Origin of the sequence: Raoultibacter phocaeensis (assembly GCF_901411515.1) — a bacterium.
GTDB classification, from domain to species: Bacteria; Actinomycetota; Coriobacteriia; order Coriobacteriales; family Eggerthellaceae; genus Raoultibacter; species Raoultibacter phocaeensis.
The window spans coordinates 519042-576441 of the sequence record NZ_CABDUX010000002.1; the positions used below are offsets into that span (position 1 = coordinate 519042).

The 57400-nt window shown below is 62.2% G+C and carries 53 protein-coding genes and 1 other RNA gene (2 of these 54 only partly in view); 49 read left to right on the forward strand and 5 right to left on the reverse strand.

The genetic code is table 11. The annotated features are described in order from the left end of the window. The 20 genes from FJE54_RS10020 to FJE54_RS10115 all read left to right on the forward strand — a co-directional run. Positions 1 to 1214, forward strand: the 3' portion of a protein-coding gene (locus FJE54_RS10020) for a UDP-N-acetylmuramoyl-tripeptide--D-alanyl-D-alanine ligase (RefSeq protein ID WP_139652645.1). 220 nt of this gene lie to the left of the window's left edge; only the last 1214 of its 1434 coding nucleotides appear in the window; its start codon lies off the left edge, out of view; the stop codon is at positions 1212 to 1214. A 1-nt stretch (position 1215) separates the two neighbouring features. Further along, the gene (gene mraY, locus FJE54_RS10025) at positions 1216 to 2262 is read left to right on the forward strand and encodes a phospho-N-acetylmuramoyl-pentapeptide-transferase (protein WP_139652646.1); all 1047 of its coding nucleotides are present in this window, start codon (positions 1216 to 1218) and stop codon (positions 2260 to 2262) included. Continuing rightward, complete coding sequence (murD, locus tag FJE54_RS10030; RefSeq protein ID WP_139652647.1) at positions 2262 to 3743, forward strand: UDP-N-acetylmuramoyl-L-alanine--D-glutamate ligase; 1482 nt, start codon at positions 2262 to 2264, stop codon at positions 3741 to 3743. Before mraY ends, murD begins: the two co-directional genes overlap by 1 nt. Positions 3744 to 3747: 4 nt before the next feature. Beyond that, positions 3748 to 5103, forward strand: a complete 1356-nt coding sequence (locus FJE54_RS10035; RefSeq protein ID WP_139652648.1) for an FtsW/RodA/SpoVE family cell cycle protein — start codon at positions 3748 to 3750, stop codon at positions 5101 to 5103. A gap of 3 nt (positions 5104 to 5106) precedes the next feature. Further along, positions 5107 to 6198: an undecaprenyldiphospho-muramoylpentapeptide beta-N-acetylglucosaminyltransferase gene (murG, locus tag FJE54_RS10040; RefSeq protein WP_139652649.1), complete on the forward strand. Its 1092-nt coding sequence runs from the start codon at positions 5107 to 5109 to the stop codon at positions 6196 to 6198. 93 nt (positions 6199 to 6291) lie between these two features. Continuing rightward, the gene (gene murC / locus FJE54_RS10045; RefSeq protein WP_139652650.1) at positions 6292 to 7716 is read left to right on the forward strand and encodes a UDP-N-acetylmuramate--L-alanine ligase; all 1425 of its coding nucleotides are present in this window, start codon (positions 6292 to 6294) and stop codon (positions 7714 to 7716) included. A 10-nt stretch (positions 7717 to 7726) separates the two neighbouring features. Next, positions 7727 to 8653 (forward strand): UDP-N-acetylmuramate dehydrogenase, encoded by a 927-nt coding sequence (gene murB, locus FJE54_RS10050; RefSeq protein WP_139652651.1) that lies wholly within the window; start codon positions 7727 to 7729, stop codon positions 8651 to 8653. Next, complete coding sequence (locus FJE54_RS10055; protein ID WP_139652652.1) at positions 8607 to 9644, forward strand: cell division protein FtsQ/DivIB; 1038 nt, start codon at positions 8607 to 8609, stop codon at positions 9642 to 9644. Before murB ends, FJE54_RS10055 begins: the two co-directional genes overlap by 47 nt. 197 nt (positions 9645 to 9841) lie before the next feature. Then, positions 9842 to 10966, forward strand: coding sequence for a cell division protein FtsZ (ftsZ, locus tag FJE54_RS10060; RefSeq protein ID WP_139652653.1), 1125 nt, complete (start codon positions 9842 to 9844; stop codon positions 10964 to 10966). A 23-nt stretch (positions 10967 to 10989) separates the two neighbouring features. Beyond that, positions 10990 to 11823 (forward strand): purine nucleoside phosphorylase YfiH/LACC1 family protein, encoded by an 834-nt coding sequence (locus tag FJE54_RS10065; RefSeq protein WP_139652654.1) that lies wholly within the window; start codon positions 10990 to 10992, stop codon positions 11821 to 11823. A 4-nt stretch (positions 11824 to 11827) separates the two neighbouring features. Further along, on the forward strand, positions 11828 to 12520 hold the full coding sequence (locus FJE54_RS10070; protein WP_139652655.1) for a YggS family pyridoxal phosphate-dependent enzyme: 693 nt from the start codon (positions 11828 to 11830) through the stop codon (positions 12518 to 12520). 107 nt (positions 12521 to 12627) lie between these two features. After that, positions 12628 to 13482, forward strand: coding sequence for a cell division protein SepF (locus tag FJE54_RS10075; protein WP_255467349.1), 855 nt, complete (start codon positions 12628 to 12630; stop codon positions 13480 to 13482). Further along, positions 13483 to 14322 (forward strand): pyrroline-5-carboxylate reductase, encoded by an 840-nt coding sequence (gene proC / locus FJE54_RS10080; protein WP_139652657.1) that lies wholly within the window; start codon positions 13483 to 13485, stop codon positions 14320 to 14322. Then, positions 14316 to 14576: a YggT family protein gene (locus tag FJE54_RS10085; RefSeq protein WP_139652658.1), complete on the forward strand. Its 261-nt coding sequence runs from the start codon at positions 14316 to 14318 to the stop codon at positions 14574 to 14576. The genes proC and FJE54_RS10085 overlap by 7 nt, the downstream gene beginning before the upstream one ends. A 44-nt stretch (positions 14577 to 14620) precedes the next feature. Then, positions 14621 to 15400 (forward strand): DivIVA domain-containing protein, encoded by a 780-nt coding sequence (locus tag FJE54_RS10090; protein ID WP_139652659.1) that lies wholly within the window; start codon positions 14621 to 14623, stop codon positions 15398 to 15400. A gap of 1203 nt (positions 15401 to 16603) precedes the next feature. Beyond that, positions 16604 to 17407: a MerR family transcriptional regulator gene (locus FJE54_RS10095; protein ID WP_139652660.1), complete on the forward strand. Its 804-nt coding sequence runs from the start codon at positions 16604 to 16606 to the stop codon at positions 17405 to 17407. A gap of 99 nt (positions 17408 to 17506) precedes the next feature. Beyond that, on the forward strand, positions 17507 to 18508 hold the full coding sequence (nirJ2, locus tag FJE54_RS10100) for a putative heme d1 biosynthesis radical SAM protein NirJ2 (RefSeq protein WP_139652661.1): 1002 nt from the start codon (positions 17507 to 17509) through the stop codon (positions 18506 to 18508). Positions 18509 to 18650: 142 nt separating this feature from the next. After that, positions 18651 to 19658: an ABC transporter substrate-binding protein gene (locus FJE54_RS10105; protein ID WP_255467351.1), complete on the forward strand. Its 1008-nt coding sequence runs from the start codon at positions 18651 to 18653 to the stop codon at positions 19656 to 19658. 12 nt (positions 19659 to 19670) lie between these two features. Continuing rightward, positions 19671 to 20687, forward strand: coding sequence for a FecCD family ABC transporter permease (locus FJE54_RS10110; RefSeq protein WP_139652662.1), 1017 nt, complete (start codon positions 19671 to 19673; stop codon positions 20685 to 20687). Continuing rightward, on the forward strand, positions 20674 to 21504 hold the full coding sequence (locus tag FJE54_RS10115; protein ID WP_255467353.1) for an ABC transporter ATP-binding protein: 831 nt from the start codon (positions 20674 to 20676) through the stop codon (positions 21502 to 21504). Before FJE54_RS10110 ends, FJE54_RS10115 begins: the two co-directional genes overlap by 14 nt. Before the next feature lie 9 nt (positions 21505 to 21513). On the opposite strand, the gene FJE54_RS10120 is transcribed toward FJE54_RS10115, so the two are convergent. The 3 genes from FJE54_RS10120 to rnpB all read right to left on the reverse strand — a co-directional run bounded on the left by FJE54_RS10120 (position 21514) and on the right by rnpB (position 24228). Next, positions 21514 to 22194, reverse strand: coding sequence for a DUF2461 domain-containing protein (locus FJE54_RS10120; protein ID WP_139652663.1), 681 nt, complete (start codon positions 22192 to 22194; stop codon positions 21514 to 21516). Further along, entirely contained in the window at positions 22184 to 23062 is an 879-nt protein-coding gene (locus FJE54_RS10125) for an RNA polymerase sigma factor (protein WP_139652664.1), read from the reverse strand. Before FJE54_RS10125 ends, FJE54_RS10120 begins: the two co-directional genes overlap by 11 nt. 805 nt (positions 23063 to 23867) lie before the next feature. Further along, positions 23868 to 24228: RNase P RNA component class A (gene rnpB, locus FJE54_RS10130), an RNA gene on the reverse strand. A gap of 47 nt (positions 24229 to 24275) precedes the next feature. Here rnpB and FJE54_RS10135 point away from each other — a divergent pair. Both FJE54_RS10135 and FJE54_RS10140 read left to right on the forward strand, forming a co-directional pair. Continuing rightward, the gene (locus FJE54_RS10135; protein ID WP_139652665.1) at positions 24276 to 24842 is read left to right on the forward strand and encodes a GNAT family N-acetyltransferase; all 567 of its coding nucleotides are present in this window, start codon (positions 24276 to 24278) and stop codon (positions 24840 to 24842) included. Further along, positions 24842 to 25492 (forward strand): thiamine diphosphokinase, encoded by a 651-nt coding sequence (locus tag FJE54_RS10140; protein ID WP_139652666.1) that lies wholly within the window; start codon positions 24842 to 24844, stop codon positions 25490 to 25492. The genes FJE54_RS10135 and FJE54_RS10140 overlap by 1 nt, the downstream gene beginning before the upstream one ends. Before the next feature lie 28 nt (positions 25493 to 25520). Here the strand turns inward: FJE54_RS10140 and FJE54_RS10145 are convergent, their stop codons facing one another. After that, positions 25521 to 26450 carry a LysR family transcriptional regulator gene (locus FJE54_RS10145; protein ID WP_139652667.1) on the reverse strand — a complete coding sequence of 310 codons (930 nt, stop codon included), beginning with the start codon at positions 26448 to 26450 and terminating at the stop codon, positions 25521 to 25523. 421 nt (positions 26451 to 26871) lie between these two features. Between FJE54_RS10145 and FJE54_RS10150 the strand changes: the two genes are divergently transcribed. From FJE54_RS10150 to FJE54_RS10210, 13 genes are all read left to right on the forward strand, one after another. Beyond that, positions 26872 to 27744 carry a respiratory nitrate reductase subunit gamma gene (locus tag FJE54_RS10150; RefSeq protein ID WP_180326689.1) on the forward strand — a complete coding sequence of 291 codons (873 nt, stop codon included), beginning with the start codon at positions 26872 to 26874 and terminating at the stop codon, positions 27742 to 27744. A gap of 5 nt (positions 27745 to 27749) precedes the next feature. Beyond that, the gene (locus FJE54_RS10155) at positions 27750 to 29366 is read left to right on the forward strand and encodes a (Fe-S)-binding protein (protein ID WP_139652669.1); all 1617 of its coding nucleotides are present in this window, start codon (positions 27750 to 27752) and stop codon (positions 29364 to 29366) included. Between the two features lie 84 nt (positions 29367 to 29450). Next, positions 29451 to 30785 (forward strand): glutamyl-tRNA reductase, encoded by a 1335-nt coding sequence (gene hemA, locus FJE54_RS10160; RefSeq protein WP_180326690.1) that lies wholly within the window; start codon positions 29451 to 29453, stop codon positions 30783 to 30785. Further along, positions 30782 to 31711 carry a hydroxymethylbilane synthase gene (gene hemC / locus FJE54_RS10165; RefSeq protein WP_139652671.1) on the forward strand — a complete coding sequence of 310 codons (930 nt, stop codon included), beginning with the start codon at positions 30782 to 30784 and terminating at the stop codon, positions 31709 to 31711. The genes hemA and hemC overlap by 4 nt, the downstream gene beginning before the upstream one ends. Beyond that, entirely contained in the window at positions 31698 to 33239 is a 1542-nt protein-coding gene (gene cobA, locus FJE54_RS10170; RefSeq protein ID WP_139652672.1) for a uroporphyrinogen-III C-methyltransferase, read from the forward strand. The genes hemC and cobA overlap by 14 nt, the downstream gene beginning before the upstream one ends. Beyond that, positions 33236 to 34312 (forward strand): porphobilinogen synthase, encoded by a 1077-nt coding sequence (gene hemB, locus FJE54_RS10175; protein WP_139652673.1) that lies wholly within the window; start codon positions 33236 to 33238, stop codon positions 34310 to 34312. The genes cobA and hemB overlap by 4 nt, the downstream gene beginning before the upstream one ends. A gap of 9 nt (positions 34313 to 34321) precedes the next feature. Next, the gene (gene hemL / locus FJE54_RS10180; protein WP_139652674.1) at positions 34322 to 35614 is read left to right on the forward strand and encodes a glutamate-1-semialdehyde 2,1-aminomutase; all 1293 of its coding nucleotides are present in this window, start codon (positions 34322 to 34324) and stop codon (positions 35612 to 35614) included. Positions 35615 to 35674: 60 nt separating this feature from the next. After that, positions 35675 to 35863 carry a 4Fe-4S binding protein gene (locus tag FJE54_RS10185; RefSeq protein ID WP_139652675.1) on the forward strand — a complete coding sequence of 63 codons (189 nt, stop codon included), beginning with the start codon at positions 35675 to 35677 and terminating at the stop codon, positions 35861 to 35863. A 35-nt stretch (positions 35864 to 35898) separates the two neighbouring features. After that, positions 35899 to 37089, forward strand: coding sequence for a dissimilatory-type sulfite reductase subunit alpha (gene dsrA / locus FJE54_RS10190; protein ID WP_139652676.1), 1191 nt, complete (start codon positions 35899 to 35901; stop codon positions 37087 to 37089). Positions 37090 to 37209: 120 nt separating this feature from the next. Continuing rightward, positions 37210 to 38265: a dissimilatory-type sulfite reductase subunit beta gene (gene dsrB / locus FJE54_RS10195; RefSeq protein ID WP_139652677.1), complete on the forward strand. Its 1056-nt coding sequence runs from the start codon at positions 37210 to 37212 to the stop codon at positions 38263 to 38265. 152 nt (positions 38266 to 38417) lie between these two features. Next, positions 38418 to 39773, forward strand: coding sequence for a YeiH family protein (locus FJE54_RS10200; protein WP_139652678.1), 1356 nt, complete (start codon positions 38418 to 38420; stop codon positions 39771 to 39773). Positions 39774 to 39777: 4 nt separating this feature from the next. Continuing rightward, on the forward strand, positions 39778 to 40152 hold the full coding sequence (locus tag FJE54_RS10205; protein ID WP_139652679.1) for a hypothetical protein: 375 nt from the start codon (positions 39778 to 39780) through the stop codon (positions 40150 to 40152). A 102-nt stretch (positions 40153 to 40254) separates the two neighbouring features. Further along, the gene (locus FJE54_RS10210) at positions 40255 to 40728 is read left to right on the forward strand and encodes a DVU0298 family protein (protein WP_139652680.1); all 474 of its coding nucleotides are present in this window, start codon (positions 40255 to 40257) and stop codon (positions 40726 to 40728) included. A gap of 40 nt (positions 40729 to 40768) precedes the next feature. Here the strand turns inward: FJE54_RS10210 and FJE54_RS10215 are convergent, their stop codons facing one another. After that, the gene (locus tag FJE54_RS10215) at positions 40769 to 41428 is read right to left on the reverse strand and encodes a precorrin-2 dehydrogenase/sirohydrochlorin ferrochelatase family protein (protein ID WP_180326691.1); all 660 of its coding nucleotides are present in this window, start codon (positions 41426 to 41428) and stop codon (positions 40769 to 40771) included. A 268-nt stretch (positions 41429 to 41696) separates the two neighbouring features. On the opposite strand from FJE54_RS10215, the gene FJE54_RS10220 reads away from it, so the two are divergent. The 14 genes from FJE54_RS10220 to FJE54_RS10285 form a co-directional block, all read left to right on the forward strand. Further along, positions 41697 to 41918 carry a hypothetical protein gene (locus FJE54_RS10220; protein ID WP_139652682.1) on the forward strand — a complete coding sequence of 74 codons (222 nt, stop codon included), beginning with the start codon at positions 41697 to 41699 and terminating at the stop codon, positions 41916 to 41918. 156 nt (positions 41919 to 42074) lie between these two features. Continuing rightward, positions 42075 to 42593: an RsbRD N-terminal domain-containing protein gene (locus FJE54_RS10225; RefSeq protein ID WP_180326692.1), complete on the forward strand. Its 519-nt coding sequence runs from the start codon at positions 42075 to 42077 to the stop codon at positions 42591 to 42593. Next, a complete protein-coding gene (gene dsrM / locus FJE54_RS10230) occupies positions 42590 to 43579 on the forward strand; it encodes a sulfate reduction electron transfer complex DsrMKJOP subunit DsrM (RefSeq protein WP_139652684.1) in 990 nt (329 codons plus the stop codon). Before FJE54_RS10225 ends, dsrM begins: the two co-directional genes overlap by 4 nt. Before the next feature lie 5 nt (positions 43580 to 43584). After that, complete coding sequence (dsrK, locus tag FJE54_RS10235; protein ID WP_139652685.1) at positions 43585 to 45246, forward strand: sulfate reduction electron transfer complex DsrMKJOP subunit DsrK; 1662 nt, start codon at positions 43585 to 43587, stop codon at positions 45244 to 45246. Beyond that, entirely contained in the window at positions 45239 to 45628 is a 390-nt protein-coding gene (gene dsrJ / locus FJE54_RS10240; RefSeq protein WP_139652686.1) for a sulfate reduction electron transfer complex DsrMKJOP subunit DsrJ, read from the forward strand. The genes dsrK and dsrJ overlap by 8 nt, the downstream gene beginning before the upstream one ends. Before the next feature lie 52 nt (positions 45629 to 45680). Beyond that, complete coding sequence (gene dsrO, locus FJE54_RS10245; protein WP_139652687.1) at positions 45681 to 46460, forward strand: sulfate reduction electron transfer complex DsrMKJOP subunit DsrO; 780 nt, start codon at positions 45681 to 45683, stop codon at positions 46458 to 46460. Next, on the forward strand, positions 46453 to 47667 hold the full coding sequence (gene dsrP, locus FJE54_RS10250) for a sulfate reduction electron transfer complex DsrMKJOP subunit DsrP (protein WP_139652688.1): 1215 nt from the start codon (positions 46453 to 46455) through the stop codon (positions 47665 to 47667). The genes dsrO and dsrP overlap by 8 nt, the downstream gene beginning before the upstream one ends. A 75-nt stretch (positions 47668 to 47742) precedes the next feature. After that, a complete protein-coding gene (locus FJE54_RS10255; protein WP_139652689.1) occupies positions 47743 to 48057 on the forward strand; it encodes a TusE/DsrC/DsvC family sulfur relay protein in 315 nt (104 codons plus the stop codon). 47 nt (positions 48058 to 48104) lie between these two features. Continuing rightward, positions 48105 to 49721: a cobyrinic acid a,c-diamide synthase CobB gene (locus tag FJE54_RS10260; protein ID WP_180326693.1), complete on the forward strand. Its 1617-nt coding sequence runs from the start codon at positions 48105 to 48107 to the stop codon at positions 49719 to 49721. Between the two features lie 1022 nt (positions 49722 to 50743). After that, on the forward strand, positions 50744 to 51310 hold the full coding sequence (locus FJE54_RS10265) for a hypothetical protein (RefSeq protein ID WP_180326694.1): 567 nt from the start codon (positions 50744 to 50746) through the stop codon (positions 51308 to 51310). A gap of 74 nt (positions 51311 to 51384) precedes the next feature. Further along, on the forward strand, positions 51385 to 55656 hold the full coding sequence (locus FJE54_RS10270; protein ID WP_139652692.1) for a leucine-rich repeat protein: 4272 nt from the start codon (positions 51385 to 51387) through the stop codon (positions 55654 to 55656). Positions 55657 to 55711: 55 nt separating this feature from the next. After that, positions 55712 to 56320 (forward strand): hypothetical protein, encoded by a 609-nt coding sequence (locus FJE54_RS10275; RefSeq protein WP_139652693.1) that lies wholly within the window; start codon positions 55712 to 55714, stop codon positions 56318 to 56320. Positions 56321 to 56423: 103 nt separating this feature from the next. Next, complete coding sequence (locus FJE54_RS10280) at positions 56424 to 57023, forward strand: hypothetical protein (RefSeq protein WP_139652694.1); 600 nt, start codon at positions 56424 to 56426, stop codon at positions 57021 to 57023. A 187-nt stretch (positions 57024 to 57210) separates the two neighbouring features. Further along, a protein-coding gene (locus FJE54_RS10285) for a hypothetical protein (RefSeq protein ID WP_139652695.1) crosses the window boundary here: on the forward strand, positions 57211 to 57400 show its 5' end (the start). It continues 398 nt past the right edge of the window; 190 of the gene's 588 nt are visible here — the first part of the coding sequence; the start codon lies at positions 57211 to 57213; its stop codon lies off the right edge, out of view.

A 57400-nucleotide genomic window follows, 5' to 3' on the forward strand; every position in this document is an offset into this window, starting at 1 on the left:
CCGACGAGGCGACTTGCCTGCTCGCACGCGAGATGGGCGCGGCTATCATCGAGGTCAGCAGCACGCATGCGGCCGTGACCGATCTGGCGCGTGCGTGGCGCGGCTTCTTGCGCGGCCACATCGTCGCGCTCACGGGTTCGACGGGCAAAACCACTACCAAAAACCTCGTACGCGACGTTTTGGCGGCTTCGTTTACGGTCGTTGCGACTGCGGGCAACCAAAACAACGAGCTCGGCGTACCCAAAACGCTTCTTTCCGCCGATCCCGAAACCGAGGTCATCGTCGTAGAGATGGGCATGCGGGGCCGAGGTCAGATCGCAGCGCTCTGCGATTTCGTGAAGCCTGGCATGGGGCTCATCACCAACGTGGGCGAAAGCCACATCGAGCTTCTCGGCAGCCGCGAGAATATCGCTCGTGCGAAAGCCGAGCTCGTAGAGGCGCTCCCGAACGGCACCGGTGCGGCGTTTCTGAACGCGAGCGACGAGTTCACGCCGTATATCTGCGAGGTTGCGAAAACGAAGGAGCGCGCGCTTCAGGTATGGCTCTACGACGGCTCTGCCGACGGTGCGGATGCAGCGGCCGATGCCTATGCGACCGACGTTGCGCTCGACGACGAGGGCCGTCCGCGCTTCACCCTGCACGTAGCGGGAGAAGAGGCGCCGTGCGCGCTTTCCTTGCGGGGTCTTCACAACGTGCAGAACGCCTGTGCTGCTGCGGCGGTGGCAGCCAAGTTCGGCATGGGGGCTTCGGCCATCGCGCGTGCGCTCGAACAGGCCCAGCCCGAGGCGGGCCGTCAGCACGTCATCCGGGCGCGCGGCGGATTCACCGTCATCGACGACGCGTACAACGCCAACCCCGACTCCATGCGCGCATCGCTTGCGATGTTCTCGTCGCTTGCCGTTTCGGGAAGGCGGGTCGCGGTGCTCGGCGATATGGGCGAGCTTGGCGAGTACGCCGTGGCATGCCACGAGGGCATCGGTCGTGCGGCTGCGGCAGCGCACCTCGACTACCTTCTGTGCGTAGGCGAGCTTGCTGGCCACATCGCCCGCGCGGCTCGCGAAGCCGGCATGGATGCAGATACCGTATTGGAAACCGATTCCGTTCCCGGAGCGCTCGGGGAATTGGACAACCTGCTCGAGGCGGGGGACGCGGTGCTGGTCAAGGCATCGCACTTCATGGGGCTCGAGCGCGTTGTCGGGGGGCTTGTGAACTGACATGTTTTCTATATTCGCGCAATATCCGACGTTTCTCGTGTTCTTGGCGATCGTGCTCGCCATCGTGGTGACCATCGTTCTCATGCCCGTGTGGATCCGCTTTCTGAAGTCGAGCCACATCGGCCAGCAGGTGAGGGCCGACGGACCCGAAAGCCATCTTGTCAAGCAGGGAACGCCTACCATGGGCGGCGTCATCATGCTCGTGGCCGTCATCGCAGCGGCCGTGCTCGTGGGCAAGCCGACGCCCGAAACCTACGTGCTCTTGGGCGCGACCGTGCTCACGGGCGTGCTCGGGCTCATCGACGATGCGTCGAAAGTGGTCAAGGAGCGCTCGCTCGGCCTCACGCCGAAAGCGAAGCTTATCGGCCAGTTCGCCATCGCTTCTGCCTTCTGCCTCGTCGCGGTGAATCTGCTCGGCATCGAGCCGACGGTCGAGATCCCGTTCATCTACACGTTCGACTTCGGCATACTCACCACGGTCATCCCCGTGGGCGACGGCATTGCGATTCCCTGGCTCTACCTCATCTTCGTGAACATCCTCCTCGTGGGCATGTGCAACGCGGTGAACCTCACCGACGGACTCGACGGGCTCGCTTCGGGCACCGTCATGATCGTCATGATCGTCATGGCCGCCATCGCCTACCGCTCCGATCTGCTCGAACCTGCCATCTTCGCGGCGGCGCTCGCCGGGGCGTGCATCGGCTTTCTCTGGTTCAACTCCCATCCAGCCGACATCTTCATGGGCGATACCGGCTCGCTTGCGCTCGGCATGGCGCTCGGCTGCTTGGCCGTCGTGACAAAGACCGAGTTCATTTCACTCATCATCGGCGGGCTGTTTGTGGCCGAAGCCGTTTCGGTTATGATCCAGGTGTTCTACTACAAAAAGACGAAGAAGCGGTTCTTCCTCATGGCACCGCTCCATCATCATTTCGAGAAGAAGGGGTGGAGCGAGACCAAGGTGGTCGTGCGGTTCTGGATCATCTCGGGCGTGCTCGCCGCAACCGGCTTCTCGATCTACTTCGCCCAGTCGCTTGTGGGGGTGCTCTAGTGGGTGCAAGCGCGTCAAGGGATTCCACCAAGAAGTACGCCCCGAAGCAGCTCGGGCGCGTGCTTGTTTTAGGGCTCGGAAAAAGCGGCAAGGCGGCAACGTCGTATCTGTGCGCGCTCATCGGCGACCGCGTTGAAAGCGTGACCGTGGCCGCGGGCGACGAGACCGCCGATGCCCGTGCGTTTGCGGCGCAGGCCGAGATAAGCGGCGCGCGCGTGCTCTTCGACCACCGCACGATCGAAGAGCGCTACGATCTCTGCATCGTCTCGCCCGGCATCTCGCAGTTCTCCGATTTCTACCGATCGGCAGCAGCTGCGAGCACCGAGATCGCAAGCGAGGTCGAGTTCGCCTGGCGCGAGAGCGCGGCCGCTTCGCGCTGGGTCGCCGTAACCGGAACCAACGGGAAGACCACCACGACGGCGCTGATCGCCCATATCCTGAAAAGCGCGGGAATCGATGCGGCGGCCGTGGGCAACATAGGCGATACCTGCCTTGAGGCGGTGGGCGGAAAGGGCGCGGATATCTACGTTGCCGAAACGTCCTCTTACCAACTTGCTTCGACAACGCGTTTCGCGCCCGACGTAGCGGTTGTGCTCAACATCACGCCCGACCACGTAAGCTGGCACCGTACGTTCGAGAATTACCGCGATGCGAAGTTCAAGGTGCTTGAGAACCTCGCCTCGTGCGAAGGTGCGCTCGCCGTGCTCGACGCGACTGACGAGATTGTGCGCGCGAAGGTGCGCGAGTTCAAGGCCCGTGCAGGAAAGGCGGATGCGATCGCTTATGTTCCCCTCGGCGCGAAGGCGGGCCTTCGCGCGAACATGCGCGAGGTGTGCGGCAGCGAGAATGCCGCGTATCTCGACGCCGATGTGCTGGTGGTCGAGCTGCAAGGCCGAGCCCACCGGCTCGTTCGGGCAGACGAGCTGCTCGTCAAAGGCGGCCACAACGTGTCGAACGCCCTCGCAGCGGCAAGCGCCGCGCTCGCACTCGGCGTATCCGACGAGGACGTGTGCGAAGGCCTGCGCACGTTTGCGCCCCTCGAGCACCGCATCGAGCCGTGCGGAACCGTCGGTGGTGTTGCGGTGTACAACGATTCGAAGGCGACGAACGTCGATGCGACGCTCCATGCGCTCGATGCGTTCGGTGCCGTGCGGCCCATCGTGCTTCTCGGCGGCGATGACAAAGGCACCGAGCTTTCCGAGCTGGTGGCGGCGGCCGAGCGGCACTGCAAAGCGGTCGTGTGCTTCGGCGCGGCGGGGCCGCGGTTCGCTGAGGCGTTTTCTCAGGCGAGCATCCAGGTTCTGAGGGCCCCCGCACTCGAAGGCGCGCTCGATGCGGCGCTCGCGGAGGCGGTGCCCGGCGATGTGATCGTGCTCTCTCCGGCGTGCGCTTCGTTCGACGAGTTCACGTCGTTCGAGCATCGGGGCCGGGTCTTCAAAGATCTCGTGCGAAAGCGGGCCATGCAGAAAGGCGCTGATTAGAACCATGGCGCGCAGGGCTCGAAACACACCGCAAACTTACTCAAACCAGCCCGCCCCCCAATCGCGATCGGCCGGTTCGGTGCCCTCCCATATCCAGGGGCCGCGCATCCTTCTGCTCTTGTCCGTGTTCGCGCTGCTGCTCATCGGGCTCGTGATGGTGTATTCCGCCGGGTCGATCGAGGCTATCAGCGAAGGCGATTCACCTGCCTCCTTTCTGGTAAGGCAGCTCGGCTTTGCGGTATTCGGCTGCGTGGGCGCCGTTTTCATCTGGAAGTTCATTCCGTACCACGTGTGGATGGGCAAGCTTCTGTGGGCCGCATGGATTCTTGCGGTGCTGCTTTTGCTGCTTACCGCGGTGATGGGCACCGTCGGGCTCGGCGCGCAGCGATGGCTCATCATCGGGCCCGTGCGCATTCAGCCCTCCGAATTCGCCAAGATCGTGTTCGTGCTCATGATGGCGCGCATTCTGTTCGATTTCCGCAACGGCGAACTCGATGTGAGAAACCTGTTCGTGCAGGTGGCCCTTCTTATCGTCGTGCCGCTTTTCATTATCTACCGCACCCAATCCGATCTTGGCACGACTATCATCTGCTTCGTCGGCATTCTCACCGTGCTCTGGGTTGGGGAGGTGCCGTTGCGCACGATCCTTTTGCTCGTGATCGGCGGCCTCGCGTTTGCGGCGCTCGCCTCGATGGTGGGCTATCGGCAGGATCGTTTCGTGTTCTTGAACCCGTGGGACGACGGCGAAGGGGGCTTCGGCAACGGCTACCAGCTCATCCACTCGTTCTATGCGTTTTCGGAGGGCGGCCTGTTCGGAGTCGGACTCGGCAACTCGCGCGAGAAGTTCCTGTATCTGCCCGAAGCGGAAACCGACTTCATCTTCTCGATCATCGGCGAGGAGCTGGGACTTATCGGTGCGGCTGCGGTCATCGCGCTCTTTCTGCTGTTCCTGTATGCGGGCATTCGCATCGCGCAGGCGGCTCCCGACAATTTCGGTACTATGATCGCAGGCTCCATCACGATTATGGTCGTGTTCCAAGCGTTTCTCAACATCGGGTGCGTGCTCGGACTCTTGCCCACCACGGGAAAGCCCCTTCCGTTCATATCGTCGGGCGGCTCGTCGCTTGTCGCGTGCTTGTTCATGGTGGGCTTGATCCTGTCGGTCTCGCAGCATTCCGACGTGCCGAGCGTGTACGAGCGCAGGCGAGACGATCTGCGCGTGGTGCGTTCGACGTCCCCGAGCGCACCTTCGCCGTCGAGAGGCTCATCCCGAGGCCAGGGAGCGGTACCTCGGCGCGGATCGGGGCAAACGGGATCGCGCAGCAGGTCGGGTTCGTCGAACAGCAGGTCGAGGAGGTAGGCCATGGTCATCGTATTATCGGGCGGGGGAACCGCCGGGCATATCAATCCAGCGCTCGCCGTGGCGGAGGTGCTTCAGGAGCGCGGCCACACCGTGCTCTTCGCGGGAACGCCTCAGGGTGTCGAAGCTCGCCTTGTGCGCGAAGCGAACATTCCGTTCACTGCGTTCGAGGCGGCCGGGTTCGATCGCAGCCGACCGGCGAGCATCCTTTCCGCCGTACGCAAAATCCTCAAAAGCACGCGCGACGCCAAGCGTTGGTTTTTTGATGTGAAGCCCGATGTGGTTGTGGGTTTCGGGGGCTACGTTTCCATTCCCGTGGGACGCGCTGCCGAGATCATGGGCATTCCCGTGGTCGTGCACGAGCAGAATTCGGTTATGGGCATGGCGAACAAGTACCTCGCCAAGCACGCGAAAACAGTTGCGCTCACCTACGAGGTGGCGGGTAGCGCCGTCGAAGATGCGTCGAAGATCGTCGTGACCGGAAACCCCGTGCGCTCATCGGTGCTTGCTGCCTCGCGCGCTGCCGGCCGGGAGATGCTCGGCGTGCCCGACGATGCGCTCATGCTGCTCGTGTTCGGCGGAAGCTTGGGCGCGCGTCACCTCAACAGCGCGGTGGTCGCGCTCAAGGAAAAGTTGCTCGACGTCGAGAACCTGTACGTGGTGCACGTAACGGGCCCTAAAGAGCTCGAAGCGGTCGAGGATGCGCTTGCGCTTTCGGAAGAGGAGAAGAAGCGCTGGCTTGTGTTCGGGTATCAGGATCGCATGGGCGAGACGCTTGCTGCGAGCGATGCGGTGGTGTCGCGCGCGGGCGCGACGTCGCTCGCCGAGATATCGGCGCTCCATCTGCCATCTCTGCTCGTTCCGTTCCCGTTCGCCACCGAAGACCATCAGACCAAAAACGCCCAGGCCTACGTTGCGGGCGGTGCAGCGTATCTGGTTTCCGACGACGAGGTCGAGGGCGACGGGTTTGCGACGCTTCTGTTCTCCATGATCGAAGACGAGGCGGTGCGCGAACGCATGCGCGAGGCGTCGAAGCAATTCAAGACGAAGGATGCGGCATCGAGATTGGCAGATGTTGTGATAGCGGCGGTTTAGAAGCCCTGCGAGCGATACAATGCCAACGGCAGACGCGGCCTTGCAGGTGCGCTTCTGCGCGAGTGCACAGACGAAAGGAACCCGTAAGCGACTATGACAGAGAAGCGCATCGAGACAGTCCACTTCATCGGCATCGGCGGAGTCGGCATGAGCGGCATCGCGCGCGTTGCCCACGATCAGGGCATGGTCGTGAGCGGCTCGGATCTGAAGGAGAGCCGCTATACCAAACAGCTCAAGGATGCGGGGGTAGCCGTGCACATCGGGCACAGCGCCGAGAACCTTCCTGCGAGCGATCCCGACGTCGTGGTCGTATCGACCGCCATACTCGATAACAACCCCGAGCTCAAAGCGGCCAAAGAGCGCAAGCTTCCCATCTGGCATCGCGCGAAGATGCTCGCGGCGCTCGGCGTCGGCAAGAAAACGCTTGCCGTTGCGGGCACGCACGGCAAGACCACCACCTCGTCGATGCTCGCGAGCACGCTCGATGCAATGGGTGCCGATCCGAGCTTCCTCATCGGCGGCATCGTGCGCGCATACGGCACGAACGCCCACTCGGGGCAGGGCGCGTACTACGTGGTCGAGGCCGACGAGAGCGACAAATCGTTCACCTACCTCGATCCGCACGCCGTGCTCGTCACCAACATCGAAGCCGACCATCTCGACCATTACAGCGGCATCGAGGAGATATACGGCCTGTTCGGCCAGTTCATCGGATCGATACCCGAGGAAAGCGCATGCGTGGCGTGCGGCGAGGACGCCGAACTTGTACGGGTTGCCCGCGAGACGGGCCGCACCGTGTACACCTACGGGTTTTCCGAGGGGTGTGACATACGCATCGCCGAGTACGAGCCGTGCGGCATCGGGAGCGATTTCACGGTTGTGTTTCCCGATAACACGTCCGTGCGCGCCCATATCAAGCAAAACCCCGGCAAGCACAACGTGCTCAACGGGGCGGGCGTGCTCGGCCTTGCCTGGGTGCTCGGCCTGCCCGTCGACGAGGCTGCGCGCGCGCTCGCGGAATTCTCGGGCGTGAGACGCAGGTTCGATCTGGTCGGCAGCGCTGCGGGTGTGACGGTCGTCGACGACTACGCGCACCATCCCACCGAAATCGCCGCGACGATCCAAGCGGCCAAGGCGCTCGACTTCAAGCGCGTTCACGTGCTGTTCCAGCCGCACCGTTATTCACGCGTGCCACTGTTCACCGAAGTGCTCAAAGACGAATTCGGTTCCGCGTTCGACGATGCCGATACCGTCACGTTCATGGACGTGTACCCCGCAGGCGAGACACCCGTTCCCGGCGTGTCGGGCAAGACGTTTCTCGATGTCGTGCTCGACCATGCAGGCCATCCCGACGCCGCGTACGTGCCCCGTCGCATCGAGGTTGTTCCCTACCTTGCATCGAAGGTGGCTCCGGGGGATCTGGTGCTCACCATGGGGGCGGGCGATGTGACCGCCATCGGCCCTCAGCTTGCATCGGCTCTCGAGGCTACGGTGCGCGTATCGGGATGCGACCGATGAGGCGGATGCGATGACGGCCCGCCACACCTCCGCCCTCGAGGCGCTGCTCGTCGACGATTCCTTCGACGGCGACATCTACCCCAACGAGCCGATGGCGCGCCATACGACGTACCGCATCGGCGGCCCGGCGCGTTTTTTCGTGTGCGCTTCGTCGCTGAGCGCGCTCTCTCAGCTCGTGCGCACCTGCGAGGAAAGCAACGTGGCGTGGATCGCCGTAGGCAAGGGAAGCAACCTGCTCGTATCGGACGACGGGTTCGACGGCGTGGTGATTTCGCTCGGTCGCGACTTCAAGACGTGCCGCTTCGACGAGGAGCGTTCCTCGTTTTCGGTCGGCGCAGGCGTTCCGCTTTCCTCGGTCGTGCAGGATGCATTCAAGCGAGGCCTTGCGGGACTCGAGTTCGCGGTGGGCACGCCGGGCACCGTCGGCGGTGCGGTTCGCATGAACGCTGGTTCGGCCGACGAGTGGATCGGCGGGCGCATCGCGTCGGTGACGACGATGGCCCCGAAGCAGGGACTCAAGCGTTATGCGGGTGCCGATATCGCGTGGGGCTACCGCTCGTGTTCGCTGCCTGCCGACGAGATCGTGCTCGAATGCGAACTTCTCGTGCAGAGCGCGCTGCCTTCGTTCATCCGTGGGAAAATGGAAGCGGCGCTCACCAAGCGCAAGAAGTCCCAGCCGCTCAACGTCGCCTCGTGCGGCAGCGTTTTCAAAAACCCGGAAGGGAACTCGGCTGGCGCGCTGATCGACGGCGTCGGGCTCAAGGGCACGCGCATCGGCGGCGCGCAGATATCGGACATGCATGCAAACTTCATCGTGAACGTCGACAATGCGACGGCGCGCGATGTGAGGGAGCTCATCGAGCTCGCACGTACCAAGGTGAAAGAGGCGTATGGCATCGAATTACAACCGGAAGTCCGCTTCCTCGGGTTCGCGTAGGAAGCCCGCAGCCCGAAGCGGCAGCGCCCGGTCGTATCCGAACGGCCGAAATCAGTCGCGCCCGCAGCGAAGCCAACCGGCACCGAACCGTTCGGCGGGCAGGTCGCGTCAAGGAAAAGGCTATGGCGCGCCCGCAAGCGGCCGTCAGGTCACGTCGGTGCGCATCGGCGATATCGGCCAGGCCGAGCGCGCCCAGCGGGCGCAGAGGACGTACCGCCGCTACATCATCCGCGTGGTCGCCGTAATCGCGCTTATCGGCGCGCTTTTCGTCGGTGGCGTCACGGTGTACAACTCGAACCTTTTCACGATCACGAACGTGCAGGTGACGGGCGTTGAGCACCTGACGGCCACCGAGATGACCGAACTTGCCTCGGTGCCCGCCGGTACCACACTTCTGCGCGTCGATGCCGGGGGCATCCAGCAGCGGCTTCTGCGCGACGCATGGGTGAAGGAGGCGTCGGTCAACCGCGTGTTCCCCGATACGCTCGAGCTCGCGATAACAGAGCGCACCATCGCAGCGGTGGTGAGCGTACCGGTTGACAGCGCTCAGAACACCGAGGATTGGGCGATCGCATCGGATGGCACGTGGCTCATGGCCATTCCCGAGGCGGGCTCCGAGGCATCGAAGACCATCAGCCAGAACGTGTACGAAGATGCGGCCGAGGTGCTCCACATCTCCGACGTGCCGCTTGGGGTGTCGCCCGAGGTGGGGGCGCATTGCACCGATGCGAACGTCGTGAACGCCCTCGACATCGTGAACGGACTCACGACCGATCTGGCCGATCAGGTGAAATCGGTGAAGGCGACCGAGACCGCATCGACGGTGCTCACGCTCGAAAACGGCATCGAGATCGCGTTCGGCGAAGCGGGTACGACCGAGGAGATCCGCACGAAAGAGCGCGTCATCTTGAAGCTCATGGAAGAGAACCCGGGAACGATCTCTTACATCAACGTGCGCGTGGTCGACCGTCCCACGTGGCGCTCGCTGTAGGCGCGGCGTTGCGCAGCTGTAACCTGCGCGTTCATGTTGTCGTGTGACTGATTACCGTTTTTTGACGTATCTGTTGTTTCACCGTGCTGTAATTTGCAATTGCACTGTCATCGTGTACAATAGCGCCACGTTGTAAAACGTACGTATACGCAGGAAAACGCAGCATTTGAAAACGCAGCATATGTGGGGAGTACAGGATGCCAAACATAACAGGTCCCGAGCATTTGGCGGTCATCAAGGTCGTAGGCGTTGGTGGCGGCGGCACGAATGCAGTCAATCGCATGGTCGAGGCTGGCATTAAGGGCGTTGAGCTCATCGCCGTTAACACCGACCGCCAGGCTTTGCTCATGTCCGACGCCGATAAGACGATCCATATCGGCGAAGAGCTCACCCGCGGTCTCGGTGCCGGCGCGAACCCCGAAGTGGGATGCCAGGCAGCCGAGGAAAGCCGGGCAGAGATCCGCGAAGCGCTCGCCGAAGCCGACATGGTGTTCGTCACCGCAGGCGAAGGCGGCGGAACGGGCACGGGAGCCGCTCCCATCGTAGCTGAAATCGCGCGCGAGGAAATCGGCGCGCTCACCGTGGGCATCGTAACGAAGCCCTTTTCTTTCGAAGGCCGTCTGCGCCGCAACCAGGCCGAGCAGGGTATCGATCTTCTGTCCCAGAAAGTCGATACGCTCATCGTCATCCCGAACGACCGTCTGCTCGAGATCGTCGAGAAGAAGACCACCATGCTCGACGCGTTCCGTATCGCCGACGATACGCTGCGCCAAGGCATTCAGGGCGTCACCGACCTCATCACCATTCCGGGCCTCATCAACCTCGACTTCGCGGACATCCGCACGGTCATGAAGGATGCGGGCACCGCGCTCATGGGCATCGGCCGCTCCTCGGGCGAGAGCCGTGCGCTCGACGCCGCCCAGCAGGCCACGAATTCCAAGCTGCTCGAATCTTCGATCTCGGGCGCTTCCCGCGTGCTGTTCTCCATTGCCGGCGGCCCCGATCTTACGCTCACCGAAGTCGACGAGGCGGCTCGTACCGTCGAGTCGTGTGCCGATGAGAGCGCGAACATCATCTACGGCCAGATCATCGACGAGACGCTCGGCGACGAGGTGCGTATCACCGTCATCGCCACCGGGTTCAAACAAGGTGCATCCCAGTCGTCGATGGACTTCTCGCGCAAGGATCTGTTTGCTTCTACCGCGCAGTCTTCGCCCGAACCGGCGCCGCAGCCAGCGCCGTCCGTCAACTTCTCGAACAGCCCGAACGGCCGCTTCGCAGACGAGGATTACATTCCCGACTTCCTGAAGCGCCAGCGTTAACCGAATATCCGGGTTACCCCACTATGAAAGCGACCCTTGAGCTGCCGTTGCCGCATCTGTCCAAGGGTCGTTTTGCGTCGGTTTCGGCGCTGACCGACGATGATCTGTACGCGTGTCTTGGCGTGCGCATTGCCTTCACCGACCGCATGGGCGGCGTGAGCGCGGGGCCTTTCGAATCGCTTAACCTGGGCGCTCACGTGAACGACGATGTCACATGCGTCGAGCGCAATCGTGCGATCGTAGCCGAAGCGTTCCGGGTCGCGCCCGAGCGCATGATCGTTCCCTTGCAGGTGCACGGCACGCATATCGTCGTCGCAGACGGCGAGAAGGCGGCTGATGTCGAGCGTGCACGTACCGCGGCGAACGCGGGTGCCGACGCCCTTGTCGTCGAAGCGACAAACGTGGCGGCGCTTCTGTGCTTCGCCGATTGCGTCCCGGTCATCATCGTGTCTCCAAGCGGGCGCTTCGCCGTTGCCCACGCGGGCTGGAGGGGTGCGGTGCATGGCATTGCGGCAAAGACGGCGAGTCTTTTAGCCCGGCTCGACGAGCGCGACGGGTTCGGTTCGACCGCGGCTTTGATGAACGCCTACCTAGGTCCGCATATTTGCGCCGAATGCTTTGAGACGGGCGACGAGGTGCGCGCACGCTTTCTCGAGAAGTTCGGCGAAGCATGTACTCCCGACGAGCGCCACGTTGATCTCGCGTGCGCCCTGCGTACCGATCTTAAGCGCGTCGGTGTCGTGCGGGTGGCCGATGCGGGGCAGTGCACGGTATGCGGAAACGAACGGTATTTCTCGCATCGCGCCCAAAACGGTGTCGCCGGACGCCACGGCGCGTTTGCGTATCGACAGAGGTGAGGATATGAGCATCGAAACGCGCTACAGGCGCCTGGAAGAAGAGATAGCGAAAGCCTGCATGCAGGCGGGCAGGGATCCGCACGAGGTAGCGCTCGTTGCGGTGTCGAAGACCGTCGGCGCCGACGAGGTGTCCGAGGCCTTCGCTGCCGGTGCGCGGAACTTCGGCGAGAACAGGCCCGACGGTCTACTTGAGAAAGCGCCCTTGCACGCAGGCGCGACATGGCACTTCATCGGAAACATCCAGTCGCGCAGAATCGGCGATATCGTGGCGCACGCCGATCTCGTGCATTCGCTGTTCGAAGAGCGCCACGCCGACAAGATCGACGCGGCGGCGCGTGCGGCAGGCAAGGTGCAAGACGTGCTTATCGAGGTGAACGTTTCGGGCGAGGCGAGCAAGAGCGGGCGCGCGCCTGACGAGGCGGCCTTGCTTGTCGAGCATTGCCTGGGGCTTGCCAACGTGCGCGTGCGCGGGCTCATGACGATGGCCCCTCAGGGCGATCTCGCCGGTGCAAGGGCGTGCTTCGAGCTTTTACACACGTTGCGCGACGAGCTCAAGGCGGAGCACTCGTCGTGCGAGGACGACCGGTTCATGCATGATCTTTCTATGGGAATGAGCGAAGACTGGCGCGAGGGCATAGCCGCGGGCGCTACCATAGTCCGAATTGGACGCGCAGTTTTCGATGATGCCTTCGAATGAGCGGCATGTCGCAATAGCAGCTAAGCGTCGGGCATACGCAGCGCCCGGCCGAAACGAAGCAGGTGATTACGATGGAACTGCCACGGATAGGGAAGTCGGATAAAGGTATGTTCGACGGGATAAAAAGCAAACTCGGGTTCGGCGATGCGAATGCCGCAGCCGATGACGGGTACTATGACGAATACGCCGACGAGTACGGCGAAGGCTACGAAGAGGAATACGGGGAGTATGGCGAAAGCTACGACGACGAGTACGCGTACAGCGATCGCGGCTCGCGCTCGTCGCGCTCCGGGGGGTACAGCTCCTCGTCGCCCAATCTCGTCTCGATCGACGACGTGCGGGCGAACACGCAGATTCCCGACAGCTTGAAGCGCGATCCGCTTCCACCTCGGCATGCGAGCTCGGCATCGACGTCGTATGCCGCGGGTTCGTCTTCGTATTCCCCTGGCTCGGGATACCGTTCCAGCTTCGGGTCGCGCCAGGTCGAGCGTGCGGCAGACTATCTGCGCAGCACCGAGACGAGCGATCTGCCCAACGGTGCGCAGCATGCTGCCGAAGCGAGGTCGGAGGGCCTCAATTCGCTGTTCACCTCGACCTCGGCTTCGACTTCGACCGCATCGGGTTCGGCCGGGTCGTCCTCGTCGTACGATCCGTACGAGGCGTACGCCGGAACCGGTACGGCAACGCATAACCCCACCCGGTCGCTCACGGTGCTCAAGCCCGCAAGCTACGGCGAGGTGGAGCGCGTTGCCAAGATCGTGAAAGCGGGCGACGTCGTCGTGCTCTCGCTGCGCAATACGCCCGATCATCTGGCTAAGCGCATCCTCGATTTCTCGTTCGGCGTTTCGAGCGCCCTCGATGCGAGCGTCGAATGCATCGCCGACAAGGTGTTCGTGATCCTGCGCGGCAGCGCGCTTACCGCCGACGAGCTTTCGGGCTTGCGCAACCAAGGCGTGCTTTAGATGATATCGGTTTCCGAATCGACCCGCATCGCGCTTATCGGCGGCGGAAAGATGGGCGAGGCCATCATGGGTGGCTGGATCGCCTCTGCACAAGCGCCCGCCGACGCGCTTTCGGCGGTGAACTTCACGGTTGCGAATCCTGGCATGCCACGGCGCGAGTACCTCGAGCGAGCCTACGGGGTGAGCACGGTTGCGCAGGCGTGTGAGATACGGGCTGCGGATATCGTCGTTTTAGCCGTCAAGCCGCAGGTGATGATGGGCATGCTCGAAACGATCGCCGCTGTGCCCGCCTATCGCGGATGTTTGTTCGTCTCCATAGCCGCAGGCATGACGACCGAGAGGCTTCAAGCCGCGCTGCCCATGGATGCGCGCCTTGTGCGCACGATGCCGAACACGCCTTTGCTCGTGGGCGCAGGGGCGACGAGCGTATGCGGATCGCCGAGCGCGACCGACGGCGATGTGGATTTGGTTCGGGAGCTGTTCGCCTGCCTCGGGGCCGCGTTTGTCGTCGACGAGGGCGCCATGGACGCCACAGGCGCCCTGTCGGGATCGGGCCCCGCATACGTAGCCGCCATGATCGAAGCGCTTGTTTCGGCAGGGGTTAACGAGGGCCTTTCCGCCGAGCTTTCCGAAGCGCTCGCTATCCAGACCGTATGGGGCACGGCCGAGCTTCTGCGCGCAACGGGCCAAACGCCCGAACAGGTGCGCGTTTCGGTGTGCAGCCCTGGCGGCTCGACGCTTGCGGCGCTCGCAGCAATGGACGAAGCGGGCCTTTCCCGCGCATACGAGGCGGGCGTTCGCGCCGCCGTACAACGATCTAAGGAGTTAGGTGCATGCTGAGCTTCAAGTACCTGCTTTCGTCGCTTGTCGACGTGTACACCATGATCATCTTCGTGTACGTGCTCATGTCGTGGATACCGAACAAGCGGGGCATCATCGCCGACATCGATAACGTGCTCGCGAAAATCTGCGATCCGTACCTGAACCTTTTCAGGAAATTTATCCCTCCCCTTGGAGGTATGGTGGACATAAGCCCCATAATAGCCCTGCTTGTATTACAATTTGGATTACGTTTGATCTTGATGTTCTTATAGTGCAGTACCATGTGTTCGCAAGGACAAAGTGAAGGGAAATCGCAATGGGTATGACTTCGGCTGATATACAGAATCAGAGCTTCTCTATCGACCGCAAAGGCTACGATGTCGATGAAGTCGACGTTTTCCTTGAGCATGTCGCAAACGAACTCGATGATATGAATGCGCTCATCGACCATTTGCAAGGCGAGCTTGACGATAACAAGTTCGGCGGCTTCGACCGTCCGGCCCGCGCTGCTTCGGGTGCGTCGAGCGAAGAGCTTGCCGAGAAGGATGCGCGCATCGCCGAACTCGAGCGCCAGCTCGAAGAGCGCAAGGCCGACGGCAACGCGATCGCCCAGGCGCTTATCATCGCGCAGCGCTCCGGCGACGAGATCATCGCAACCGCCAACGCCGAGGCCGCCCAGACGCGCGCCGACGCCGAAGAGGAAGCCGAGCGCATCCTCGATAAGGCCAACGGCGAGAAGCAGAGGATCATGGACGCCATCAAGGAACTCGAGGAAGATCGCGAGGATGTGCGCGGCGAGTATCAGGACCTCTTGAAGGACTTCATCGAGTCCGCGAGCAAGAAGCTCGTCGAGATCGGCGGTCCCGCACCGGCTCCCGTTGCCAGCGCCCATGCCAAATCGGCGGCGCGCCCCGCGTCGAAGGCGCAGGCTCCCATCCGCAAAGACACGACCGCGGCGGCAGCGGCGTACACCACGCCCTCCGCAAGCTCATCTTCGGTTGTCGTGCCCACTACGCCGCGCCCGTCGAAGGTCGAGAAGGACCTTTCGGGATTCGGCGATGCCGACGACGGCTTCGAGTTCGAAGAAATCGACTAGCTACGGAGCCGCAGGCCTAGAGGCTTGCGGCTCCGTTGACGCTCTGTTGCTCCGCGGGTCTGACGATCCGCGGAGCTTTTTTGCGTTGTGCCGGGTCCGCAGATCTGAAAACATGCGGACCTTTTGCGTCGCCTTGCGGCGCCAACCGCGATCCGTCAATCCAAGGTCCGCACACCCTGCGGTCCGCCAACCCGCGATCCGCTCGCCTACGGTCCGCCAACCCCTGATCCGCTTTCCTGCAAAATTGCCTTCGATGATGGCACCGGCTGGGTGCGGCGAACTCAGCTGAGATAACGTTTCCGAAGCGCATCGTGTTGCTTCCATACGTAAACCGGCGTTGCCTGGTACGTTCGGGTGGTTGCCGCTCGATCGGCCCTGCGCATGCAAGGGCTCGATGCCGTGCTCTGAGTTCCGGGCAGGCGTATGCCTGGGTAGGCTTGACGGCGAGCCGCGCTCGCGTGTGCCAAAAAACGTCCAAATGGATTATCTTTGACGAGAATAATCGGCGGCATCTGTTTCGCCGAGGTCCCGAACAGGCACGATGACCACAGCTTTTCGAGACGGCCAAAACGGCGCGCGAAGTCGCGCCAGAAATCATCCATTTGGGACGATTTTGGCGCGAGCGACTAGCATCCGCGAACTCTGCTTGCACGCGAAACGGACCATTTCTGGCCAATTGTCTCGGCTGTCCCACGTTTCTCCCGCCGCAACCCAAGCGCCCGAAAGCACGCACCTTCTTGACCTGGACGTATGGATTTCGAAGCAAAGCCGTGGGCTGCACGCTGGGCTTTCTGCGGCTTTTTTTGTGGGACAGCCGAGACAATTGGCCAGAACGAGGCCCTCCCGCGTGCAAGCTCCCGCCGTCGGACCGATTACGGCCCGCACGGTGCACGACGGCATCCGGCGCTTGAGCGCCAGTTGGGCGCACGCCGATCGGTTGTACTTCGCCCCAGCACCGCACTCTTCTCCCAACGGCGCTCATTGGAGCCCTGCGCGGTGCTTGTGGCTCCGCTTGGGGTTTATCCCCATGGTTGCATGGGTTTTGCGCTATTGTTTTGTACGATAATTTTGAATGCCAAGAAAAGCAGTTGACGGCGACGTAACGTCATCACGTATCGTTCAGTGCTGTCCGAGGTCGCACGACCGGTTCCATAGACGAGATTTCGAGGCGGACGCGGGCGTCCGCTGCCAGTAGGAGAACAGATGACCGATCCGGAATATCTGACGGTAGGAGAGCTTGCGCGCCGCGTGGGGGTTACCGTACGCACGATCCAATACTACGACCAACAGGGTCTGCTTTCGCCATCGGCGAAGGGCCCGCAGAATCAGCGCTTGTATACCGAAGAGAACGTACAAGATCTGTACCGTATTCTGACTCTGAAATACGTGGGACTTTCCCTTTCGGAGATCAAATCCGATGCAGGTTTTTTCCGCGACTCATCGACGTTTCATGCCCTTGCTGATGAGAAGATGGACGGTATTGAAGAAGATTTCCAGCGCCTGTTCAAGCGCCTTACGACGATGCGCGCTCTGCTCGAGGCATCCAACGAGCCCGGTGCGGTCGATTGGAAGGGAATGGCCGAAACCATCGAGAACGGCCAGGACGACAGCCAGTTTTTCTGGAGGCTCACCTGCATCAACGAGAGCGGTCTCACCGAGGCGAACGAAGAGGACAAGGCGCTGCGCGGCCAATCGGTATCCAAGTGGCACGAGCTCATCGCCGATACCATTCGGCTCATGACTGCGGGCGAACCTTACGATAGCCCGGGCAACCGCGACCTCGCAAGGCGCTACCTCGAGCTCGACCAGTCGCAGCAGACGCTTTCGGCCGATCAGAACTTCATCCTCATGGAGAACATCGCACCGCACGGCCACGGACACGGCCATCACGGGCACCACGGCCACGGCGATGACGGCTCCTTCGACGAGCTGCGCCAATCGGTCTGCGATCATCTCGATGCGGTGGTGGCGGCTTATCAGAAAGACATGGGGGATTCGAGCAGCTAACCGGACGGCTTCGCGATGCACCTGCCGAGCATGCGGCGGGCGGTGTTGTGCGGCCTGTGCCCCTTCGATCAACCGAATACAACGAGAGAAAGGCAACGCATGATCGTGTCATGGATGACCACAAACCAATGCAACCTCAAATGCGTCCATTGCTACCAGGATGCCGAGGAACAGCAGGAGCGCGAGCTGACCACCGAAGAGGGCATGAAGATGATCGACGAGATCGCGCGTGCCGGGTTCAAGATCATGATCTTCTCGGGCGGCGAGCCTCTTTTGCGTCCTGACATCTTCGATCTCGTGGCGCATGCGGCGCACGCCGGACTTCGCCCGGTGTTCGGTACGAACGGTACGCTCATCACCGAAGATATCGCCCGGCGGCTCAAGGAGTGCGGCGCTATGGCCATGGGCATCAGCGTGGACAGCCTCGATCCGGCGAAGCACGACAAGTTCAGGGGCCTGGCCGATGCCTACGATCTCACCATGGCGGGCATCGAGGCATGCAAGAAAGTCGGCCTGCCGTTTCAGCTGCATACGACCGTGGTCGACTGGAACCGCGACGAGGTGTGCGCCATCACCGATTTCGCGCAGGATATCGGAGCCATCGCGCACTACATCTTCTTCCTCATTCCCGTGGGCCGTGGCGTCTACATCCAAGAAACCGGCCTCGAGGTGCTTGAGAACGAAGCGCTGCTCAAGGACATCATGCTCAAATCGGACGAAGTGGCGATCGATGTGAAGCCCACATGCGCTCCGCAATTTACGCGCGTAGCGCAGCAGCTCGGCGTGGAAACTCGCTTCTCGCGAGGCTGTTTGGCTGGGCTCACGTACTGCGTGATCGGCTCGGAGGGCATCGTGCGGCCCTGCGCGTATATGACCGAAGAAGCAGGCGATGTGCGCGAGACGCCTTTCGATGAGATATGGAAGTCGAGCCCCGTGTTCGAGCGCCTTCGCACCGAAGAGTACAGCGGCGCGTGCGGAACCTGCGATTACAAACAGGGTTGCGGCGGGTGCAGGGCGCGCGCGGCCTACTACCACGACGGCGACATCATGGCCCAGGACGAGTATTGCGCCCACGGGCAGAAGCTTGATGCCGCCTCGTAGAGCATCGCGCGACGAAGCGGCGAGGCGCTTGGCGTCCAAGGTTTTCGGGCTTGCGCCCGAAGCGCCTTCACGTGGACCGCATACGGCGTTCGACGTGCCGCAAGCAACGGAAACACCCATCGAGAACAAGGAGAAGATACCCATGGAAACATCGAAACGAACCTTCAAGCTGCTCCTCGCAGGTATGGCGGCGGCGTTTGCCCTGTGTCTCGGCGCACTCGCCCTTGTCGGCTGCTCGCAAGGGACTGAGGCCGCCGATGCTGCTGGCGAGACCCAGGACAACGCCCCTGCCGCCCCTGCTGCGTACACCTTCACCGACGATCTCGGCAACGAGGTTACGGTCGATAATCCCGAGCGCGTCGTTGCCTGCATGGGCAGCTTCGCGAATACGTGGGAGCTTGCGGGCGGTACGCTCGTAGGTGCTTCCGACGATGCGTTCACAAGCTACGAGATCGCCTCGCCCGATGTGGCGAAGGTCGGCGATTTCTCGACGCTCAACCTCGAATCGATCATCGCGCTCGAGCCTGATTTCGTGATCATGACGGGTGCCTCGACCGGTAGGGACGGCATGGCGAGCCAGGTCGACCTCAAAGAGAGCCTCGAGGCTTCGGGCATCGCTGTGGCCTACTTCAACGTGACGACGTTCGAGGATTACCTGCGCATGCTGCGCACCTGCTGCGACATCACCGGTCGCGACGATCTGTACGAGGAAAACGGCCAAGCTGCGGCCGACAAGGTCGAAGCAGTCAAGGCATCGGTGCCCGAGGGGGAGGCCCCGAGCGTGCTTCTCATGACCACGTACTCGGGCGGTACGCGCGTGCAGAATTCCTCCACCATGACCGGCATCATGCTCTCCGAACTTGGCGGCAAGAACCTCGCTGACGAAAACCAGAGCCTGCTCAAGGATTTCAGTTTCGAATCGGTGATCGAGCTCAATCCGGATGTCATCCTTGTAGTGCCCATGGGCAACGACGAAGCCGCAGCCGAAAAGGCCCTGCAAGAACAGACCGAGCAGAATCCCGCATGGTCGACGCTCAGTGCCGTCGAGAACGGCCGCTACCATATGCTCTCACCGAATCTGTTCCAGTACAAGCCTAACAACAACTGGGCGGAAAGCTACCAGACGCTCTACGAATATCTGTACCAGTAGGATTGCGACGAGATGAAGGGCACTCCGACTAAGCGAGCCATACGGCTTACCGTCTCGATCACGGTTGTCTGCTTGATCGCGCTCACTGTGTGCGCCTTCCTCGTCGGCGCCTCGTCGGTGAGCCTCGGCGATCTTGTCGCCTGGGCCACCGGGGGCGAGGTAAGCGATGCGGCGAAGAGCATCCTCGTGAACGTGCGGTTGCCCCGCGTGCTCGCGGCGCTCCTCTCGGGCGCGGCGCTTGCGGTATCGGGTGCGATCATCCAGGCGGTGCTCGACAATCCGCTCGCAAGCCCTAACATCATCGGAATCAACTCGGGAGCGGGGCTCGCGGTATTGCTCGCGGCCTCGTTCTTCCCGGGGATGCTGTGGCTTCCGCCGCTGGCCGCGTTCGCCGGAGCGCTCGTGACCGCGCTCATCATATTCGGCATCTCGCTCGGGGCGAACACCTCGCGGTTGACGGTGGTGCTTGCCGGCATCGCCATCACCTCGGTGTTTGGCGCGGGTATGAATACGATTCTCATCGTGAACCCCGATGCGTACGTGGGCTCGGCGACGTTTCTCGTGGGCGGGTTGTCGGGTGTGCTCGTGAAAGACATCGTGTGGCCCGCCTGCTACATCGCCTGCGGACTCGTGCTCGCATTCCTGACTTCGGGAAAACTCAATATCATGGCGCTCGGAGACCAGACGGCCCATTCGCTCGGGATGAACGTAGGCGCGGTGCGCCTCGGGATGCTCGGGCTCGCTGCCGTGCTTGCGGGTGCGGCGGTGAGCTTCGCCGGACTGCTCGGATTCGTCGGGCTCATCGTGCCGCATCTCATCCGATTCTTCGTGGGCCACGACAATCGGATCGTTCTGCCGCTTTCGGCGGCCATGGGCGCGGCGTTCGTGGTGTTGTGCGATATGTGCGCGCGGGTGCTGTTTGCGCCCTACGAGGTGCCGGTGGGCATTCTCATGGCGTTTGTGGGCGGGCCGTTCTTCATCTACCTCATCCTCAAGAACCGCAAAGGAGGCATCGGTGGAGGCGATTAGGAAAGACGCTGCCTGCGGGCCTTCGTGCTTCGCCGAAGTGGGGGCGTGCGAAGCGATAGTCATTGACGATGTTTCTTTCTCCTACGGTAAGGAGCCGTTCATCGAAGGATTGTCGGCCGCATTCTCGTCGGGTGCGATCACGAGCATCGTTGGCCCGAACGGATGCGGCAAATCGACGCTCGTGAAGCTCGTCGATGGGATCAACTGCCCATCGCGCGGGCGTGTGCTCATCGGCGGCGTACCCACGCTTTCGATGGGCGGTAAGGAACGGGCGCGCAAAGTTGCTGTGCTCGCGCAGGCTTCGAGGCCTCCAGCCATGAGCGTCGAAGCGCTCGTCGCATGCGGACGCTACCCCTACCAGGCGCACAGCGGCAGACTCGGCGACGAGGACCGCGAACACGTGGAGCGCGCAATGGAGCTTGCGGGCGTCGAGCGCTTTCGCAACCATGATCTGCGCAGGCTTTCGGGCGGCGAGCGTCAGCGGGCGTTCATCGCCATGACGCTCGCTCAGGATACCGGCATCATCGTGCTCGACGAGCCGACTACGTATCTGGATATCGGGGCCTGCCACGAGACCATGGAGCTCGTGCGCCGCCTCAATGCCGAAATGGGAAAAACCGTCGTCATGGTTATCCACGACCTCGATTTGGCGCTGCGCTACTCCGATGAGCTTATGGTTATGGAGCGGGGCCGACGCACGTTTTCGGGATCGGTCGAGGCCGTGCTGGAATCGGGCGCGATCGAGCATGCCTTCGGCGTGCACATCCATTCCGTCGCCTGCGAGCACGGAAGGTCGTACAGTCTGTATCCGTCGTAGAACCGGGTTTCACCGTTTCGGGAATTCGAATCCCTCGAGTGCACGGTTCAGGAACTCGTTGAACGGGCGCATGGCGCGAAAGCTCTCGAGCAACCGCGCGCGAAGAGCATCGCCGTCTGCAACTACGTCGTCGGGTACGGCTTCCTCGACAGCCCAGCACTTGCATTTGAGGTACTCGGCGGCGGGGTTTTCCGCATCGAAGCCCTGCGGCACGCGTTTGAGCGGCATGCCGACGAACGAGAAGCGCCGTTTGAACGCATCGTCCTCGACGATGGCGAGAAATGCTTCAGGCTGCTCGGCGATAGCGTTGCGCACCATCTTCGTCGCGTCCTTGAAGTTAGGTGCGAACAGGCCGCCGCCTGCAAACGAGCTGCCGGGTGCGATGCTGATGAAGTACCCGACGGGAATGGGCATGCGCCCTGCCTGCGAGATGTGCGCTCGAAACACCGGGTTGTACGGGGCCTTGTTTTGGCTGAACCGCGTGTCGCGGTTGATGCGAAACACGAGGTCCTTCGCTTCGAGGTGCGCGAGCGAAGGATCGAGTGCGGAGAGGTCGTCGATGCACGCCTGCACAAAGTCAAGAAAGTCTGCTTGCGCCTGTTTCTTCTGAGGTTCGTGGGCGTGCATCCATTCGAGACTGTTGTTGTCTCGCACATCGGAGAGGAAGGCGAGGATGTTCTCAGTCGACATAAGCCACCTCCTTGCCCGTGTTGACCACGGTGCCGAAACTCTGCGTTTTCATGCAGGCGGCAAGGAGCTTTTTGGTGCGAGGCGTCGAGCGGTACGCCGGCAGCTCGTCGAACAAACACGCGTATCCGTCGAGCTCGTCCATGGCGTCGATGAACGCGTCTTCGGCGGATTCGGCTTCGGTGAGCGCCGTGTACTCGAGGTTGTTCGGGGTGAGGCGGTGTGTAGCGATGGCGAAGTTCACGCGGCGCTCGCACGAGCAGGCGTCGGAGCCGCCGTGCTGGCAGTAGGCTGCGAGGAACTCGGCAACCGTTTTTCGGGCGCGCGAAAGCCGCTGGCGATACGCCTCGGGCGTGATGCCGAGGATGTCGGCGGCGGTTGAGCTGTTCGCCTTGAACATCGTCCCGAGCACATAGGCGCAGCGGGCGTCAGCATCGAGGCACTGGAGCATGACGTTGGTGCATGAGAGCTTGAGTTCGCGTGCAAGCAGGCTCGTATCGACGCCTTCGGTGAGATCGGGCACCTCGAGCGCGCGCTTGTCGCAGATGTCGGCCCCGTACATCTCGAAGCTGAACGGCGCGTGTGCGAATTGGTGCGTGCGGCAGTCCTTCAAGTGGTTTACGGCGATGCGGTACACCCAGGTGGAAAATGCGCTTTCTTTTCGGAAGGTCGAGAGGTGCGTCATGATCTTCACAGCGATTTCCTGCGTGGCGTCCTCCGCGTCGCAGATGGTGCCGAGAAAGCGGAGCGAGAGGTTGAACACGAGGTCGTTTACGCTTTCGAGCAGCGCTTCGAGCGCGGTTTGATCCCCGGCGATCGCCTGGTCGACCAGCGATGCCTGCTCCTCGGGTGTCAGTTTAGTCGGTGTCATGTGCCTGCCTTTCTTGCGGACGTGCATGCCCGCTCCTTCTGTCGCATCGGACGCGCCATGCGGATTTTTCGTTACAGGTAATTAGACGGGCGCTCGCGCTTTCTGTGACACAGAATATCAGGAAATTTCACCGAAGGCTCATCGGGGGCAGGCGGTAGCCTGACAGGAACATCTGATGGACACGATGGATCGCCGAGAGCATCGGGTGGGGTACGGTAGCCCTCCGGGAGGCGCGGGCTGGACAGAGGACGCCCGCCGAGAAGCGCGATCCCCGCTGGCGCGCTCGGAGGCCGCATCGGCGGGTGGGCGGCGGGAGGCGTGGCGTACGCGGATGGTGATTTGGCGGCGGAAGGCTGCACAAAGCCCAAAAATCGCCGTCGTGAAGCGTTCGGCGGGCCTCAAAGCGTCGACGGGACGCGTAAGCGGAAGGCCGTCGCATGTGCCGAGGAACCGACGAGCCGGTGAACAGGGGTTATCGTTTCCAAGAAGTCTGCTTGCATCGGTAATACATTACGAAGCTCTTCACAGCGGCGATTTTTGGGCTTTCGGGGGCTCCGCCGCTCAATACTGGCGCGACTGGCATGGCACCTGACGGCCATCTGGCGCATCAGTGCTCCGAGCGGGCGCATGACGATTCTGGTTTAACAGCGAAGCTCGGGGTTGGCTCCAGAAGGTCGATGCCAGTATTTCCGGGGAGTGACGCCATGAAGGTGGAACCAGGGGTAGGTTACGGAAAATCGGCGTCGGGAGTTCATGTCGGAGGCTGACGCCACGAGACTGGCACGAGAAGCCGTACCGGGAAAAGAACCTGAGTGGGCCGATAAGCCGGGTTCTGTCGTTGGACGATCATTTATCTGAGACGCCTGTCGCCATGCGCCTTAAGCACGCAACCCGAACGCACGGAAGGGCAGCCGTATCGCGTTCCTATTTGCGCTTGCTCCAGATGGGGTTTACCAAGCCGCGCCGTTGCCGACGCGCTGGTGCGCTCTTACCGCACCGTTTCAGCTTTTCTCCCGCCTCCGCGCGCCGAAGCGCGTTTTCGCGGGGGAGTCTTCTTTTCTGTGGCACTGATCCGTCGGGTCGCCCCGCCCAGCCGTTAGCTGGCATCTTGCCCTTGGGAGCCCGGACTTTCCTCACACCAGGTGCGCGATCGTCTGGCCCACTCAGGTATGGTATTCTACCAAATCATCGATGAGAACGAAGGCAGGAACACATGAACAGCACCGCTTTGCGCTTCCGATTTGCAACCGTTGACGATATCGAAGGCATCCTCGAGATGATCCGCAGGCTCGCCGCCTACGAGCACGCCGAAGACGAGGTGAAGGCCACGCCGGAGATTCTGAGAACCTGGATGTTCGAGAAGCGGGCGGCGGAAACGGTTGTGGTCGAAGCGCCTGATAAAGGTATCGTCGGGATAGCGGTGTTCTTCCAGAACTTCTCGACGTGGACGGGTACGGGCGGGATGTACCTTGAGGATCTCTACCTCGACGAGGCGTATCGCGGGGCAGGCACGGGCAGGGCGCTTATGGCGCACCTTGCCGGCATCTGCAAAGAGCGCGGGTGGGTGCGCCTCGATTGGGCGTGTCTCGACTGGAACGAGCCGAGCCTTGCGTTTTACGAGCGCATCGGCGCCGAGCGTATGGACGAATGGGTGCATCATCGGCTTTCGGGCGCCGCGCTCGACGCGCTCGCGGGGGAGGCCTTTGCCACCTGCGCCGATACGCTTCCCGGGGAGCCCTTTGCTGGAAGCGCCGAAGCGCTCGCTCGGGAGGCGCACTAATGGGCGCCTGCGCGCTCGTGGGGGCGGTCGAGTTCAACGCCGAGCACTTTTCGGCGCAGCGCTTCGACGCGGTGATCGCTGTCGATGCGGGCTATGCCCATCTTGAGAAGATTAAAGTCGAACCCGATCTCGTCGTGGGCGATTTCGACTCGCTCGGGTATGTGCCTGATCATCCCCGTATCGAAACGCATCCGTCGCATAAGGATGCAAGCGACATCGAGCTCGCGATGCAGCGCGCCGCCGAACTCGGGTTCGATACCCTTGTTGTATACGGCTGCCTCTCGGGGCGGCTCGACCACACCTACGGCACGCTGCAGCTGCTCGCGCGGTTCGCTCGTCGCGGCTTGCGCGCGTTTGCGGTGGGGGATACGTTTGCCGTGTGCGCCCTTGAGGGGGGAGCGTACAACGCCCTCGAATTCGATGCGGTGGAAGCGGGCACGCTCTCGGCGTTCGCTGTTTCTGATACCGTGCGCGGTGTCGATGAGATCGGGCTCGAATACCCGCTCGATAAGGCGGTGCTCGTCAACGATGAACCGCTCGGCGTATCGAACGAGTTCATCGGAAAACCGGTGAAGGTTGCTATCGAAGAGGGCACGCTGCTCGTGTTCTTCCCCCTGCACGCGTGGAATTCGATGCGCTCCACTGTGTGAGGCCATCCTTCATGAAGCGGCATTCGCCTTACTGGTAGGGCGTGGGAAATATCTCCAGCAGCTTCTTCTGGTTGCGGATCAGCTCGATGAACGATTGCTCGTCGGGCGTGAGGTGGCCTTTGGTGTGCGTGAGGATGCTGAGCGGGCGCGTGAAGGAGCAGTCTTTTACGCGCAGCGCTACGAGCTGCCCGAGCCTGCATTCTTCCTGGACGGTGAGGATGGAGATGATGGCGATGCCCATGCCGCATCGAACCGCCTGCTTGATCGCCTGCGTGCTGCCGAGCTCAAGTCTGATGTTCAGATCCGCGTAATTGAACCCGTTGCGCGCGAATGCGAGCTCCATGACTTTTCGCGTGCCCGATCCCTGTTCGCGGGTTATGAGCCGTTCCGTCGTGAGCTCCTCGAAGCCGATGGTTTCGGCTTCGCACCAGGGGTGTTCGATGGGGACGATGACCACGAGCTCGTCATGCCAAAACGTTTCGACGGTGAAATTCGGCTCCTTGGGAACCGGGCCTTCGATGAGCGCGACGTGGAGCTTGCGGTCGAGCACATCGCGTGCAAGCACCTCGGTGTCTGCGATCTTCGCGTCGATGCCGGTATCTCCCTGATCGCTGCAGTACTCGCGCACGATGAAGGGAAGCAGGTATTCGCCGATGGTGAACGTTGCTCCGACATGGATGTCGCCGCTGTGGCAACTGGAGGTTTGGGCAATCGCCTCGCGCGCCTCGAATGTAAGCTGGATGATCTCTTCGACGTAGTGGTAGAACACCTCCCCGCATTCGGTGAGTTTGACTCCACGGTTCGTGCGGTCGAAAAACTGCACCCCGTATTCCTTCTCGAGGTTCTGGATCTGAATGCTGACACTCGGTTGGCTCATGTGCAGGCGCTGCGATGTCCGGGTTATGTTGCCCGTAGACACGACGTCTTTGAACACTATCAGCTCTTCTAACGAGCTCATGTCGACCTCCCCCTTGCGTCCTTCTCGGATAGGACCTCGACCGGCGACATGCTCCGATATATCAAAAGTATACGTACCTACAGGGGAAATGTGCTATAGCGATACGCGAGGGCTCGATACGATATTTTAATAGCCGAAGTTCGTTCGGTGCTGGTGCCGCTCGTACACGATACCAGCTTGCACGCTCCAAAGCGAGCATTCCAAGAAAAATGCTGGTCGTTTGCTAGAGTTTTCTTCGGTTTTGCGCGCCGCCGCCGCGCTCTGTTTTGAGATAGCGCCTCAGGGCATACTCTTTCTTTATGCCATGATCGTAAATCAGAATTTTACACCCCGCTTCCCGTGCTTTAGCGTAATGGGCGTACCGGATCGAGAAATTGACGAGGGGCTTTCTTCCGGACCTGAGACGCAAGGGGGCGTTTGTATGGTGGTCGACATGGTTGTATCCGTATTCATCCTGCTCGCTATGATCGGTTTTTTCGCACTCTCGCTGAGAAAAGCATGGAAGTTCGCGCACATGCAGATCCATGCGCGGCTCGACTTGTATCCCGTGCCGAAAGAAGGCGCGGGGCGCGCGGAATACGGCGGTTCCTACCTTGAAGAGCAAGAGTGGTGGACCAAGCCGCGCAAGATCGATCGCATCCACGAGACGACCGAGATTCTCAAGGAAATGATCTTCATCAAGAAGCTGTTCGAGAACCATCGGAGCCTCTGGTGGGCGTCGTATGCGCTCCATCTGGGCATCTACGTCATGCTCGGCTGGTCGGTTCTGCTTTTGATCAGCGTGTTCTGGCATCCTGCTGCTTTCGTGCTCGTCGTGGAGATCATCGGCGCTGTTGGGTTCGCTTTGAGCACGGCCGGCTGTCTGCTTCTTCTCGTACGGCGCACGACCGATAGGGTTTTGGAAAAGTACACGACGCCGCAAGAGTACTTCAACATCGTACTTTTGCTCACCGTGCTTTTGACCGGCGCCTACTCGTGGTTCTTCGAGGCGTCGCCGTTTGTCGTCGCCACCCAGGTGATCACGCTGAGCGCGCACGACCTGCCGCCGATCGTTTTGGTGCACCTCGTGCTGCTCGGCATCATGTTTCTCTACATCCCCCTCAGCAAAATGAGCCATTACGTGGGGAAGTTCTTCACGTACCACAAGGTCCTGTGGGATAACGACCCCAACGTGGCGGACAGCGCGGTAGCGCGCAAGTTCGAAAAAGCCGCAGCTCAGCCTCCGAAGACTGGGTGGTCGTCCTCGCAGGCGCGAAGCGCTTCGCCCGATACGTCCGAAACATCGAAAGGATAGGCGCCATGGCATCCTCGTACAAAACGGTGAGGACCACCGACATTTCGAAGAAAGACGGGTTGTTGAGCGGACTCGACACCTTGGCGACGCTGCCCGCGCCCTACGATACCAACGGACTCGAACCCGATTTCAAGGCACCGAAGCCGGAGTGGGCCGAGACGAACTGTTGCTCGCTCGACGGCGTGGTGGCCCTCGATGTCATGAAGCGGCCCCAGTCCAAAGAGGAAGAGGACGAGCTTATCCGAAAATTCCTCGCGGGTCTCGAAAAACTGTTCCTCGATGCGAACAACCGGTACCTCCAGCCGCTTACCTTGACGATGGATTACTGTGCCAAGTGCAACACCTGCTCGGAAGCGTGCCATATCTTCCAGGCTACGAGTGGCGACGAGATATACCGCCCGATTTTCCGCGTCGACGTGCTGCGCAAGCTGTACAAGCGCTACTTTACGCCGAGCGGAAAGCTGCTCAAAGGCTTCGCGGGTGCGGACATCGATCTCAACTGGGAGACGATCGCGCGCCTCGGCGAGCTCGCCTACCGCTGCAACCTGTGCCGCCGGTGCGCGCAGGTGTGTCCTTTAGGACTCGATAACGGCATGATGGCCCGCGAAATTCGCAAGATATTCAGCCAGGAGATGGGCATCGCGCCGACGCCGGTGCACACGAAGGGAACCCAGCTCCAGCTCAAAGTCGGGTCGACCACGGGTCTGTCGAAGGCGGCCTTGCTCGATACGCTCGAGTTCATCGAGGAGGATATCGAGGAGCAGACGGGGCGCAAGATCACATTCCCGATCGACAAGAAGGGCGCCGACGTGCTTTTGATGCACAACGCGGGCGAGTTCTTGGCGTGGCCCGAAAACCCCGCTGCGTTCGCAATCCTGCTCGACGAGGCGGGCATCGATTGGACGCTCAGCTCCGACATGCTCGGCTACGACAGCGTGAACTACGGCATCTGGTACGACGACGTGCAGGCTAAAAACGTTGCCATGGGGCAGTTCGAGGCGGCGAAGAAACTCGGCGTGAACAGGATCGTCATCGGGGAGTGCGGCCATGCCCACAAAGCGTCGATCGTGGGAGCCGACCGCATGGCCGATGCCGAACACCGCATACCCGTCGAGAGCTTTTTGCCGATGATGGCCGATCTGGTGAAGAACGGGCGGCTCAAGTTCGATCCGTCGAAGAACGATTTTCCCGTCACGCTGCACGATCCGTGCAATATGGTCAGGCAGATGGGCATCGTGAAGCCGCAACGCGAAATCCTCAAGGCGATCTGCCCGCAGTTCCGCGAGATGACGCCGCACGGAGTCGACAACTACTGCTGTGGAGGCGGCAGCGGATTTGCGATCATGAACTCGTACAACTTCGGCGATTTCCGCGACAAAGTGAGCGCACGCGTCAAGTTCGCGCAGATCATCAACGCGTTTCCCGACGAATTCGAGAACCCCGACATCGTGAAGTACGTATGCGCCCCGTGCTCCAACTGCAAGGGCACCATTCGCGACATCCTCAAGGTGTACAAGGCAACCGCCACCTACAACGTGCAGTACGGCGGCATCGTCGAGCTGATGGTGAACGGGCTTGCGAGCATGGATCGGCCGTACTTCGATTTCCTTTCCCTTCAGTAGGTGTTGACCGTCGGCGCGGGCGCGAACACCCGGGCCGGCATGCGGGCTTCGCGTTGCTGAAACGGGGAATGAGGAGGCATGAACGTGCACACCATTGTAGTGGGATTGAACATCAAGCGCGCTCCGATCGAGGTTTTGGAACAGTTGAGCGTGCACCATTCGCTCAACGCCTTGTGCGTGCAGGATCTGAAGGCTGCGGCCGGCTTGAGCGGCGCGGTCGTACTGAGCACCTGCAATCGGCTCGAGTTTTACGGTACCTGCGCCGATGTCGATGCGGGGATAGCCGCGATGAGCGATTTTCTGCTTGGGAAGGATGAAGGCGCAGATGCTGCGGAAGAAGCACGGCTTTTGAGCCTCGTCTATGCGTTTGCGGACGACCAGGCGGTCAGGCACCTGTTCGAAGTGGTGACCGGACTCGATTCCCTCATCGTGGGCGAGGCCGAGATCGCGGGCCAGGTTTCGAGGGCCTACCGCGCCGCCTGCAACGCGCATGCGACCGACAAGCTCGTCAACGTGCTGTTTCAGCGGGCGCTTTCGCTCGGCAAGAAGGTCCGTTCCGAAACCAGGATCAGCCGCTACTCCACCTCCATTGGACGCATTGCCGTCGATCTGGCCGTGCGCGAGCTCGGGGGCATCGCCGACAAGCGCGTGCTGATACTCGGTGCGGGGGAGATGAGCGAGCTTACGATGAAGTACCTCGTCGCGCAAAACGTGTCGGTCGTCATGGTGTCGAACCGCTCGCTCGACAAGGCGCAGCGACTCGCAGCCCAGTACGGCTTCGACGCGTATCCGATCGACGAGTTGCGCTCGTGCCTCGATGCGGCGGATGTGGTGTTCTCGGCCACGGCGGCCAAGGATTACCTCATCGATGCACCCACGGTCGCATCGGTGATGCGTGAGCGGCCCGCGAGGCCCCTTATCTGCATCGACATGGCCGTACCGCGCGATATCGATCCTGAGGTGCGCGTTTTGGAGAACGTAAGCTGCTTCGACATCAACGAGCTGCGCGACGTGGCGAAGGGCCATGAACGGCATCGCATGCTCGCCGCGAACAAGGCATCGCAGCTCATCGACGAGGCGCTTGCCGATTTCAATCGGTGGCAGCACTCGCTCGAATACATTCCCACGATCGAAGCGCTGTATAGGCAGGCCGAGCGGATCAAAGCAGAGAAGCTCGACAAAGCGCTCGGCAAGCTCCACGGCCTCACGCCCGCCCAGCTGCACACCGTGCAGGTCATGGCCTCGTCGATAGCGAACCAGCTCGTACACGAGCCGGTCGCCTCGTTGAACGCAATGGCAGGAACCGAGAAGAGCCGCGCGTATGCCGAGGTGCTCCAAGAGCTCTTCCATCTCGAACCGAATCCGGAAACCTCCGGTAAAGACCGAAGCGTTGCGACTGCGAGCAAGGACAGCCTATGAACGCCCTGACGATAGGAACGAGAAAAAGCGAACTTGCCCGGTGGCAGGCGGAATGGGTGAAGGAGCGCCTGCACGAGAGCTTTCCGCACAAAGACATCGAGCTCGCGCTGATGGACACCGAGGGAGATCGAGACCTCGAGAGGCCCCTGCCGCTGGTAGATGGCAAAGGGGTCTTCACGGCTGAGATCGAGTGCGGCCTGCAAGACGGTAGCATCGACATTGCGGTGCACAGCTTGAAAGATCTTCCGACCGTGCTGCCCGAGGGCTTCGAAATCGGCGCGTACTGTACGCGGCAGGATCCGCGCGACGTGTTCTTGGGCAAAGGTGGCCTTTCGCTTTCGAAGCTGCCCCGCGGCTCCCGCATCGGAACGTCGAGCTTGCGCAGGGCGGCGCAGGTGCACCGCTACCGCCCTGACATCGAGTGCGTGAACATCCGGGGAAACCTTGCTACGCGCTGGAGAAAACTGAACGAGCAGGACGATCTTGCGGGGATCATCCTGGCTGCAGCGGGCGTGATCAGGCTTGGATGGGAAGAGCGGATCACCGAGTATCTGCCCTACGACATCATGATGCCCGCGGCGGGCCAGGGCGTCATCGCCGTGGAATACGCCTCGCATCGCGACGACGTAGCGTCGATCGTGCGTGCGGTGAACGACGATGACTCGGAGCGTGCTGCGCGCGCTGAGCGCATGTTTCTCAAGGAGCTCGAGGGCGGCTGCCAGGTGCCGATCGGCGCGCTCGCCACCTGCGAAGGCGGCGAGATAACGCTAACGGGTATGGTGTGCAGCCTGGACGGGCTGACCATGGTCCGCGTAAAGCAAACGGGTACCGTACCCGAGCACGTCGGCTATGACGCCGCCCAAGTCGCCCTTGAGCGCGGAGCCGAGTCGATCCTTCAAGCGGAGGTGTCCGATGCAGTGCGCTGAACGCGACGGCAATAGCGGCTTTGTCTACCTCGTCGGAGCAGGCCCCGGAGATCCCAGCCTGCTCACACTCAAAGGCAAAGAGGCCATCGGCAAGGCCGACGTCCTCGTGTACGATCGACTCGTATCCGAGCGGTTGCTGGATTTCGCTAAGCCTGGCTGCGAGTTCGTGTACGTGGGCAAGCATCCAACGAACCATGCGGTGCCCCAACACGCCATCAACGAGCTCCTTGTCGAGAAGGCTCAAACCGGAGCGGTTGTGGTGCGGCTCAAGGGCGGCGACCCGTTCGTGTTCGGCAGGGGAGGCGAAGAAGCCGATGCCCTGCGCGAACACGGCATTCCATTCGCCATCGTACCCGGCGTCACGTCGGCTATAGCAGCACCCGCGTATGCGGGCATTCCCGTGACGCATCGCAGCGCCGCCTCGTCGTTCACCGTCATCACCGGACACGAACATGCCGATAAAGACGAGTCGTCGATCCCCTGGGAGCAGGTGGCGAACCTGCGCGGAACGCTCGTGTTTCTGATGGGCATGGACAACCTGCCCCTCATCGTCGGCAAGCTGCTTGAGCATGGGATGGACGGCGCTACGCCGGCAGCGGTCGTGCACCGCGGAACCTGGGCTTGCCAGAAAACCGTGTGCGCCACGCTGGCGAGCATCGAAGATAAGGTTGCCGAGCAGGGCATCGAGAATCCCTCGGTGATCGTAGTCGGCCAGGTTGCCGCGTTGCACGAACGCCTCGGGTGGTTCGAGGAACGGCCGCTTTTCGGCAAGACCGTCATCGTGACGCGCGCCCGCCATCAGCTATCCGCGCTTGCGGCCAAGCTCGAAGAGCTCGGCGCGCAGGTGATCGAATGCCCGCTCATCGAGATCACGCCGCCGAGCGATCCTCATGCGCTTGGCGATGCCGTCGAAAATATCGGCAGGTACCGCTGGCTCGTGTTTACCAGCGCGAACGGCGTCGACGCGTTCTTCGCCGAAGCCCGCGCTCAGGGAAAAGACGCGCGTATCTTATCAGGCCTGGACATCGCGGTCATCGGGACGGGAACGGAGGCTGCGCTTGCGCGCTTCGGCATCACGCAGGTCATGGTACCCGAAGAGTTCTGTGCCGAGGGGCTCGTCGCGCTTCTTGCACCCAAGGTGAACGCGGGCGAGCGTGTGCTCGTCGCTCGCGCCGAAGCGGCGCGGGACGTGCTGGTGAGCATGCTCCAAGCGCAGGGCGCCGACGTCGATGACGTTGCCGCCTATGCGACGCGCGAGGCACGCGGATGCGGCGAGGCGCTTGTGCGTGCGCTGCAAAGCGAAACGGTCGACGCCATCACGTTCACCAGCTCCTCGACGGTGCGCAGCCTCGTCGGATGCTTAGGTGCGGATGCAGCGCTCATCGAAGACGCGGCCCTGTTCTCGATCGGTCCGATAACGAGCCAAACCATGCGCGATTTCGGCCTCGAGCCGCGCGGTCAAGCGAGTACGTACACGATCGACGGTTTGGTGGAAGCGATCGTTGCGTCGTTGGGAGGAGTGCGATGAACCTGAGAAAACGTCCGCGCCGATTGCGCGAAACCGCGGCGATCCGCGCCATGGTCAGAGAGAACCGTCTGTGCGTCGACGATCTGATCTATCCGCTGTTCGTATGCGCAGGCGAGAACAAGACCGAACCGGTGTCGTCGATGCCCGGCGTCTATCACTATTCGATCGACCGTTTGGGGCTGGTGCTCGACGAGGTAATCGCCAAAGGCGTGCCGGCGATTCTTCTGTTCGGACTGCCCGAATCGAAGGACGGCGCGGGTTCGCAGGCGTACGCCGAAGACGGCATCGTGCAGCAGGCCATCGCGCTGGCGAAGAAACGGCATCCGCAGCTCGTGGTGATCAGCGACGTCTGCTTGTGCGAATACACCGACCACGGCCACTGCGGCCTTGTCGAAGGCACGCGCGTCCTCAACGATCAGACAGTGCAGCTGCTTGCGAAAACCGCAGTATCCCATGCGAAGGCGGGGGCCGATATGGTAGCGCCCTCCGACATGATGGACGGACGCGTCGGCGCGATCAGGGATGCGCTCGATGCAGCGGGGTTCACGCAGGTGGCCGTCATGTCGTACGCGGCGAAGTTCGCCTCGTCGTTCTACGGGCCGTTTCGGGAGGCGGCCGATTCCAAGCCGCAGTTCGGCGATCGGAAAACCTATCAGATGGACCCGGCGAACGGCGACGAGGCGCTCAAGGAAGCGCTGCTCGACGTCGACGAGGGCGCCGACATCATCATCGTGAAGCCGGCCCTTGCGTTCGGCGACGTCGTATACCGCACGAAGCGGGCGTGCGGCGTGCCCGTTGCCGCGTACTGCGTAAGCGGCGAATACGCCATGATCAAGGCGGCGAGCGAGCGAGGCTGGATTGACGAGCGCCAAGCGGTCATGGAGGCGTTGGTGGGATGCAAGCGTGCCGGAGCCGACATGGTCATCACCTACCACGCGCTCGAAGTGGCCGCATGGCTTGCCGAGCCGGCCGATCCGACCTATGCGGTTGACCCAGGCGATCCGGGTGACCCGGCCTGTGTGGCAGACCTGGGCGATCCGACCCGTGCGGCCGGTCCGCGCGCAGGCGAATAGGAGGCTTGCATGTTCGATACCGCAAAAAGCGAGCAGGCATTTGCCCGGGCGTCGAAAGTCATTCCCGGAGCAGTGAACTCCCCGGTGCGCGCAGCGCGTGCAGTCGGCCGAACGCCGGTGTTTCTGGAATCGGGTTCGGGGCCGTACGTCTGGGATGCAGACGGAAACCGCTACATCGACTACGTCGGTTCGTGGGGGCCTCTCATCTGCGGCCACGCGCATCCTGCCGTAGTCGAAGCCGTGTGCGAAGCGGCATCTCGGGGAACCTCGTTCGGCGCTCCCACCGAGGCTGAAACGGTTTTGGCCGAAGAGATCGCAAAAGCGAACCGCTCGGTCGATAGGGTGCGTCTGGTCAATTCCGGCACCGAGGCTGCAATGAGCGCGATTCGCCTTGCGCGCGGCGCAACCGGACGCGACTCCATTATCAAATTCGAAGGCTGCTACCACGGCCACGCCGATTCGCTTTTGGTGAAGGCGGGCAGCGGCGCTTTGACGCTCGGCGTGCCGAGTTCGAGCGGCGTTCCGCAGGCGCTCGTCGAGAAGACCCTCGTTGCGGATTACAACGACGCGGACAGCGTACGCGCCCTGTTCGAAGAGCACGAAGGTTCGATTGCCGCGGTCATCGTGGAGCCGGTTGCGGGCAACATGGGAGTCGTTGCGCCCGCCCCGGGATTTCTCGCCGAGCTGCGTTCGATCACGCGCGAGCACGACAGCCTGCTCATCTTCGACGAGGTGATGACCGGCTTTCGCGTGGCGTACGGCGGCGCGTCGGCCCTGTACGGGATCGACCCCGATCTGACCTGCTTCGGCAAGGTCATCGGCGGGGGCCTGCCGCTTGCCGCATTCGGCGGCAGGGCCGATCTCATGGAGCAGCTCGCCCCGCTCGGCCCGGTGTATCAGGCAGGCACCCTCTCGGGAAACCCCCTTGCGGTCGCCTGCGGCCTCGCGACGCTCCGGCTTCTGCAAGAACCGGGAACCTACGAGCATCTTTGCGCGCATACATCGGCTTTGGCCTGCGGCATCCGCGACATAGCGGATCGCTTCGGCGTGCCGTTGCGCGTCAATTGCGAGGGAGCCATGTTCTCGGTCTTCTTCACCGAGCACGAGGTGGTGGATTACCGAAGCGCCTGCGCCGCCGATGCCGATACCTACGCCCGCTACTACCGAGCGATGCTCGAAGCGGGGGTGTATCTGGCACCGAGCCAGTTCGAAGCGGCATTCGTTTCGACAGCGCATTCCGAACGCGATATAGCGTACACGCTCGAGCGCATCGAGCACGTCGTGGCCGCCTTGCAGCGATAGCCGCGTCAGGTGCCCTTGCGGCAAAGATAGACGGAACCGACCGGAAAGGAGGTGATCGTAATGTTTATGGTGACCTTAGACGAGGAACTCTGCACCGGGTGCGGCTCGTGTGCCGATGGCTGCCCTGCGCACATTCTGGGATTCGACGGGGAGAAAGCCTCCATCGTGGGCGATCAGTGCGAGTGCATGGGCTGTGAAGCCTGCGCGACCGTATGCCCGGCAGGCGCTTTCACCGTGACCGAGCTGTAGCAGGCGAGCTCCAACGTAAACAACAGGAGGAAATTATGGCGGAAAAGAGAGAAACCCCCCAGTTGGACGAGCTGGAAAAAGGCCCTTGGCCAAGCTTCGTAACCGAAATCAAGCGCGCGGGCGAGAAGAACCCCATGGCCGACGACCTGCTGGGGTTGCTCGAGCGCAGCTATGAGGAGAAGGTGGGCCACTGGAAGCACGGCGGCATCGTAGGCGTGAAGGGCTACGGCGGCGGCGTCATCGGCCGCTACACCGACCTGCCCGAGGAGTTCCCCCACATCAGCGAATTCCACACCGTGCGCATCAACCAGCCGAGCGGCTGGTTCTACACGACCGACGCGCTGCGCGACATCTGCGACATTTGGGAGGAGCGCGGCTCGGGGCTTACGAACATGCACGGCTCGACGGGCGACATCATCCTGCTCGGTACACACACCGATCAGCTGCAACCCATTTTCGACGACATCAGCGACAAGGGCTTCGACCTCGGTGGATCGGGATCGGACCTCCGCTCTCCGAGCTGCTGCGTGGGCCCCGGCCGCTGCGAGCACGCGTGCTACGACACGCTCGATATGTGCTTCGACATCACCAACGAGTACCAAGACGAACTGCATCGTCCCATGTGGCCCTACAAGTTCAAGATCAAGATGTCGGGATGCGCGAACGACTGCGTGGCCGCTGCCGCCCGCGCCGACTGTTCGGTCATCGGCACGTGGCGCGATACGATCGAAATCGATCAGGACGAAGTGAAGAAGTACGCCCAAGAAGGCCTCGATATCCAGATGGACGTGTGCCACAAGTGCCCGACGCACTGCCTCACCTACGATAAGGATACCCAAGAGCTCACCGTGCGCGGCGAGGACTGCTCCCGCTGCATGCACTGCATCAACGTCATGGGCAAAGCGATCAAACAGGGCAGGGAAAAAGGCGCGACCATCATGATCGGCGCGAAGTCGACCATCGTGAAATCGGCGTTCATGTCGTGGGTCGTCGTCCCGTTCATGAAGATGGAACCGCCCTATACCGAGTTCAAGGATCTGATGAACCGCATCTGGGATTGGTGGGACGAGAACGGCAAGACGCGCGAGCGCATCGGCGAGCTCATCTACCGTGTGGGCATGGGCGAGTTCCTACGCGGTGTCGGACTGCCTCCCGTGCCCCAGATGGTGTACCGTCCCCGTGCCAATCCGTACGTGTTCTGGCAGGAAGACGAAATCGAGAAGTAGCAAGCCGCCGTTTGGGCAAGGCCGTGCATCGGCTGCGCGATCGGGGCGCCGTGCTTCGAAGAGCGCTTCGCTGATGTGCGTGAACCATACTGTTTCCGATCAAAATGAGGTGATTTAACAATGCCAAAGATTGACAATGGACCTCCGGACTACCGTACGTATTTGCCTCCTATCATCAAGGACAACTACGGTAAGTGGGACTATCACGAGTCCCCCCGTCCGGGCGTGCTCAAGCACGTGGGTCCGGCCGGTGCGCTCTACAGCATCCGCGTCGGCTCCCCCCGCCTTGTCAGCATCGATTTCATCCGCGACGCGTGCGCTCTTGCAGACGAGTACTGTGACGGATACCTGCGTTTCACGAGCCGCAACAACATAGAGTTCCTCGTATCCGACGAAGCCAAGGTCGATCCGCTGATCGAAGCCTGCGAGAAGATCGGGCTGCCCGTCGGCGGCACCGGCGCCTCCATCAGCAACATCGTCCACACACAGGGTTGGGTGCACTGCCATACGCCGGCAACCGACGCCTCGGGCATCACGAAGGCGGTCATGGACGACCTGTTCGAGTACTTCAAGCGCGACGATCTGCCCAACAAGCTGAGGATAGCCATGGCATGCTGCCTCAACATGTGCGGCGCCGCTCACGTAAGCGATATCGCGCTCGTCGGCGTGCACCGCACGGTGCCGAGGATCAACCACGAGGTAATCCGCAAAGGCACGGAGATCCCGACGCTCGTCGCCTGCTGCCCGACGGCGGCGATCCGCCCCGATCCCAAGAACAAGAGCGTGACGATCGTCGAAGAGCGCTGCATGTACTGCGGCAACTGCTACACGATGTCGCCCGGCATGGAGATCATGGACGCCAAGAACGACGGCGTTGCCATCCTCATCGGCGGCAAGGTGGCCAACGCCCGCAGCAACCCGAGCTTCTCACGCATGGTCATCCCGTTTTTGCCCAACAACCCGCCGCGCTGGCCGGAGGTTACCGACGCCGTGCGCAAGATCATCGACCTGTGGATCGCAAACGCGCGCAAAGGGGAGCGCCTCGGCGAATGGATCGAGCGTATCGGGTGGGAGCGTTTCTTCGATATGGCGGAGATTCCCTTTACCGATAAGCATATCGACGATTACATCTTCTCGCGCGAAACGTTCAGAACGTCGGCAGCGTTCAAGTACTGACAACCTCAATCCATGCCGTCTGCCCTTGCTAAGAACACCGGCATGGATTGAGCAACGGTAACCGGCTTCCTTGGTTACCGTTGCTCGCGGGGTAGTGGTGGGGACCCATTGACGAAACACTATTCAAAGCAATGAGCAGGGGAGAATAAACTATGTCAACCAACAATACCAAGACAAACGGCGGGGGGCTGAAGAGCCTCTATCTCAAGGAAGACTGGTGGGCCGTATGGATCGGCCTCGGAACCGTGATCATCGCCTTGCTGCTATGGCAGTTCGGCGGTTCGCTGAAGGCCATCACCGTATCGTTCAAAGGATACGAGAACTTCGCCGACATGCCCGCGATGGTGGCACCGCTGCTTCCGGGCCTGCTGGTTTTGTACGTGATTATGGCCATCGTCTTCTGCATCGCCATGGCGATCATGAAGAAGAAGGTCACCCACTTCTTGGCGGGTTTCACAGTGCTCTACATCATGGCCATCATCGTCCAGATCCTCGGGGCGTGGGAAGTCGCCAAGACGCTTAACCTCGAGGCGCCGGTCATGGCGCTCATCGTGGGTATCATACTCGGAAACTTCTTGAAGATCCCCGCATGGTTCGAAGCGGGCATGCGCACCGAGTTCTACGTCAAGACCGGCATCGTGCTCATGGGTGCGACGCTTCCGTTCACGCTCATCCTCCAGTCGGGCCCCATGGCCCTTCTGCAGGCCACGGTGGTAGCCGTATCGACGTTTCTCGTGATCTATTTCGCGGGTACGAAGCTCTTCAAGCTCGAGAAGCCGTTCGCTGCCACCTTGGGCGCTGGCGGCTCCATCTGCGGCGTTTCCGCATCGATCGCCATCGGCAGCTCGGTCAACGCCAAGAAAGACCACGTGTCCGTCGCCATCTCCATGGTGGTTATCTGGGCCACGGTCATGGTCTTTCTGCTTCCTATCGTCTGCCGCGCGCTCGGCCTGTCCGACGGTGCCTCCGGCGCCTTCATCGGAACTTCCGAGTTCGCCGATGCCGCCGGTATCGCTGCGGCTGCCCAGTTCGGCGACGGGGCCATTACGACGTTTACGCTCATGAAGGTTGTCGGCCGCGATATCTTCGTCGGCATCTGGGCGTTCATCCTGGCCATCATCTCCGTGACGCTGTGGGAACGTAAAGCGGCTACCGCCGACGGCACGCGCCAGAAGCCCTCTGCGGGCGTTATCTGGGAGCGTTTCCCGAAGTTCGTGGTCGGCTTCTTCATCGCCTCCATCATCGTGACGCTTGTGAACATCGGCGCTTCGCCCGAGGTGGTTTCCTCCATCGAATCGTCAGTCATCTCGCCGGTTAAGAACCTCCGCGGCTGGGCCTTCGTGCTGTGCTTCCTCTGCATCGGCCTGACCACGCGCTTCAAAGACCTCGCCGCAACCGGCTGGAAGCCCTTCGCGGCGTTCACCATCGGCGTTGTGGTCAACGTGGCGCTCGGCTTCTTGTTCTCCGTGTTCATCCTGAACGACTACTGGACGGCCGTAGGGATGTAGTGTCATGGATGCAGCGGCACCGGTTAAGGAAACCTGCATTCAAAGCGCATGCTTCTTCCTGCCGTTCTTCGAGTCGGGAGAATGGCGGAGAAGGGGAAAGTCGCCTTGGAAGACGCTTAAGAAAGCAACGGTGGTTCCGGATACGCTTCGGTCGCTTGCCGCATACACGCAGGAGCGCATCGCGCGCAGCGCTGACGGCATGGAGTTTCTCATGAGCATCCATCACGACTGGGAGGTCACCGTCAAGAAGGACGGCGTTTGGATGGAAACCGAAACGATGCTGTACGAAGATATCCTGCCCAAACTCAAAGAAGCAGGCTTTTCTGAGGACGACTACGTGCTGTACAGCGAGTACACCCGCAAATGGGGCATGCTGTAAGCGAAGTCCGATACGGCGCACGTGCAGGCGGTCCCGCGGAAGCGGGGCTGCCTGCAGCCGTTGTCCTGGTGCATGGAAGCGGCGCGAGCGAAACGGGGTTGTGTGGAGACCATTACGAAAGAGGCCGTTCGCGCGCTTGTCGAAGCGGGCGGCGAAGAGAAGCTCGTCGAGCTGTTCGACGAAGATCCGAGCCGGATCAGGCGGTTTCTGACGCGCCTTTGCTACGAGCGCGACGAGGTCTGTCGGCTGCGTGCCATCGAGTGCTTCGCGCTGCTTTCACGCGAGCGCGCCGATGCGCTGCCCGCGTTCTTCACCGAGATCATTCGCCGCTGCCTGTGGGAGATGAACGAGGAGGGCGGAAACGTGGCCTGGTCGGCCCCTGAGATCGCCGGGGCGGTGATAGCGGGCTCACCCGACCGGTTCGGAGCCTATTTCTCGTACGTGGCCTGCGCGGCGCTCGACGAGCCGACGTTCGGCCCCAGCCTGATTGCGGCGTACGATCGGGTTTGCCAGGCGAAACCTTCGGTTGTGCAGGACTTCGAGGAGTCGGTGCGCGCGCTGTGCGAACGCCTTTAGCTGTGGGGTTTGGTTGACGGTGCGCACTGCGCGAACGCGTTTAGCCGCGCGGTTCGGTTTCGCGCAGCGCCTCGGAAAGCAGGCTCTCGAACAGCGCGCGGGCGGCTTCTTGCTCGCCAGCGCTCACCAGCGCGAACATGCGGCTGTCGGCCACCTGCTGCCAGAACCGAGCGCGTGCGCCCTCGTCGGGAAGCGCCTCGATGACGCGGCTTCTTTGCGCCTGCAACGCGTCGAGGTAGCCCTCGTAGCCTTCGGGTATGCGCTCTTCGAGTTCGGCGCGGAGGCGGCGGGCGGTAAGGGGGCTTGCGCCCTCGGTCGAGACGGCTACCGAGAGCTTGCCGCGCCTCATGACCGAAGGAAGAAAGAACGTGCACAGCTCGGGGCGGTCGGCTACGTTGACCATCAGGTGCTTGCCTGCGGCATCGCGGTACACGCGCGCGTTAGCCGCCTCGTCGTCGGTTGCGACGAAGACGATGTCGGCACCTTGAAGGTCGGTGGGTGTATAGGCGCGAGGCCGCCATTCTATACGGCGCTCGCATGCGAGCGCATGCAGGGTTTCGGTGAGCTCGGGCGATACCACGGCAATGGAAGCACCGCAGGGTACAAGCCCCTCGACTTTGCGCGTTGCAACAGCGCCTCCCCCCACAACGAGCGCCGTGCGGCCTTCCAGTACAAGCGAAACGGGGTAGGTTTGCAACATGGCGACTCCTGCTCTGCGCGGATGGCGACGGGTGCGTGGCACCTTGGCGGCGAGCGGCGAGGCTAAGGGGTGCGCCAAGTGCCGCAGCCTGTGCAACCCAGTATATGACCAGGCGATCCCCTCAGTCATCGCCTTTCGTAATGCTTTGATGAATTCATTTTATTTTACAGGCGGAATCCAGGGTGATTAACTGGTAGTCACGTGTACGGGCCGAAGGCTCGCGCTGGGATGCCCTCGGACTCGCGTCCAATTCAAGGAGGAGACCGCAATGGAAAAAGGTGCTGCAGATCCTGCCATCAAGCAAAAAGTTCTCGACTATCTTGACACCGTTGAAAAAGCGAAGAGCAAAGAGATCGCCAAAGCGATTTCGGAGGACAAATCGGCTGTCGATTTGGCTGTGAAGGAGCTCGCCTTCGAGGACAAGGTCGAATACCTCTACATCACTACCACGTTCATCGCCCTCAAAGGCAAAGTCGCCCCGCCGCAGTAAGGCGGATTCGAGCCGAAAGCACTGAACTCAACCGCTCCTTGCGCCGATGCCGCTTTGTCGGCGCAAAGACGGGGGTAAGCGCGCAGCTGGGAACTGCGCTCTGCATTCCTGGTTTGCCGGGGTCCGGCGAAAAACATGGAAGTGGGATGAATGCTGATGAACACGTTGTATGGGGAGATCGAATCGAGGCGTGCATCGATTCTCAAAGCCTGGCGGGCCAGCTTCGGCACCGAATCCCAGGCAAGCGGGTTTGCGCCGAAAAAAGGCGACAACCGATTCACCGATTCTCTTGGTTACCTGATCGACGAGAGCACAAACGACGCCCTTACCTGGTTGGTGAGGGGCGGCGGTAAGGAAAGCATTCCCGAGACGCTCGTCGACCTGTGCCGTTTGAAGGCCGTCCAGGAAGCGAGCCCGTCTGCCGCATTCGGGTTCATCTTCGATCTGAAGCGCGCCATCCGCTCGACGTGCGGGGGCGCCGCGCTCGCGAGCGGAACCGAGTTCGTGCAGGTAGAAGAGCGGATCGACGAGCTCGCCCTGTTCGCCTTCGATTGGTATTCGCAGTTCAGGGAGAAGATCTACCGGATCAAATTCGACGAGATGCAGAGAAGCGAGGGGCTCATGCAAAGAAGACGGACCGCGAAACGCGGCGAATGCGAAAGAGAAGCGGTATGAAGATAGTCATTCCTTTGGCGCTCACGGTTTTCTTAGCGCTGATCGCATGGGTGGGCACCGAGGTACTCGGCCTGTACGCCCTGTTCGGCATCGTCATACCCTACGTTGCCGTGGTAAGTTTCGTCGGCGGATTCGTCTACCGCCTCATCGTGTGGGGCCGGTCGGCCGTGCCGTTTCGCATTCCCACCACGTGCGGGCAGCAGAAATCGCTTCCGTGGGTCAAACAGAACAAGATCGACAACCCCTCATCGTCGGCCGGCGTCGTCGGCAGGATGCTGCTCGAAGTGCTCGTGTTCCGCTCGCTGTTCCGCAACACGAAAACCGAAAAGCGCGGCGAGGCGTTCGGCGTGGGCTCGGCGAAATGGCTGTGGCTCGGAGCGCTCGTATTCCACTGGTCGATGCTCGTCATCGTGCTGAGGCATCTGCGCTTCTTCCTCGATCCCGTGCCGGCTCCCTTGGCGGCAATCGAGGGCATGGATTCGTTTTTGCAGGTCGGCTTGCCGCTGCTCTACATCACCGACCTTCTGATCGTGTCCGCGCTCACGTTTCTGTTCATACGGCGCGTCGTCGTTCCGCGCGTGCGCTACCTTTCGCTGCCCAACGATTACTTCCCGCTGTTTCTGCTCATCGGGGTCGTCGTCGCAGGCATTGCGATGCGCTATTTCTTGAGGGTCGATATCACCGCGGTGAAGGAGATGGCCATGGGGCTTGTGACGTTGCACCCGGTTGTCATGGACAACGTCGGTTCGATCTTCTACGTCCATCTGTTCTTGGCAAGCGTGCTTGTGGGGTACTTCCCGTGGAGCAAGCTCATGCATGCGGGCGGGATCATCCTTTCTCCGACGCGCAACATGGCCAACAACACCCGCATGGTGCGCCACGTCAACCCGTGGAACCCCGAGGTCGAGGTGCATACGTACGCTGAGTACGAAGAGGAATTCAAAGACAAAATGGTGAAAGTCGGATTGCCGCTGGATGCGGAGTGAGGGCTATGGCAAACCAAGTGAAACAAGACGAGCTGCTCGATTTCTCCTTCGACGTTCCGGCTGCGAAATGGACGGATGTGCCGGTGGAGTTCAAGCCGGGCATGTACTGCCACGGAGCGAAGCCGAAGAACCTCGAGATCGTCGGTCTGCCGAACGGACACGACTGGTCCGTGACCGATGAAGATTGGCATCTGCCCGAGGGGTGGAAGGAAACCGTTCTGAACGGCATGCAGGACCTCATGAAGAAGTACCGATCGTTTCGGCTGTTCATGGACGTGTGCGTGCGCTGCGGCGCCTGCGCCGACAAGTGCCATTTCTACCTGGGTTCGGGCGATCCAAAGAACATGCCTGTTGTGCGCGCCGAGCTCTTGCGGTCGGTGTACCGCCGCTACTTCACCACGTCGGGCAAGCTGTTCGGCGAGCTGGTGGGTGCGCGCGACCTCACCGAAGAGGTGATCAAGGAGTGGTACGCCTACTTCTTCCAATGTACGGAGTGCCGCCGGTGCTCGGTGTTCTGCCCCTACGGGATCGACCAGGCCGAAATCACCATGATGGGCAGGGAGCTCTTGAACCTGCTCGGCCTCAACACCGAGTGGATCGCAGGGCCTGTTGCCAACTGCTACATGAAGGGCAACCACGTGGGCCTCGAGCCGCAGACCATCATGAGCAACATCGAGTTTCTCATGGAGGATCTGGCCGATATCACGGGCAAGGAGTTCAAGCCCTCGTTCAACCGGAAGGGTGCCGAGATCCTGCTCGTCGTACCCTCCGGAGACCTGTACGCCGAGCCGGGAACGTATACGTTCATGGGCTACATCCTTCTGCTCGAGCATCTGGGGCTCGACTACACGCTGAGCACCTACGCTTCGGAGGGCGGCAACTTCGGCTTCTTCACGACGAACGACATGGCGAAGCGACTCAACGCGAAGATGTATGCCGAGGCCGAGCGCTTGGGCGTCAAATGGATGCTCGGCGGCGAGTGCGGCCACATGTGGCGGCTCGTGAACCAGTACATGGACACGTGGAACGGGCCGGCCGATTTCCTCGAGGTGCCGGTATCCCCGATCACGGGCACGAGGTTCGAGAACGCGCGTTCCACGAAGATGGTCCACATCACCGAATTCACGGCCGACCTGCTCCACCACGGCAAGCTCAACCTCGACCCGAGCAGGAACGACCACCATGTGGTGACCTACCACGATTCCTGCAACACGGCGCGCGGTATGGGGTTGCTCGAGGAGCCGCGCTTCATCATCAACAAGGTGTGCAACCACTTTCACGAGATGCCCGAAGAGACCATCCGCGAGAAGACGCTGTGCTGCGGCAGCGGCGCCGGGCTCAATGCGGGCGAGAACATGGAGATGCGCATGCGGGGCGGGTTCCCGCGCGCGAACGCGGTGCGCTACGTGAGGGACCGCTACGGCGTGAACACGCTCGCCAACATCTGCGCGCTCGACCGCGCGTCGTTTCCGGCGCTTATGGATTACTGGGTTCCCGGAACCGAGGTTGCGGGCGTGCACGAGCTTTTGGGCAACGCGCTCATTCTTGACGGCGAGACCGAGCGCACGCTCGACTTGAGGCTGCGGGAGATTCCCCAGAAGCCCGCTGCGCCCGGGGACGAGGGTGCAGGCGATTGCCCAGAGCAGGGGGGAGACGAGCATGTATAAGGGAGGAAGGATCATCCTGTTCGCGGTGCTGTTCTGCCTCGTGGCGCTTTCGCCGTTTCTCGTGAATGCGTTCTCGGCATCGGCAGGACCCGAGGTGAGCACCGATACGCCCGTTATCAACGAGCTAAAAGCCAAGGAGTGCGTCGCGTCGACCGAGTACATGAAAGACTCGCATATGCAGCTGCTCGACCAGTGGCGAAACGACGTCGTCCGCGAAGGCTCGTACGAGTACGAAAGCGCGTCCGGGCAGATATACGAGAAGAGCCTCGACGAAACCTGCCTCGAGTGCCACTCGAACCGCGAGGAATTCTGCGACGCGTGCCACTCGTATGCGGGAGTCGAGCTGTACTGCTGGGATTGTCATGACAACGCCGGATCGTGAGCTGGTTTAGGATGTGCGGTTCAGGGGTGACGAGAGGAGTCGGGGACCGGTTATGAAAAGACGCGATTTTCTGATAGCGGGTGCCGCTTTGGGCGCTGCCGGGCTCGGCTGCCTTGCAGGATGCAGCGCGCCTGAGGCCGATGCCGCCGCTGCAGATTCAGGAGGCGTGGCTGGCAGGCATTGGGGGTTCGTGATCGATGTCGAGAAGTTCAACCGCGACGCCGATATGGAAAAGATCCGCACGGCGTGCCATAGCGCCTACAACGTTCCTTCGATCGATGATTCGAAGGAAGAGATCAAATGGATTTGGGAGGAAAGCTTCGAGCATGCGTTTCATGAGGTGAGCGGCGAGTTCTTAACGAGCGAGATCAAGGAGTCGGGGGTTCCCGTGCTCTGCAACCACTGCGAGGAGCCTCCGTGCGTGCGCGTGTGTCCGACGAAGGCCACGTTCAAGCGCGCCGACGGCATCGTGGAGATGGACTACCACCGCTGTATCGGCTGCCGGTTCTGCATGGCCGCCTGCCCCTACGGTGCGCGCAGCCTCAACTTCAGCGATCCGGCCGATCACCTCGACGCGGTCGATCCCGGCTATCCCACGCGGATGAGGGGCGTCGTTGAGAAATGCATGATGTGCGCCGGGCGCATCGACAAGGGCGAGATGCCCTTGTGCGCAGAGGCGTCGAACGGCTCGATCCTGTTCGGCGATTTGAACGATCCCGAATCGGAGGTGAGAAAGGTGCTCGATAGCTCCTTCTCGCTGAGGCGCAGGGCGTCGCTCGGTACTGGCCCGTCTGTCTACTACGTGCTCGGGGGAGGCGAACAGCATGCTTGAGAAAGCCTTGCGGGGTTCGAGGGGCTACCTGCTCTGGGTCGCCGTTTTGCTCATCGCCATAGCCGTCGGCGTGGCCGCCTATGCCAACCAGATCCAGAACGGCTTGGAGCTGACGGGCATGAGCCGCGATGTTTCCTGGGGGCTCTATATCTCCCAGTTCGTGTTTCTTGTGGGCGTGGCCGCTTCGGGCGTCATGGTGTCCATCCCGCACTACCTGCACCACTACAAGGAGTACGGAAAAATCGTCATCATCGGCGAGTTCATGGCGGTTGCCGCCGTGCTCACGGCCGTTCTGTTCGTGGTCGTCGATCTGGGCCAGCCCATGCGCGTGCTGAACGTGATTTTGTTCCCCACGCCGTCATCGATCCTGTTCTGGGACATGCTCGTGCTTTCGTCATATCTGATCGTCAACCTTGTGATCGGCTGGACGATGCTCAATGCGGAGAAGAAGGGCTTTCCGCCCCCGAAGTGGACCAAGATCTTGAGTTATGTCGCGATTCCTTTGGCCATCGGCATCCATACGGTAACCGCGTTTCTGATTTCGGGGTTGCCGGGAAGGGATTATTGGCTTACGGCCATTATGGCGGCGCGCTTTCTGTCATCTGCGTTCGCCGCGGGTCCGGCGGTGCTCATCATCTTGTGCCTGATCCTCAAGAAGGCGGCCTCGTTCGACGTGTCTGCGCGCGCCATCGACTCGCTCGCGAAAACGGTGTGCTACGCCATGATCGCGAACGTGTTCTTCTACGTGCTTGAGCTGTTCACCGCGTTTTACAGCAACATGCCGGGGCATATGGCGCCGTTCGAATACCTGTTCGCCGGGTTGAACGGGCACGGACAGCTCGTGCCTGTCATGTGGATCGGCGCGCTGCTCGCGTTCATCGGCATAGGGCTTTTGCTGGTCCCCCGTTTGCGACGCACCTACAAGGTGCTCGTTCCCGCGCTGCTTGCGGTGTTCTTCGCCTGCATGATCGATAAGGGGCTCGGCCTCGTGCTAGGCGGCTTCGTGCCGAATTCGTTCGAGCAGGTGGTCGAGTACACGCCCCATATCAACGAGATCCTCGTCATCGTGGGTGTGTACGGCATAGGGCTTTTGGTTCTGACGGTTCTGTGCAAGGTGGCCGTGGGTGTACGGGCGGAAACCAGGGGGAAGGCCGAAAGCGTTGACGGGGGCGAGCCCCTCGTCGTGCGCGAAGAACCGGCCGCATAACGGTAATGCATGGGTCGACTGACTGATCAGCGACTGGGCATAGTGGCATGAAGAAACGATTAGAGGAGGTACGACATGGCTGATTTGGTGGTAGGAGATCGCACGCTCGCTCTCGACGAGGACGGGTTTCTCGAAGATGCAAGCGAGTGGGACGAAGAGGTTGCGGCGAAGCTTGCGGAAACCGAAGAGGTAGAGCTGACGCCCGAGCACTGGGAGGTCATCAACTACCTGCGCGGATACTACGCCGAGTTCGGCGTGGCCCCGATGGTGCGCAAAATGCTGCGCGACACCGGCAAGACGAATGCCGAAATCTACGAGCTGTTCCCGAGCGGCCCGGGCAAGGGAGCCTGCAAGATCGCCGGTTTGCTCAAGCCGACCGGCTGCGTGTAGGAAGCGCTTCGGGTACGCGTTTGATGCGCGGCCTGGAAGGATACACCATGCGAGGGGACGAAAAAGCATCGAGTGCGGCGATTCCCCGCATCATGATCGCAGCACCCCATGGGAGAAGCGGTAAAACCGTTATCACCTTGGGGCTGCTGCGCGCCTTGCGGCGGCGCGGGCTTCTCGTGCAGCCGTTCAAGAAGGGTCCCGATTACATCGATCCCGGCTGGCATGCTGCTGCGGTCGGCGGGGTGAGCCGTAACCTCGACCTCTTCTTCATGAGCCCCGCCCAGATACGGGAGGTCGTTTTCGAGTGCGCCTGCGGCTCTGACGTGGGTGTGATCGAGGCGGCCATGGGGCTCTTCGACGGCCTTGATGTCGAGGGGAGCGGCTCGTCGGCGAAGATCGCCTGCGAAACGGCGACGCCTGTGGTGCTCGTCGTCGATGTGACGCGTATGACCAGGACGGCTGCTGCGCTTGTGCTGGGATGCCAGACGTTCGATCCCGCTGTTACGATCGCGGGCGTGATCCTCAACAAGGTGCGCGGAAAGCGCCAACGCGATCTTGTGACTGAGGCGATCGAGCGGTACTGCGGCATACCCGTTGTCGGGGCGGTGCCGAAAGACGCGCTGATGACCGTGCCGGACCGGCATCTGGGGCTTGTGACGAGCGCCGAGTCGGCCGAGCGCGATCGCGTGCTCGACGGGATCGCCGAGGTGATCGAGGCCTCCGTCGACCTCGACGCCGTGCTGGCCATCGCTCGCGCAGCCGAGCCGCTTGCCGGGGAAGGCTTCGGCGGTGGTGCCGGTGCGGTGGGGGAGCGCGGGCGGCCTGGTGCGGCCAGCGCCCCCGATTGCGCACGGGAGATGCATGCTCCGGCGGCCCCTGGGCAACCTTGTGCGACCAGCGCTGTACCCCCCGAGCAACCCTGTGCGACCATCGCCGTGATGCGCGACCAGGGGACGCACGCTGCGGCGACTCCCGAGCAATTGTGCGCGACAACCGCTGTGCCCCCCGAGCAATCCCGCACGACCATCGCCGTGATGCGCGACCAGGTGTTCTCGTTCTACTATCCCGAAAACCTCGCCGCGCTCGAGCGGGCCGGTGCGCAGCTTCGGTTCGTGCAGAGCCTCGGCGACGAAGCACTGCCTGAAGAGGTCGACGGACTCTACATAGGGGGCGGCTTTCCCGAGGAGTTCGCCGCCGAGCTCGAGGCGAACGAAGCGTTGCGGCGAAGCATCCGCAGCCGTGCCGAGGCCGGTTTGCCGATATTCGCCGAATGCGGCGGCCTCATGTATCTGGGGCGCACGCTTCGCTGCGGCGACGCTGTGTTTGAGATGGTGGGGGCTCTCGGATTGGACACGGTCATGCACGACCGGCAGACCGCGCACGGCTACGCGCAGGGTGTCATCGAAGAGCCGTGCGCCTGGCTTTCGCCGGGTACCGTGCTCGTCGGGCACGAACACCACCACTCCCAAGCGGTGAACCTCGATCCCGACCTGTGCCTTTCATGCAACCTTGGGCGCGGGAACGGCATCGCCGAAGGCCGTGACGGCGCGTGCGCACACACGGTCGTGGCCGGGTACCTCCACGTGAACGCTCTCGCATCGCCCGGATGGGCCCCGAGCTTCGTTGCCGCAGCGCAGGCGTACCGGGAGCGGAAGCGTAGGTAGTAGGGCTCGGTATGCTGCGCTTGGCGGACTTCGAAGGTTTGCAGGCGCTCGGACTCCCGACCCGCACCCGATCCGTCCTCGCCGGGCGATCCTCTTGGCAGGGATCGTGCCATATGGCACGATTGTGGTCCCGCTATCCTCGTTCATTTCGGCAAGCGAGGAATCGTTTTCGCATAACACCTGATCAGATCGGTATCATTTTTCTCAAAGGATATTATTCTTCATTACGGACCATGCCAAATGGCATGATGTTTGTTCGAGGCGGAGCTCGGCTTTTAAAGGCTATGATCGATAAGAATCGGATATGCCCTTAAAAAGCGGATGTAGCCATAAAAAGCGCATATACCCTCAAAAAGCGGCGGCCACCTTTGGTGCACGCTTTCCGACCTTCAGTACACGTTTTCCGATGAAGTGTTGCGTTTTTCAGGCCCTCGGGAAGGGATGCAAGACCCGGAAGCGGCACCCGTGGGAAGCTCGAATCGGCGCGAGCCGATGATCAGGCGTTATAGCCGAAGCGAAAGCAGCCGCCGCCGAAGAGGGATCCCGGAGCGCAACACTTGGCGAGAAACTGTGTATTTGGAAGGCACCTCGCTGTCGAACCGGGATGGACACGATCTGCGGAGCGCCTCACGGCGATCTGATGCTCGAGTGCTCCGAGTGGGCGTATGCCAATCCTGATTGACAGCGGACGAGGCCTGCTTGGGGCTCGGCGATGCCGCTGCGACCTTCCGAAGTTCCCGAAATGTGAAGAAACTGTGGATCCCGTCAATTCCGAGCGTTTTGCTGTATAAACCGCTGATTTAAGCTGGCGGTGCGGCGTTTCGTTCGGAGAAAACTCAACTTCAAATTTAACATCCCAGGTTGCATGCGGCGGAAGCACCCGATAGCGGCTGCGGCAAACCCCTTGAAATGCGTGCTATGCTCACTAAAATGGTCATCATTAACGCGCAGAGCGTCTAGCTGGCGACCAAAAAATAAAGCGTAAACGTTGCAGGGGGATGTTCTCTATGAAACCGAATACGATGGGAAAAGCTCTAACGGGAAGGGCCGCTCGGTCCGTTCTGTCGGTTGCGCTCGCCTTCGCCCTCGTGACGACATCCGTCCCGCTGGCGATTGCTGATGAGGGGGCATCCGGCGCGAATGACGCTGCGCAAGCGGAGGCAAGCGAAGCCCAGGGTGCGAAGAAGCCAGAAACCACCCTGCCCGCAGACTGCATTTCCGAAGACGTTGCCCTGCCTGAGGCCGAAGCTCCTGCCGATCGCGTGTTCAAAGACGTCGAGATCGCGCCGCCTGAGGCGCCCGAAGGCCCCGGCGAATCCGGGGCGAAAGCGCCTGCTGTGCCGAAGGCAGCGGCTGACGTGCCGCTTGCGGAGAAGAACCCGAAGCCCGCAGTGGGCACGCTTGTGTTCGACGGCTTGGAATACGAGCTCAACCAGGACGGCGAGACCGTGACGCTCGTCGGTTTCCACGGAGATGCGCCGAGGGGCGATCTGGTGATTCCCTCAAGAATTAAATCGGGCGAAGACGAATACTCTGTAACCCGCGTAGAGTTTCGGGGGGGGGCGTATATTTCCCTGCGCCTGAGGTAACGTCCGTTTCGATACCCGCCACCGTCTGCGAAATCGATACGGAATCGCTTTCGGCTCTCGACGGCTTGCAATCCGTGCACGTCGATTCGAAGAGCGAGGGCTACGCATCCTACGACGGGATGATTTTCGGAAAGGACCTCTCCGAGCTCTTGTTCGTACCTGCGGGCAAAGCGGGCACGGCGAATCTTCCCAACGAGGCAGCCGCCGTATCCGCTGCGGTTTTCTCCCGGGCCGGCGCGCTTTCGGCGATAGCGGTCGGCGAAGGCAACGCCGCGTTCTCGTCGGTTGACGGCGTTTTGTATACCAAGGATAAGAGGCTGCTCGTCTGCGGTCCGGCCGCTGGCGGCGATGCGGTGGCGTTGCCCGTCGAGACGCGCGAGATCGGCGAAAGCGCTTTCGCGCAGGCGGATCCTGCGTCCATCGTCGCTCCCGGCTTCGTGGAAACCATCGATTCGTCGGCGTTCTCGGACAAGACGAAGGCCAACGCGTGCGTCGCCCTTGCCGCAGGCGATTCGTACGATGAGCGCAAGGCCGTCTGGGAGGCCGCCGGGTTTTCGCGATTCGCCGAGCCTGCGCGGCCGGGCGAGACCGTTACCCCCGACGGGGAAGAAGAACCAGCGGCTTCCGGCTTCGCTTTCACGCTTCTCGATGACTACACGTTGGCCGTGTCGTGGCAGGGCAGCGAAGCCCCCGATGCGGATATCGAGATACCCTCGTCGGCTCGGGTTGGCGGCGTGTCCTACCGCGTGACCGCCGTTGCGCCCGACGGGTTCGCGGGACTGCCGATCGCCTCGGTGATAATCCCGTCATCCGTGTCGACGATCGAAAGCGGCGCGTTCTCGGCGTGCGGGAGCCTGGCTTCGGTCACGTTGCCTGAGGGTTTGGCGAAAATCGGTGAGCGCGCTTTCGAGGGCACTGCGGTAACGAACCTCGTTTTGCCGACATCGCTCGTCTCGGTGGGCGAGCGCGCCTTCGCCGACTGCGCTTCGCTTGCGCGCGTGGTCGCGCTTTCCGCCGTACTCTCCGTAGCCGCGAGCGCGCTCGCAGGATGCTCGGGGGTCTCGGTCTATTGCCCGTACGAGGAATCGGGCGCGTATCCCTGGAACCCCGGCATCGTTGCGGGGGGCAACCATGTGATGCCCTACGGCCTTTCCCTGGCAGGCGAGCCGCTTGTTGTGGAAACGGACGAAGCCGCTGACCTGTTCGAAGGCGGCATGTGCGAAGCGCCCGAGGGTGCCGAGCTCGCATACGCCTACGCCGCGTCGTTCATGTCGGTAGAAGGCGGAACCGTGACCGGCAAGAGGGCCGGTGCCGCCGACGTTACCGCCGTGCTTACGCTCGACGGGATTGAGCTCGCCCGCGCATCGCGCACGGTCGAGGTGACCGGTGCGCCCGCACGGGAAGATGCCCCCGAGGTGTCGGTCCCGCACCTGAGTCTCGACGTCGCTCTGGCCCCGGCATCCGCCGACGAGCCCGCCCCCGCGGCCGCCGACATAGCGAGCGGCGAATGGGGACGCTGCACGTGGGTCATCGATTCCGCGGGGAAGCTGACGATCTCACCGACCCCTGGGCAGTCGGGCGAGCTCGCGTCGTTCGCATTCAATGGCTCTGCGCCATGGTTTCCCCACGTGACCGAGGTAACTTCCGTTTCGATCATCCCCGGCGTGCGCGCGGGTTCGAGCCTGAAGGGTGCGTTCGTCAATTGCGCATCCCTGACCTCCGTCGACCTCTCGGGCCTCGACGCCTCGCGGGCGACGGACCTGTCCAGCATGTTCCAGGGCTGCTCCAAGCTGGCCTCCCTCGACCTGACGCCCCTCGCCGCCTCGAGGGCGGAGAACCTGTCCGGCATGTTCTCCGGCTGCTTATCCCTGACCACCCTAGACCTGACGCCCTTCGCCGCCTCGCGGCCGACGAACCTGTCCTGCATGTTTCAGAGCTGCTCCAAGCTGGCCTCCTTCGAGCTGCCCGACGGCTTCGCCTCTGCCGCCACGTACGTAGATAACATGTTCTACGGCTGCAACTCCCTCTCGGACATCCCCTCGAACCTTTCGTTCGGAAGCGCCGCTTCGATCCCGGCAAACTGCTTCAAGGTGACCTCGGGAGCTCCGCTGCGGACCGTGTACAAGGGGTCGGACGCGAAGATCCACGCCTACGACTGGGCGGCGGCCGGCCGCGCGTTCGAGGGGGCCGACGGGTTCTCGGGCGGCTGCTCGTGGGCCATCGACGACGCGGGAGTCCTGCGCATCTGGCCCACCGACGGCGCATCGGGCGAGCTCACGTCGTTCGCTGATTACAACGTCGTGCCCTGGTATTCCCGCAAGGCCGAGGTGACCTCCGCCTCCGTCGCTCCCGGCGTGCGCGCGGGTTCGAGCCTGAAGGGCATGTTCTACCAATGCTCATCCCTCACCTCGATTGACCTCTCGGGCCTCGACACATCGCAAGCGACTAACCTGTCCCAGATGTTCTACCAATGCTCATCCCTGGCCTCCCTCGACCTGACGCCCCTCGCCGCCTCGCGGGCGACTAACCTGTCCGGGATGTTCCGCGACTGCTACTCCCTGGCCTCCCTCGACCTGACGCCCCTCTCCGCCTCGCGGGCGACTAACCTGTCCCAGATGTTTCAAAGCTGCTACTCCCTGGCCTCCCTCGACCTGACGCCCCTCTCCGCCTCGCGGGCGACTAACCTGTCCCAGGTGTTCTACCAATGCTCATCACTGGTCTCCCTCGACCTGCCCGACGGCTTCGCCTCGGCCGCCACGAACCTGCTTTACGCGTTCTCCGACTGCAACTCCCTCTCGGTCATCCCCTCGAACCTCTCGTTCGGAAGCGCCGCCTCGATCCCGGTCGGCTGTTTCAGGGTGACCGCGGGGGAGCCGCTGCGGACCGTGTACAAGGGGTCCGACGCGAAGATCCACGCCTACGACTGGGCGGCGGCCGGCCGCACGTTCGAGGGGGCCGACGGGTTCTCGGGCGGCTGCTCGTGGGCCATCGACGACGCGGGCGCCCTGCGCGTCTGGCCGACCGACGGCGTGTCGGGCGAGCTCGCGTCGTTCGCCTCCGTGACGTCCGTGCCCTGGCACCTCCGCAGGGCCGAGGTGACCTCCGCCTCGGTCCTTCCCGGCGTGCGCGCGGGTGCTGGCCTGGTCGGCATGTTCCTTAACTGCTCAGAACTGGCCTACCTCGACCTCTCGGGCCTCGACGCCTCGCAGGCTACGGACCTGTCTACCATGTTCCGCAACTGCAGATCCCTTACCTCCCTCGACCTGACGCCCCTCGCCGCCTCTCGGGCTGGGAACTTGTCCAACATGTTCAACGGCTGCTCCGAGCTGGCCTCCCTCGACCTGACGCCCCTTGGCAACTCTCAGGCGACGAACCTGGCCAGCATGTTCCAGGGCTGCTCCAAGCTGGCCTCACTCGACCTGACGCCCCTCGACGCCTCGCAGGCGTTGTACCTGACCGAGATGTTCCTACGCTGCTCCAAACTGACCTCCCTGAAGCTCCCCGACGGCTTCGCCTCGGCCGCCACGTCCGTGAACGCCATGTTCTCAGGCTGCAACTCCCTCAAAACCATCCCCCCGAACCTCTCGTTCGAGAACCTCGCCTCGATCCCGCAGGGCTGCTTCTCCTACGCGGGCTCAACCCCGCCGCTTTCGACGCGCTACGAGGGCGACGACCCCAAGCTCAAATCCTACAACTGGGCGGCGGACAAACGCACGCTCGACGTCGAGCACGTCGTGTCCTTCGATGCGGGCGGGGGATCGCCCGAGCCCGCCGGCCAGTCCGTCTGGACGGGCGATCTCGCGACCGAGCCCGAGGCTCCGAAGAGGGCGGGCTACACGTTCGCGGGCTGGTGTTCGGACGCGGCGCTTGCCTCGCCCTACGACTTCTCGTCTCCGGTAACGTCCGATCTCACCCTCTACGCCAAGTGGACGCTCGTGATATCGGGCACGGTGCCGCTCAACGCGACCTTCTCGGTGGAATCGTCTGGTTCCGTTGCCGAGGTTCCCTGCGAGATTACCTCGACGTCGGCGGGCCCGCTCAAAGTGGTGTCGGTGGTGTGCGCCGAGGAGGCGGGGGCGGCGGAGGTGTTCCCCGATGCGGCCGAGCGCGCGCAGATCGCCGTAACGCTCAAACCCGGGGCGGCGAGCGCGGTGCAGCTTGCGCTTGGCGGCACCTTGCAGGAAGGCGGGCTTTCCGGATTCGCCATCGAAGCGAACGGGAAGCTGCCGCTTGCGCTGGGACTCTCCCTTCCGAAGGGCATCCGCATCGAGCCCACCGGCACCGACGCCGATCCCGATGCGACGAAGGCCTTCGCGAAGCTCGTCTACACCGTCGCACCTGCCTAAACGCAGTGCGACGCACATGCCCGACCGAACCGTACGAACCTAAGGAACAGCAACCATGAAACTTGAGGAACTGCCGACCATCGACAACGCAGACCCGGTAAACGGCCGGGCGAAACCAGACCCCCGGGAGCGGGGAGGGGTTGCACCGGGAACAGGAAGCCCGGCCCCGAAAAAGCGGCGTGTGCTCGTAGCCATTGCAGCAGTGCTGGTGCTGCTCGCGGCCGCCGGCGCAATCTGGCTTCTCGCAGGCGGCGCGCCCGACGATTTCTTCGACGCCGACGCCCAGTCGGGGCAGGCTCCCTACAAGACGCAGGAGGAGATCCAGGCCGAGCTCGACCGCGTGGTGGAGGAGGGCATGTTCAACATCTCCATCGCGAGCCTGATCGAGTTCGCCGACGGGACGTCCCCCGGCACCGCCTACATCGAGAACGTGCCGGGCAACCGCTACCTCATGCAGGTGACGATCTCGCTCGATGACACGGGCGAGGCGGTGTACGAATCGAAGGCCATCAAACCCGGCAGCTACATCGAGAACGTCGCCCTCGCAACCGACCTCGAACCCAGCGACTACCCGGCCACGGCCACCTTCGCCGCGCTCGACCCCGACTCCCGCGAGGAGATCGGCCGCGCTGCGGCGAAGGTGACCCTGAGCGTGAGGGGGTGATCCGCACGGCATCCATAGGTGATCGGGGCGGTTGACCGCGCGGCGCGGCATTCCGCATATCGATAGCACGGACAGAGAACGCAACGACTAAGGAGGAACCGACATGAAGAAGACCAAGACAACCCTGACGGCGCTCGCGCTTACTGCGGCGCTTGCGATGGCGGCGGCACCGGCCGCGCTCGCAGCCGACGCATCCGTAAACGAAACGGGCTCCATCGCATCGGACGGCACCGCATCCACCACGCTCAACGTGTACGCGACCGCATCGCAGATCCAGGCGACCATCCCAATCGACATCACCATCGTCACCCCTGCTGCGGGCGGAACCATCACCGCGCCCTCGGCCAACGCCTACAAGATCGTCAACAACAACACGACGACCGACCTGTACGTGAAGTCGGTCCAGGGCGTGAACGCCAACGGCTGGAATGCCGTTGACACCCTCACGTCGCCTGCCTCCGGCATGGCCGCCACTACCGGCGAGCTCAAGATGACGGTCAAGGCGGGCGCTTCGAACCCCCTTGCCATCGCCGCGGCGGCAACCGCAGTGCCCGAGCAGGCCAAAGAGTACTTCAAGGTTCCGGCGAAGGGCGAACTCGGCCTGACGCTTGCGGGCGAGAGCTCGGTTAAGACGGAGCTGACGGCCGACAGCACCTATCCCGCCGTCAAGATCGCCTACACCGTGGCCGTACCCACCGCGTAAACGCGGCAACCGAAAGCGGCAGCGTGCAATCAGCCGAACCCGGGCAGCCTCCTGCGCGAGGCTGCCCGCCCTGCGTGCCCTTCGCCATCCCGCGCACGGCACGCACCGAGCGCCCTGCGCGCGACGCCCAGCAACCGCCCGCGCGCCCGACCCGCGCATGCGGCAAGCCCATCCGAGAAAGAAGACCATGCAAGCACCCGAAGAACGCCACGCAGAAGAAAGCCTTCCGACGCCGATGCCTGATCCCGGGGCAGCGTCGCATGCCCGCGCGAGCGCCAAAAAGCCCGCGAGCTTCTACCTTGCCATCGCGCTTTCCGCACTCGTCTCGATCGCCCTTCTCGGCTTTCTGTGGTTTTCCACCCGCGACGAGGGCCCCG

Bases quoted from the DNA above. Each gene is read 5' to 3' on its own strand.
- dsrJ (WP_139652686.1), top strand. From the start codon at position 45,239: ATGTATAAGGGAGGAAGGATCATCCTGTTCGCGGTGCTGTTCTGCCTC.
- hemB (WP_139652673.1), top strand. From the start codon at position 33,236: ATGAACCTGAGAAAACGTCCGCGCCGATTGCGCGAAACCGCGGCGATC.
- dsrP (WP_139652688.1), top strand. From the start codon at position 46,453: ATGCTTGAGAAAGCCTTGCGGGGTTCGAGGGGCTACCTGCTCTGGGTC.
- murB (WP_139652651.1), top strand. From the start codon at position 7,727: ATGACGGCCCGCCACACCTCCGCCCTCGAGGCGCTGCTCGTCGACGAT.
- FJE54_RS10200 (WP_139652678.1), top strand. From the start codon at position 38,418: ATGTCAACCAACAATACCAAGACAAACGGCGGGGGGCTGAAGAGCCTC.
- FJE54_RS10135 (WP_139652665.1), top strand. From the start codon at position 24,276: ATGAACAGCACCGCTTTGCGCTTCCGATTTGCAACCGTTGACGATATC.
- FJE54_RS10265 (WP_180326694.1), top strand. From the start codon at position 50,744: ATGGGAAAAGCTCTAACGGGAAGGGCCGCTCGGTCCGTTCTGTCGGTT.
- dsrK (WP_139652685.1), top strand. From the start codon at position 43,585: ATGGCAAACCAAGTGAAACAAGACGAGCTGCTCGATTTCTCCTTCGAC.
- FJE54_RS10090 (WP_139652659.1), top strand. From the start codon at position 14,621: ATGGGTATGACTTCGGCTGATATACAGAATCAGAGCTTCTCTATCGAC.
- FJE54_RS10070 (WP_139652655.1), top strand. From the start codon at position 11,828: ATGAGCATCGAAACGCGCTACAGGCGCCTGGAAGAAGAGATAGCGAAA.
- mraY (WP_139652646.1), top strand. From the start codon at position 1,216: ATGTTTTCTATATTCGCGCAATATCCGACGTTTCTCGTGTTCTTGGCG.
- FJE54_RS10140 (WP_139652666.1), top strand. From the start codon at position 24,842: ATGGGCGCCTGCGCGCTCGTGGGGGCGGTCGAGTTCAACGCCGAGCAC.
- dsrO (WP_139652687.1), top strand. From the start codon at position 45,681: ATGAAAAGACGCGATTTTCTGATAGCGGGTGCCGCTTTGGGCGCTGCC.
- hemL (WP_139652674.1), top strand. From the start codon at position 34,322: ATGTTCGATACCGCAAAAAGCGAGCAGGCATTTGCCCGGGCGTCGAAA.
- dsrA (WP_139652676.1), top strand. From the start codon at position 35,899: ATGGCGGAAAAGAGAGAAACCCCCCAGTTGGACGAGCTGGAAAAAGGC.
- FJE54_RS10225 (WP_180326692.1), top strand. From the start codon at position 42,075: ATGAACACGTTGTATGGGGAGATCGAATCGAGGCGTGCATCGATTCTC.
- FJE54_RS10125 (WP_139652664.1), bottom strand. From the start codon at position 23,062: ATGACACCGACTAAACTGACACCCGAGGAGCAGGCATCGCTGGTCGAC.
- FJE54_RS10110 (WP_139652662.1), top strand. From the start codon at position 19,671: ATGAAGGGCACTCCGACTAAGCGAGCCATACGGCTTACCGTCTCGATC.
- FJE54_RS10035 (WP_139652648.1), top strand. From the start codon at position 3,748: ATGGCGCGCAGGGCTCGAAACACACCGCAAACTTACTCAAACCAGCCC.
- ftsZ (WP_139652653.1), top strand. From the start codon at position 9,842: ATGCCAAACATAACAGGTCCCGAGCATTTGGCGGTCATCAAGGTCGTA.
- FJE54_RS10145 (WP_139652667.1), bottom strand. From the start codon at position 26,450: ATGAGCTCGTTAGAAGAGCTGATAGTGTTCAAAGACGTCGTGTCTACG.
- FJE54_RS10185 (WP_139652675.1), top strand. From the start codon at position 35,675: ATGTTTATGGTGACCTTAGACGAGGAACTCTGCACCGGGTGCGGCTCG.
- FJE54_RS10205 (WP_139652679.1), top strand. From the start codon at position 39,778: ATGGATGCAGCGGCACCGGTTAAGGAAACCTGCATTCAAAGCGCATGC.
- FJE54_RS10155 (WP_139652669.1), top strand. From the start codon at position 27,750: ATGGCATCCTCGTACAAAACGGTGAGGACCACCGACATTTCGAAGAAA.
- proC (WP_139652657.1), top strand. From the start codon at position 13,483: ATGATATCGGTTTCCGAATCGACCCGCATCGCGCTTATCGGCGGCGGA.
- FJE54_RS10215 (WP_180326691.1), bottom strand. From the start codon at position 41,428: ATGTTGCAAACCTACCCCGTTTCGCTTGTACTGGAAGGCCGCACGGCG.
- murC (WP_139652650.1), top strand. From the start codon at position 6,292: ATGACAGAGAAGCGCATCGAGACAGTCCACTTCATCGGCATCGGCGGA.
- FJE54_RS10075 (WP_255467349.1), top strand. From the start codon at position 12,628: ATGTTCGACGGGATAAAAAGCAAACTCGGGTTCGGCGATGCGAATGCC.
- hemC (WP_139652671.1), top strand. From the start codon at position 30,782: ATGAACGCCCTGACGATAGGAACGAGAAAAAGCGAACTTGCCCGGTGG.
- FJE54_RS10280 (WP_139652694.1), top strand. From the start codon at position 56,424: ATGAAGAAGACCAAGACAACCCTGACGGCGCTCGCGCTTACTGCGGCG.
- FJE54_RS10220 (WP_139652682.1), top strand. From the start codon at position 41,697: ATGGAAAAAGGTGCTGCAGATCCTGCCATCAAGCAAAAAGTTCTCGAC.
- FJE54_RS10055 (WP_139652652.1), top strand. From the start codon at position 8,607: ATGGCATCGAATTACAACCGGAAGTCCGCTTCCTCGGGTTCGCGTAGG.
- FJE54_RS10095 (WP_139652660.1), top strand. From the start codon at position 16,604: ATGACCGATCCGGAATATCTGACGGTAGGAGAGCTTGCGCGCCGCGTG.
- FJE54_RS10275 (WP_139652693.1), top strand. From the start codon at position 55,712: ATGAAACTTGAGGAACTGCCGACCATCGACAACGCAGACCCGGTAAAC.
- cobA (WP_139652672.1), top strand. From the start codon at position 31,698: ATGCAGTGCGCTGAACGCGACGGCAATAGCGGCTTTGTCTACCTCGTC.
- FJE54_RS10260 (WP_180326693.1), top strand. From the start codon at position 48,105: ATGCGAGGGGACGAAAAAGCATCGAGTGCGGCGATTCCCCGCATCATG.
- FJE54_RS10105 (WP_255467351.1), top strand. From the start codon at position 18,651: ATGGAAACATCGAAACGAACCTTCAAGCTGCTCCTCGCAGGTATGGCG.
- FJE54_RS10255 (WP_139652689.1), top strand. From the start codon at position 47,743: ATGGCTGATTTGGTGGTAGGAGATCGCACGCTCGCTCTCGACGAGGAC.
- FJE54_RS10085 (WP_139652658.1), top strand. From the start codon at position 14,316: ATGCTGAGCTTCAAGTACCTGCTTTCGTCGCTTGTCGACGTGTACACC.
- dsrM (WP_139652684.1), top strand. From the start codon at position 42,590: ATGAAGATAGTCATTCCTTTGGCGCTCACGGTTTTCTTAGCGCTGATC.
- nirJ2 (WP_139652661.1), top strand. From the start codon at position 17,507: ATGATCGTGTCATGGATGACCACAAACCAATGCAACCTCAAATGCGTC.
- FJE54_RS10120 (WP_139652663.1), bottom strand. From the start codon at position 22,194: ATGTCGACTGAGAACATCCTCGCCTTCCTCTCCGATGTGCGAGACAAC.
- FJE54_RS10065 (WP_139652654.1), top strand. From the start codon at position 10,990: ATGAAAGCGACCCTTGAGCTGCCGTTGCCGCATCTGTCCAAGGGTCGT.
- dsrB (WP_139652677.1), top strand. From the start codon at position 37,210: ATGCCAAAGATTGACAATGGACCTCCGGACTACCGTACGTATTTGCCT.
- murG (WP_139652649.1), top strand. From the start codon at position 5,107: ATGGTCATCGTATTATCGGGCGGGGGAACCGCCGGGCATATCAATCCA.
- FJE54_RS10150 (WP_180326689.1), top strand. From the start codon at position 26,872: ATGGTGGTCGACATGGTTGTATCCGTATTCATCCTGCTCGCTATGATC.